The 56,370-nt window shown below is 68.7% G+C and carries 53 protein-coding genes and 4 pseudogenes; 32 read left to right on the forward strand and 25 right to left on the reverse strand.

Annotated features, from left to right (window positions below; translation table 11 throughout):
* Positions 1–260, reverse strand: a 260-nt coding sequence (locus AB0J24_RS25075; protein WP_358685583.1) for a transposase, incomplete at its 3' end; no start/stop codon positions are given.
* A 431-nt stretch (positions 261–691) separates the two neighbouring features.
* Here AB0J24_RS25075 and AB0J24_RS25080 point away from each other — a divergent pair.
* From AB0J24_RS25080 to AB0J24_RS25090, 3 genes are read left to right on the forward strand one after another with little or no spacing between them, the layout of a single operon-like run.
* Positions 692–1,255 (forward strand): 3-phenylpropionate/cinnamic acid dioxygenase subunit beta, encoded by a 564-nt coding sequence (locus tag AB0J24_RS25080; RefSeq protein ID WP_358685586.1) that lies wholly within the window; start codon positions 692–694, stop codon positions 1,253–1,255.
* A 16-nt stretch (positions 1,256–1,271) separates the two neighbouring features.
* The gene (locus AB0J24_RS25085; protein ID WP_358685588.1) at positions 1,272–1,613 is read left to right on the forward strand and encodes a non-heme iron oxygenase ferredoxin subunit; all 342 of its coding nucleotides are present in this window, start codon (positions 1,272–1,274) and stop codon (positions 1,611–1,613) included.
* A gap of 37 nt (positions 1,614–1,650) precedes the next feature.
* A complete protein-coding gene (locus tag AB0J24_RS25090; protein ID WP_358685591.1) occupies positions 1,651–2,961 on the forward strand; it encodes a Rieske 2Fe-2S domain-containing protein in 1,311 nt (436 codons plus the stop codon).
* Positions 2,962–3,023: 62 nt separating this feature from the next.
* Here AB0J24_RS25090 and AB0J24_RS25095 read toward each other — a convergent pair whose 3' ends face one another.
* A complete protein-coding gene (locus AB0J24_RS25095) occupies positions 3,024–4,277 on the reverse strand; it encodes an FAD-dependent oxidoreductase (protein ID WP_358685593.1) in 1,254 nt (417 codons plus the stop codon).
* A gap of 145 nt (positions 4,278–4,422) precedes the next feature.
* Here AB0J24_RS25095 and AB0J24_RS25100 point away from each other — a divergent pair, with 145 nt between their 5' ends.
* Positions 4,423–5,280, forward strand: a complete 858-nt coding sequence (locus AB0J24_RS25100; protein ID WP_358685595.1) for an alpha/beta hydrolase — start codon at positions 4,423–4,425, stop codon at positions 5,278–5,280.
* A 3-nt stretch (positions 5,281–5,283) separates the two neighbouring features.
* Here the strand turns inward: AB0J24_RS25100 and AB0J24_RS25105 are convergent, their stop codons facing one another.
* The 6 genes from AB0J24_RS25105 to AB0J24_RS25130 form a co-directional block, all read right to left on the reverse strand.
* On the reverse strand, positions 5,284–6,507 hold the full coding sequence (locus AB0J24_RS25105; RefSeq protein ID WP_358685597.1) for a multidrug effflux MFS transporter: 1,224 nt from the start codon (positions 6,505–6,507) through the stop codon (positions 5,284–5,286).
* 104 nt (positions 6,508–6,611) lie between these two features.
* Positions 6,612–7,604, reverse strand: coding sequence for a sugar ABC transporter substrate-binding protein (locus tag AB0J24_RS25110; RefSeq protein WP_358685600.1), 993 nt, complete (start codon positions 7,602–7,604; stop codon positions 6,612–6,614).
* Positions 7,605–7,716: 112 nt separating this feature from the next.
* Positions 7,717–8,637: an ABC transporter permease gene (locus AB0J24_RS25115; RefSeq protein ID WP_358685602.1), complete on the reverse strand. Its 921-nt coding sequence runs from the start codon at positions 8,635–8,637 to the stop codon at positions 7,717–7,719.
* Positions 8,638–8,796: 159 nt separating this feature from the next.
* Positions 8,797–10,314: a sugar ABC transporter ATP-binding protein gene (locus AB0J24_RS25120; protein WP_358685605.1), complete on the reverse strand. Its 1,518-nt coding sequence runs from the start codon at positions 10,312–10,314 to the stop codon at positions 8,797–8,799.
* A gap of 430 nt (positions 10,315–10,744) precedes the next feature.
* Complete coding sequence (locus tag AB0J24_RS25125) at positions 10,745–11,554, reverse strand: IclR family transcriptional regulator (protein WP_358685607.1); 810 nt, start codon at positions 11,552–11,554, stop codon at positions 10,745–10,747.
* 141 nt (positions 11,555–11,695) lie between these two features.
* Positions 11,696–12,583: an alpha/beta hydrolase gene (locus AB0J24_RS25130; protein WP_358685610.1), complete on the reverse strand. Its 888-nt coding sequence runs from the start codon at positions 12,581–12,583 to the stop codon at positions 11,696–11,698.
* A gap of 178 nt (positions 12,584–12,761) precedes the next feature.
* On the opposite strand from AB0J24_RS25130, the gene AB0J24_RS25135 reads away from it, so the two are divergent.
* Entirely contained in the window at positions 12,762–14,171 is a 1,410-nt protein-coding gene (locus AB0J24_RS25135; RefSeq protein WP_358685612.1) for a DHA2 family efflux MFS transporter permease subunit, read from the forward strand.
* Between the two features lie 69 nt (positions 14,172–14,240).
* Here AB0J24_RS25135 and AB0J24_RS25140 read toward each other — a convergent pair whose 3' ends face one another.
* Together AB0J24_RS25140 and AB0J24_RS25145 are read right to left on the reverse strand one after the other, a co-directional pair.
* Entirely contained in the window at positions 14,241–15,128 is an 888-nt protein-coding gene (locus tag AB0J24_RS25140; RefSeq protein WP_358685615.1) for an alpha/beta hydrolase, read from the reverse strand.
* A 37-nt stretch (positions 15,129–15,165) separates the two neighbouring features.
* A complete protein-coding gene (locus AB0J24_RS25145) occupies positions 15,166–16,059 on the reverse strand; it encodes an alpha/beta fold hydrolase (RefSeq protein WP_358685617.1) in 894 nt (297 codons plus the stop codon).
* 199 nt (positions 16,060–16,258) lie between these two features.
* On the opposite strand from AB0J24_RS25145, the gene AB0J24_RS25150 reads away from it, so the two are divergent.
* The 3 genes from AB0J24_RS25150 to AB0J24_RS25160 all read left to right on the forward strand — a co-directional run bounded on the left by AB0J24_RS25150 (position 16,259) and on the right by AB0J24_RS25160 (position 19,020).
* The gene (locus AB0J24_RS25150) at positions 16,259–17,263 is read left to right on the forward strand and encodes an aldo/keto reductase (protein WP_358685619.1); all 1,005 of its coding nucleotides are present in this window, start codon (positions 16,259–16,261) and stop codon (positions 17,261–17,263) included.
* A gap of 1,088 nt (positions 17,264–18,351) precedes the next feature.
* A complete protein-coding gene (locus tag AB0J24_RS25155) occupies positions 18,352–18,630 on the forward strand; it encodes a hypothetical protein (RefSeq protein ID WP_358685622.1) in 279 nt (92 codons plus the stop codon).
* 105 nt (positions 18,631–18,735) lie between these two features.
* On the forward strand, positions 18,736–19,020 hold the full coding sequence (locus AB0J24_RS25160) for a DMT family transporter (protein ID WP_358685714.1): 285 nt from the start codon (positions 18,736–18,738) through the stop codon (positions 19,018–19,020).
* Here AB0J24_RS25160 and AB0J24_RS25165 read toward each other — a convergent pair.
* The 3 genes from AB0J24_RS25165 to AB0J24_RS25175 are packed head-to-tail and all read right to left on the reverse strand — an operon-like array spanning position 19,017 to position 21,319.
* Positions 19,017–19,190: a hypothetical protein gene (locus tag AB0J24_RS25165; RefSeq protein ID WP_358685624.1), complete on the reverse strand. Its 174-nt coding sequence runs from the start codon at positions 19,188–19,190 to the stop codon at positions 19,017–19,019. The genes AB0J24_RS25160 and AB0J24_RS25165 overlap by 4 nt on opposite strands.
* The gene (locus tag AB0J24_RS25170) at positions 19,174–20,697 is read right to left on the reverse strand and encodes an AMP-binding protein (protein ID WP_358685627.1); all 1,524 of its coding nucleotides are present in this window, start codon (positions 20,695–20,697) and stop codon (positions 19,174–19,176) included. The genes AB0J24_RS25165 and AB0J24_RS25170 overlap by 17 nt, the downstream gene beginning before the upstream one ends.
* Before the next feature lie 46 nt (positions 20,698–20,743).
* Positions 20,744–21,319 carry a TetR/AcrR family transcriptional regulator gene (locus AB0J24_RS25175; RefSeq protein WP_358685630.1) on the reverse strand — a complete coding sequence of 192 codons (576 nt, stop codon included), beginning with the start codon at positions 21,317–21,319 and terminating at the stop codon, positions 20,744–20,746.
* A 581-nt stretch (positions 21,320–21,900) separates the two neighbouring features.
* On the opposite strand from AB0J24_RS25175, the gene AB0J24_RS25180 reads away from it, so the two are divergent.
* The 14 genes and pseudogenes from AB0J24_RS25180 to AB0J24_RS25245 form a co-directional block, all read left to right on the forward strand.
* Positions 21,901–22,854: an amidohydrolase family protein gene (locus AB0J24_RS25180; RefSeq protein WP_358685633.1), complete on the forward strand. Its 954-nt coding sequence runs from the start codon at positions 21,901–21,903 to the stop codon at positions 22,852–22,854.
* Between the two features lie 53 nt (positions 22,855–22,907).
* Positions 22,908–23,960, forward strand: coding sequence for an ABC transporter substrate-binding protein (locus tag AB0J24_RS25185; RefSeq protein ID WP_358685636.1), 1,053 nt, complete (start codon positions 22,908–22,910; stop codon positions 23,958–23,960).
* Positions 23,961–23,995: 35 nt separating this feature from the next.
* The gene (locus AB0J24_RS25190) at positions 23,996–24,832 is read left to right on the forward strand and encodes an ABC transporter ATP-binding protein (RefSeq protein WP_358685639.1); all 837 of its coding nucleotides are present in this window, start codon (positions 23,996–23,998) and stop codon (positions 24,830–24,832) included.
* Positions 24,829–25,692, forward strand: coding sequence for an ABC transporter permease (locus AB0J24_RS25195; RefSeq protein ID WP_358685641.1), 864 nt, complete (start codon positions 24,829–24,831; stop codon positions 25,690–25,692). Before AB0J24_RS25190 ends, AB0J24_RS25195 begins: the two co-directional genes overlap by 4 nt.
* 43 nt (positions 25,693–25,735) lie before the next feature.
* Positions 25,736–26,878, forward strand: a complete 1,143-nt coding sequence (locus AB0J24_RS25200; protein ID WP_358685644.1) for an FAD-dependent oxidoreductase — start codon at positions 25,736–25,738, stop codon at positions 26,876–26,878.
* Positions 26,878–27,300: a VOC family protein gene (locus AB0J24_RS25205; RefSeq protein ID WP_358685646.1), complete on the forward strand. Its 423-nt coding sequence runs from the start codon at positions 26,878–26,880 to the stop codon at positions 27,298–27,300. The genes AB0J24_RS25200 and AB0J24_RS25205 overlap by 1 nt, the downstream gene beginning before the upstream one ends.
* Entirely contained in the window at positions 27,297–28,814 is a 1,518-nt protein-coding gene (locus AB0J24_RS25210) for an aldehyde dehydrogenase family protein (RefSeq protein WP_358685648.1), read from the forward strand. Before AB0J24_RS25205 ends, AB0J24_RS25210 begins: the two co-directional genes overlap by 4 nt.
* Entirely contained in the window at positions 28,811–30,457 is a 1,647-nt protein-coding gene (locus AB0J24_RS25215) for a thiamine pyrophosphate-binding protein (protein ID WP_358685650.1), read from the forward strand. Before AB0J24_RS25210 ends, AB0J24_RS25215 begins: the two co-directional genes overlap by 4 nt.
* 5 nt (positions 30,458–30,462) lie before the next feature.
* Positions 30,463–32,073 carry a thiamine pyrophosphate-dependent enzyme gene (locus AB0J24_RS25220; protein ID WP_358685717.1) on the forward strand — a complete coding sequence of 537 codons (1,611 nt, stop codon included), beginning with the start codon at positions 30,463–30,465 and terminating at the stop codon, positions 32,071–32,073.
* 58 nt (positions 32,074–32,131) lie between these two features.
* Entirely contained in the window at positions 32,132–32,518 is a 387-nt protein-coding gene (locus AB0J24_RS25225; protein WP_358685652.1) for an OB-fold domain-containing protein, read from the forward strand.
* Positions 32,515–33,654, forward strand: coding sequence for a thiolase family protein (locus AB0J24_RS25230; protein WP_358685655.1), 1,140 nt, complete (start codon positions 32,515–32,517; stop codon positions 33,652–33,654). The genes AB0J24_RS25225 and AB0J24_RS25230 overlap by 4 nt, the downstream gene beginning before the upstream one ends.
* 120 nt (positions 33,655–33,774) lie before the next feature.
* Positions 33,775–34,107, forward strand: a pseudogene (locus tag AB0J24_RS25235) (tyrosine-type recombinase/integrase); the annotation flags it as partial.
* Positions 34,108–34,324: 217 nt separating this feature from the next.
* Entirely contained in the window at positions 34,325–34,528 is a 204-nt protein-coding gene (locus tag AB0J24_RS25240; RefSeq protein ID WP_358685720.1) for a hypothetical protein, read from the forward strand.
* A 105-nt stretch (positions 34,529–34,633) separates the two neighbouring features.
* Positions 34,634–34,860 (forward strand): annotated as a pseudogene (locus AB0J24_RS25245) (IS256 family transposase); the annotation flags it as partial.
* A 660-nt stretch (positions 34,861–35,520) separates the two neighbouring features.
* Here the strand turns inward: AB0J24_RS25245 and AB0J24_RS25250 are convergent.
* Positions 35,521–36,228, reverse strand: a complete 708-nt coding sequence (locus AB0J24_RS25250) for a FadR/GntR family transcriptional regulator (protein WP_358685658.1) — start codon at positions 36,226–36,228, stop codon at positions 35,521–35,523.
* 178 nt (positions 36,229–36,406) lie between these two features.
* Between AB0J24_RS25250 and AB0J24_RS25255 the strand changes: the two genes are divergently transcribed.
* Entirely contained in the window at positions 36,407–37,594 is a 1,188-nt protein-coding gene (locus AB0J24_RS25255; protein WP_358685660.1) for a CaiB/BaiF CoA-transferase family protein, read from the forward strand.
* Positions 37,591–39,042, forward strand: coding sequence for a carboxyl transferase domain-containing protein (locus AB0J24_RS25260; RefSeq protein WP_358685663.1), 1,452 nt, complete (start codon positions 37,591–37,593; stop codon positions 39,040–39,042). Before AB0J24_RS25255 ends, AB0J24_RS25260 begins: the two co-directional genes overlap by 4 nt.
* Positions 39,043–39,048: 6 nt before the next feature.
* On the opposite strand, the gene AB0J24_RS25265 is transcribed toward AB0J24_RS25260, so the two are convergent.
* From AB0J24_RS25265 to AB0J24_RS25290, 6 genes and pseudogenes are all read right to left on the reverse strand, one after another.
* The gene (locus tag AB0J24_RS25265) at positions 39,049–39,384 is read right to left on the reverse strand and encodes a hypothetical protein (RefSeq protein ID WP_358685666.1); all 336 of its coding nucleotides are present in this window, start codon (positions 39,382–39,384) and stop codon (positions 39,049–39,051) included.
* A 10-nt stretch (positions 39,385–39,394) separates the two neighbouring features.
* Positions 39,395–39,502 (reverse strand): annotated as a pseudogene (locus tag AB0J24_RS25270) (ISAs1 family transposase); the annotation flags it as partial.
* A 665-nt stretch (positions 39,503–40,167) separates the two neighbouring features.
* A complete protein-coding gene (locus AB0J24_RS25275) occupies positions 40,168–41,109 on the reverse strand; it encodes a fumarylacetoacetate hydrolase family protein (RefSeq protein ID WP_358685669.1) in 942 nt (313 codons plus the stop codon).
* Positions 41,110–41,127: 18 nt separating this feature from the next.
* On the reverse strand, positions 41,128–42,558 hold the full coding sequence (locus AB0J24_RS25280; protein WP_358685672.1) for an amidohydrolase family protein: 1,431 nt from the start codon (positions 42,556–42,558) through the stop codon (positions 41,128–41,130).
* Positions 42,555–43,238, reverse strand: a complete 684-nt coding sequence (locus AB0J24_RS25285) for a GntR family transcriptional regulator (RefSeq protein ID WP_358685675.1) — start codon at positions 43,236–43,238, stop codon at positions 42,555–42,557. The genes AB0J24_RS25280 and AB0J24_RS25285 overlap by 4 nt, the downstream gene beginning before the upstream one ends.
* A complete protein-coding gene (locus AB0J24_RS25290) occupies positions 43,238–44,800 on the reverse strand; it encodes a cation acetate symporter (RefSeq protein ID WP_358685678.1) in 1,563 nt (520 codons plus the stop codon). The genes AB0J24_RS25285 and AB0J24_RS25290 overlap by 1 nt, the downstream gene beginning before the upstream one ends.
* Positions 44,801–45,104: 304 nt before the next feature.
* Here AB0J24_RS25290 and AB0J24_RS25295 point away from each other — a divergent pair, with 304 nt between their 5' ends.
* Positions 45,105–46,031 carry an MBL fold metallo-hydrolase gene (locus AB0J24_RS25295; protein WP_358685681.1) on the forward strand — a complete coding sequence of 309 codons (927 nt, stop codon included), beginning with the start codon at positions 45,105–45,107 and terminating at the stop codon, positions 46,029–46,031.
* Between the two features lie 278 nt (positions 46,032–46,309).
* Here the strand turns inward: AB0J24_RS25295 and AB0J24_RS25300 are convergent, their stop codons facing one another.
* The 5 genes and pseudogenes from AB0J24_RS25300 to AB0J24_RS25320 all read right to left on the reverse strand — a co-directional run bounded on the left by AB0J24_RS25300 (position 46,310) and on the right by AB0J24_RS25320 (position 49,230).
* Positions 46,310–46,480: a transposase gene (locus AB0J24_RS25300; RefSeq protein ID WP_358685684.1), complete on the reverse strand. Its 171-nt coding sequence runs from the start codon at positions 46,478–46,480 to the stop codon at positions 46,310–46,312.
* A 20-nt stretch (positions 46,481–46,500) separates the two neighbouring features.
* Positions 46,501–47,190 (reverse strand): annotated as a pseudogene (locus AB0J24_RS25305) (IS256 family transposase); the annotation flags it as partial.
* A gap of 148 nt (positions 47,191–47,338) precedes the next feature.
* The gene (locus AB0J24_RS25310) at positions 47,339–47,578 is read right to left on the reverse strand and encodes a hypothetical protein (protein ID WP_358685687.1); all 240 of its coding nucleotides are present in this window, start codon (positions 47,576–47,578) and stop codon (positions 47,339–47,341) included.
* Positions 47,575–47,826 carry a hypothetical protein gene (locus AB0J24_RS25315; RefSeq protein WP_358685689.1) on the reverse strand — a complete coding sequence of 84 codons (252 nt, stop codon included), beginning with the start codon at positions 47,824–47,826 and terminating at the stop codon, positions 47,575–47,577. The genes AB0J24_RS25310 and AB0J24_RS25315 overlap by 4 nt, the downstream gene beginning before the upstream one ends.
* A 435-nt stretch (positions 47,827–48,261) precedes the next feature.
* On the reverse strand, positions 48,262–49,230 hold the full coding sequence (locus AB0J24_RS25320) for a MarR family winged helix-turn-helix transcriptional regulator (RefSeq protein WP_358685692.1): 969 nt from the start codon (positions 49,228–49,230) through the stop codon (positions 48,262–48,264).
* Positions 49,231–49,509: 279 nt separating this feature from the next.
* Between AB0J24_RS25320 and AB0J24_RS25325 the strand changes: the two genes are divergently transcribed.
* From AB0J24_RS25325 to AB0J24_RS25355, 7 genes are all read left to right on the forward strand, one after another.
* Entirely contained in the window at positions 49,510–50,619 is a 1,110-nt protein-coding gene (locus tag AB0J24_RS25325) for a cupin domain-containing protein (RefSeq protein WP_358685694.1), read from the forward strand.
* Between the two features lie 43 nt (positions 50,620–50,662).
* Positions 50,663–51,874, forward strand: a complete 1,212-nt coding sequence (locus AB0J24_RS25330) for an FAD-dependent oxidoreductase (RefSeq protein ID WP_358685697.1) — start codon at positions 50,663–50,665, stop codon at positions 51,872–51,874.
* Positions 51,865–52,722, forward strand: coding sequence for a fumarylacetoacetate hydrolase family protein (locus AB0J24_RS25335; protein ID WP_358685700.1), 858 nt, complete (start codon positions 51,865–51,867; stop codon positions 52,720–52,722). Before AB0J24_RS25330 ends, AB0J24_RS25335 begins: the two co-directional genes overlap by 10 nt.
* Positions 52,723–52,867: 145 nt before the next feature.
* On the forward strand, positions 52,868–54,214 hold the full coding sequence (locus AB0J24_RS25340; RefSeq protein WP_358685703.1) for an SLC13 family permease: 1,347 nt from the start codon (positions 52,868–52,870) through the stop codon (positions 54,212–54,214).
* 123 nt (positions 54,215–54,337) lie between these two features.
* A complete protein-coding gene (locus tag AB0J24_RS25345; protein ID WP_358685706.1) occupies positions 54,338–55,303 on the forward strand; it encodes an ABC transporter substrate-binding protein in 966 nt (321 codons plus the stop codon).
* Positions 55,304–55,510: 207 nt separating this feature from the next.
* Positions 55,511–55,702: a helix-turn-helix domain-containing protein gene (locus AB0J24_RS25350; RefSeq protein ID WP_358685709.1), complete on the forward strand. Its 192-nt coding sequence runs from the start codon at positions 55,511–55,513 to the stop codon at positions 55,700–55,702.
* Positions 55,703–56,170: 468 nt separating this feature from the next.
* Positions 56,171–56,370 (forward strand): AbrB/MazE/SpoVT family DNA-binding domain-containing protein (locus AB0J24_RS25355; protein ID WP_358685712.1); only part of this gene is annotated, 200 nt, incomplete at its 3' end.

Consider the following 56,370-nt stretch of genomic DNA (forward strand, 5'->3'; position numbering starts at 1 on the left):
GCGGCTTTTCGCAGGACCTCCTTTTCCAGTTCGAGCTCGGCGACCCGGCGCCGTAGCCGGGCCAGCTCGGCACGTTCCTCCCCGGTGACCGCCGCGGGCCCGTCGCGGCGTTCCCGGCGCAGGGCCTCGACCCAGTTGCGCAGGGTCTCGTGGTTCACACCGAGCTCGCGAGCCACGTCGCGGACCGAACGGCCCCCGTCGAGAGCCAGCTCTGCGGCGTTGCGGCGGAACTCCTCGGGGTACTTACTTCGACGCCCCATCGCGCGTCCTCCTCCTCGGCTACTGCCAAGTCTGGAGGTGTCCGGCCAGTAGGTGTCACTTCAGCGGGCGCAGTATTGGGCGGATCCCGGCCTCGCTCGGGGCCCGGCGCCCCACCCCAGTCGTAACCGAGCTCCGACCGGTAGGGCCCGGGGGCCCACTCGGCGATCGCGACAGTCAACCGCGCTCCGGCCAGACCGCACCACTGCGAGAGGCAGCTCGTGAGCATCATGGCCCGAGGAACTCATGATGCCGATCACGGGGCGTGTTTCGGTCGCATGTCAGGCGAGTCATCGCCCCGTGTAGTGCACAGAGACGTTCCGATGAGCGGTCCGCGCGTCTCCTCCCTGGCCGCCCGGTGCACCTATCGTCGTCAACCACTTCGAGATCCACATCGAGTTCCTCCTGAAAGGTCCGGGTGGTTGTTGTGACAGTGATCGATCATGACGCTGAGACCGAGGTGTTCGCCCCTGCGGCGGGTGCGAAGACGTCCCAGGAGCTCTGGACGGAGCTGAACTCCTTCTACATCGCCGAGGCATGGTTGCTCGACGAGCGCAAGATGCACGAGTGGCTGGACCTCTTCACCGAGGACGTCCTCTACTTCATGCCACGGCGTAAGAACGTGCCGAGCCGGGAGTCGCATCGCGAGATCCCGCCCTATGGCACCGACCTGCCGTTCTTCGATGAAGACCGCAAGATGATGCTGGTGCGCATTCAGCGCATGGACAGTGGGATGGCCTGGGCGGAGGAACCACCGTCGCGGACCCGCCACCTGGTCGGGAACCTCGTGGTGGAGCGGGTTGAGGAGGACGGCACGGTGCACACCAAGACCGCGTTCCTCTGCCATCGCTCGCACGCCGAGTACGACACCGCCCTGTACTCCGGGTACCGCGAGGACATCCTGCACCCGGTTGACGGTTCGTGGAAGATCTCGCGGCGCACGATCGTGCTCGACGTCAACGTCGTGCTCGACAAGAACATGGCGATCTTCTTCTGAGAGGCGAGCACGGTCGATGAGCGACCAGGACGACGAGCGGTGGACGAGCGCCGGGCGGGTCGGCGACCTGACCGAGGGCGGTGCCAAGGTCATCACGAGCACAGGTTGCCCGGTTCGGGCGCTGTTCTTGGCCGAGGGTGACTACTACGCCATCGACGACGTGTGCTCGCACGGGAAATCGTCCCTCTCCGAGGGGTTCGTCGAGGGCACCTCAATCGAGTGCGTCCTGCATGGGGCGCTGTTCGATCTGCGGACGGGCGAGGCACTCACCATGCCGGCGACCATCCCCGTAAACACGTACCCGGTGCGGGTGAGCGACGGCGAGATCTTCGTCCGCGACCGCCCCCACGACAGCTGAGCACGTATCCATCCCGAACTTGCGAAAGGTGACCGCGGTGGCAGGCACGAAGTACGACATCATCGATCAGGAGACGGGCTGGCTCGATCCGGCGATCTACACCGACGAGGAGATCTATCGCCGGGAGATGACGCACATCTTCGGCCGGTCGTGGCTGTTGATCGGTCACGTGAGCCTGATCCCGAACCCGGGTGACTTCTTCCACACCTACATGGGCGAGGATCCGGTGATCCTCTCACGCGGCAGCGACGGCTCGATCAACGTCCTGCTCAACATGTGCCGCCACCGGGGCGCGCGCCTCGTGCGGGCCGACGACGGCAACTGCAACGCCTTCACCTGTAGCTACCACGCCTGGACCTACGGCCTGGACGGCGCGCTCGAGTACGTGCCGGGTGAGGAGGAGGTCTACCACGGTGAGCTCGACCGGTCGGAGTTCGGCCTCAAGCGCGCCCGGGTAGCCACCTACGCGGGTCTTGTGTTCGCCACGTGGGCAGAGGACGCGCCCAGCCTTGAGGACTATCTCGGTGATGCCCGGTGGTACCTGGACCTGGAATTCAACCGCAGCGGCAAGGGCACCTACGCGGTCGGTCCGCACAAGTGGATTCAGCCGATCAACTGGAAGACCGCGGTCGACAACTGCTCCGACTGGTACCACGTGCCCGTGTCGCACGCTTCGGCCGCGAACGCCATGTTCCGGGTCCTGGGGGAGCCGCGGTTCACCCACGAGCGCCTCTTCAGAATGCAGGGCCGCGCGGCCTTCGTCAACGGCCACCAAGTCCAGTACTTCCGGATGCCCGAGGACAACATCTCCGGTGAGTCACTGCCGTCGGTATCGGCCGAGGACCACACCGACGAGGCGGTCGAGCGGCTCGGCGAGTTCCGCGCGAAGCACGTTGTGCTGGGCACGCACAGCCTGTTCCCCAACACGGTTCTGGGCTTCCGCCTGGCGATCCCGCGCGGTCCGCTCAAGACCGAATTCTGGCACTTCGCGCTGGCCAGTCACGCCGACACCCCGGAGCAGCAGCGCGAGGTCCTGCGCGTCCACACCGCGCGCAACGGTGTCACCGGGCATTTCGAGGCCGACGACGTCGACAACTGGCGGCAGGTCTCGGAGTCGGGGCTGTCGGGAACCTACCGCGAGCTGGGGCAGCGCGTGAACCTCGGGATCGGCCACAGCCATACCGACGACGTCTTCCCCGGTCAGCTCTCCGAGAAGTTCGTGTCCGAGAACAACCACCGGTTCTTCTACGCGCGCTGGCAGGAGTTCATGAACGCCGACTCGTGGGCCGACATCTCGCTGGATCCGCAGAAGGCGAACTACGAGGGCACCGCGGGGATGAACGAGTAGGTCCCGCGCTCACCACGGCGCCGGCGGTACGGGGATCTCTCCGCACCGCCGGCGCCGTCGTTCTACGAGGAGCCGGCGCGCGCGGGCCGGGCCAGCCTGCGCAGATCGGTGTCCGGGTCCGCCAGCGCTTCGGAGTCGACGACGACGTCGCCGGAGATGAGCCGCATCGCAGCACGCACGTCGCGGCCCCGGTTGATCGCGAACACCCCGCGGACCAACCCGTCGCGCACATGGAAGGCGCTGAACTCCCGGCCGTCTCGGTCACCGCGGACCACGATGTCGTCGCTCGCGTCGAGCGTCCCCGCGATCTGGATGTTGTGCTCGAACTGGTCGGACCAGAACCAGGGCACGTCGCGTGCCGGGAGCTCCTGGCCGAGGATCGCCGCGGCCGCAACGTCCGCTTGCTCCTGTGCGTTCTGGAACGACTCGAGGCGGGTCACGCCCCGGTTGCGCCAGCCCGGTTGCAGGGTCGCGTCACCCACCGCGAACACGCCGGGATTCGCGGTTGCAGCGCGTCGGTCCACGTGGATGCCACCTGCCACGGCGAGCCCGGCCCCCTCGGCGAGCTCGGTGGCGGGCTCGATCCCGACGCCGACCACGACGACGTCGGCCGGGATCCGGTCGCCTCCGCCGATCTCGACCTCGCGCACCCGGTCGTCGCCAAGGAAACGGTGCACGCCGGTGCCCAGGCGCAGGTGGGCGCCGCGCCGGGTGTGCTCCTGCAGCACGAACGGGCCCCAGACCGGGCCGAGGGAGCGGGCGAGGGGGATGGGCGCGTGTTCGAACACTGTCACCTCGCAGCCGAGGCCCATTGCGGTGGCGGCGACCTCGGCGCCGATGAACCCGGCGCCGACCACCACGACCCGCGCGCCCGCCACGAGCTCGCTCCGCAGCGCCAGCGAGTCCTCGATGGTGCGCACCGCGTGGATGCCCTCGAGGTGTTCGCCCTCGACACCCAGCCGGCGCCCGCGGCCACCGGTGCACAGCACGACGGCACCTGCGGCGAGCTGTGTCCCCGTGGAGAGGACGACGGTTGACTCGGCAGGCCTGATTTCGTCCACCCGCGTGCCGAGCACCAGGTCCACGCTGAGGTCGGCCCAGTCGACCGGGAGGACGAGCTCGCCGGGCTCCTGCGCGCCGCTGAGCACTTGTTTGGACAGCGCCGGACGCTCGTAGGGCGGTGTCTCCTCGGCGCCGATCAGCGTGATGTGCCCCTCGTAACCGCGCGTGCGCAGCGACCTGGCCACGGTTCCACCGGCCAGGTTCGCTCCGACGACCACCACCGAAGGCGGGGTCGGAATGTTCGTGCTCGCCATGAAACCAAGCTAAGTGCGGGTGCCGCCGCGACCCACGAGCGCGGTCCGGTGGCCGGAACCGGTCCGTCGAGCGGATCACCGTCGTTGACCGGGCCGTGCTCCGGGGCAAGAGTCGCGCTCGCCGTTCGCTCCCCTGGAGGTATTCATGGGTCTGCTCGACGCTCCACCGCAGTGTGCCCGTTCGACGACGGGTCCGGACGGACCGGTGCACTACGTCGTCGTCGGGGAGGGACCGCCGCTGGTCCTCGTCGCAGCCTGGGGCCCGCAACCGGGTACCACCGCCTGGTTGACCTACTCCGGTGTGCTGGAGCGGCTGGGAACCGGGCGCCGCTGCATCGCGGTCGACCTGCCGAACTTCGGACGCACCGGCCCGCTGACCTTCCACGAACCGGCGCACGATCCCGCCGCGCGGGCGGTGACCGCGGCCATGGACGCCGAGGGGATCACCGCCGCACCCGTCATCGGGACGTCGATGGGGGCGACGACCGGGATCGTCCTCACATTGGGCTCACCGGAGCGTGTCACCGGCCTGGTCGTCGGGGCCTGCCACGCCTCCACGGGCGGTGACCCGTACCTGCTCACGCCGTTCCCCTCCGAGTCCGGGGTGGCCGCTGCCGACCTCGCCGAGGAACCCGACGACGAGGGTGCGCTGCGGCGGTTCCTGCGGACACTGTTCCACGACCCCGCGATGGTGACCGACGAACTGGTGACCGACACGATGGCCTTCCGCGCGGAGCACCCCGAGCACCTGCGGGCCGGTGCGGCGTCGGTCAGCGTGGCACACAGCAACATGGCGTTCCTGTCGCAGATCACCGTCCCGATGCTGGTGATCCACGGCCGCTCCGATCGCATGGTGCCCTTCGAACAAGGCCTGATGATCAGCAGCTACGTGCCGCAAGCGGACCTGGTGGCCCTCAACCGCTGCGGGCACTGGCCGCCGGTCGAGCGGCCCATCGCGTTCGCCGACCAAGTGGAGCTGTTTCTTCGGCGCAACGGATTGTGAGGCTCAGCGGCGCCCGGTGAGGAGGGTCAACGCCGAGAGCGCCATCGCCGCGGCGCACACCCCGGCGAGAGCGCCGACCCCGGAGCCGAGCAGACCGATGATGGGCGTAGCGAGCGCGGCGACCCCGAACTGGGTACCACCGAACAGTGCCGACGCGGCGCCCGCGGTGTCGGCGCCCTCTCGCTGAACCGAGGTGACCACCGCTGGGGTCACGGTGCCCATGCCGATCATGAACACGGCGAAGGAGACCCACGCGACGGCGAGGCCATCGACCCTGCACAGCCAGGCGACCAGCAGCAGGAGGGTCCCTCCGAACGCGACGAGCACACCCGCCCGCAGCAGGTGCTCGACCGTGAACCGCCGGGTGAGCGCGCCGAAGACCAGCCCCGCGGCAACCATCCCGACGCAGCTGGTGCCGAACATCAACCCGTAGCCGGTGGGGGAGAGGCCATAGATCTCCTGAAACACAAACGTCGCACCGGAGATGAACGAAAACAGCGCGCATGCGGCGAAGGCGCCCACGGCGAGGTAGCGGACAAACGACGGCCGGACGGCGAGCCTGCCCATCGCGGTGAAACTCCGGTGGATCCCCCCGGGCGTCCTGCGCTCTGACGGGAGGGACTCCGGGACGAACACGAGGATGCCGACGAGGAGCACGGCGCCGATGCCGGCGAGCACCCCGAAGACGGCCCGCCATCCAGCGTGCCCCACGACCACGCCACCGAGCAGCGGGGCGAGCACCGGTGCGATCCCGGACACCATCGCGATGTAGCTGAAATAGCGCGGGACCTCCTGGGTTGAGAACCTGTCGGCGAGCACCGCCCGGGAGAGCACGACACCTGCGGCGCCGAGCAACCCCTGCAGGAACCGGGCCGCGACGAGCACCTCAACCGAAGGCGCCCACGCGCAGATCAGCGAGCAGGCGATGTAGCCGACCGTGCCCGCCAGCAGCAGGGTCCGTCGGCCGCGCGAGTCACTCAGCGGCCCGATCAGGAGCTGGCCTGCTCCGAGGCCGATGAGGAACGCCGTGAGCGTCAGCTGAACCGCGACGTCCCCGACTCCGAACCCCAGGGCCATCTCGGGGAGACCGGGGATGTACATGTCGATCGACAGCGGTGCCGTTCCGGCCATCAGCCCCAGGACGCCGATGAGCAACCATCGCTTGCCCGGGGCGGGGTCGCGCGCTGGGACCGGGATGGAGACGGCGTCGATCGTGCCGTCGCTCATGGCGTTCTCCTCGTCTCGGACGCGCGCACGCCCCCCGGTGCGGGAGCGACACCGGGGGGCGTGCGCGTCGGTCGGTCGTGCTCAGGTCGAGATCGGGTGCGGGTTCAGTTCGAGGTGGTGTAGTCGAGCGCGTCAAAGGTGATCTGCCGGTCGGCCGGGGGCACGTACTCGTCGACCGACTCCTTGGTGACGAACGTCGACTTGAGCACCGTGCTGGCCGGCGCCGTGCCCTTGAGGACCTCGTTCGCCAGCCAGACGAACAGCCAGCCCGCCTGCGGATTGTTCGGGTCCCAGGTGCCGGTGAGACGACCCTCCCGTACCGCGGTCACGGCGTCGGCGTCACCGTTCGTACCGGTGACGACCACCCCGTCGTTGCTCATGTCATAGACGGTCTTGCCCGCCGCCATCACTGCGGCCGACGCGCCGAGCGCGGAGGCGTCGTTGTAGGCCCATACACCGTCGACCTCTGGGAACCGGGTAAGCAGGTCGGCGACGAGCCGCTGCGCGCCCGCGGCTTGGTCGGTGGTGTTCGAGACGTGGCTGACGACGGTGAGCCCGGCCGCCGTGGCCGCGTCGGTGAAGCACTTCACCACGGAGTCGATCGACGGGACACCGTCGAGGCCCACCGTGATGATCTGGCCACCCGGGTGGGCCTCGGCATACAGCGCGGCACTCTGCTCCATGGGCCCGCCGGGGGCACAGGTCGATGACTCCTGCCAGAGGGTCGCCTGAATTCCCTCGCCTTCGGAGTTGACGCCGATGACCGGGATGCCGGCAGCCTCGGCCTGCTTGTAGATGCCGACCGTCGCACCGGGGTCGAGGGTCCAGGAGCCGATCACGTCCATCTGCTGCTGGATCATCGTGGTGATGTTGGAGATCTGGGTGCTGGGGTTGAGGTTCGAGTCATACATCGTGTAATCCCAGCCGACCGACGCGGCCGCGGCCTGCGCGCCGGCGTCGAACTGTTGTTGCCCCGGTTGGGCGGCGACCGGTGCGGCGAAGCCGAACTTGGTCCCCGGTTCGAATCCGGCGACGCCCGAGGCCGGGTCGGCGCCGGCCGGTGTGGCCGAACCGGTGCTGCAACCCGTAAGCGCCAATGCTAGGGCGGCACCCACTGCGGCCAATGTCTTCCTCACGCGATTCTCTCCAAGTCTGTTCGGGGACCGGTTCAGTTGGTGGGAGCTGGGGGTGGTGTGGCCACTGGTCGGTTCAGCCGACCTTGGTCGTGATGGCTTTGCGTCGCAGCCGGATGCCGCGGTCGCGGAGGACGGCGATGCCGACCGCGAGGATGAGGATGGTGCCGTTCACGGTGCCCTGCCAGAACGCGGGTATCTCGCTCAGTGTCATGCCGTTCTGGATGACGCCCAGGAACAGGACGCCGATCACCGTGCCGAGCACGCCGCCCTCGCCACCGGTGAAGGCGGTGCCGCCGATCAGCACCGCGGCGATCGCTGTCATCAGCACCGTGGGGTCCGACGCCGCGGCGGCGCCGGTGAGCCGCCCGACGGACACCATCCCGGCCAGTCCCGCGGCGAGGCCGGCGATGAGGAACACGAACAGCACCACCATCGCGGTGTTGATGCCGTTGAGTCGGGCGGCCTCCGGGTTGGATCCCATGGCGAACAGCGAGCGACCGAAGGTCGTGTAGCGCAACACGAACGCTGCAGCGAGGATCACCACAGCGTCGAAGATCATGAGCAGTGGCACAGGTCCGACTGAGCCGTTGACGAACTCATAGATCGGCTCGAAACCGGGGGTCCCGTAGACGCTGATCGTCGCGCCGCTGTTCACGATCAGCGCGAAGCTGGCGAGGATCGACATGAACCCGAGCGTGACGACGATCATGGAGATCTTCACGTAGCTGATCAGGACGCCCTGCACCAGACCGATCACCAGTCCCGCGAGGATCGGTGAGGCGATCGCGACCCAGGCCGGCACGCCGGCCTGCAGCGCGAGGCCGAGCACCATGCCGGTCGCGCTCAGCGCCGACGCGGACGAGAGGTCGATGCCACCACTGATGATCACGAAGGTGGCGCCCAGCGCCAGGAGCAGCATCACGCTGTTGGATGCGACGATGTTGGTGATGTTTCCCCAGCTGAGGAAGATCGGTTGGGTCAGCGCGAGGTACACACAGACCGCGGCCAACGCGACGACGACCCCGGTGTACCGGCCGAGGGACAGGCGCAGTCGGCGCCGGGTCCGCGCGGCGTCCGCCGGCGTGGGCTCCGCCGGCAGGACGGGGTCCTTGTCCAAGAGAGTCATGACGGATCCTTCCGGGAAGCGGGGCGGTTATGCGGCGGTGGTCTGGGGGTGCCCGGACACGGCGACCGCGGCGACGGTCTCCTCATCGAGGCCCTCGGCGTCGAGTTCGGCGTGGACGCTGCCGCGGTGGAACACGATGACCCGGTCGGCGAGGCCGAGGATCTCGGGCAGCTCGGAGGAGATCAGGACGACGGCCGCGCCCGCACTGACCTGTTCTTGCAGCAGCGCGTACACCTGGCTCTTCGAGCCGACGTCGATCCCGCGGGTGGGCTCGCTGAGGACGAAGACGTCGCAGCCCCGAGCGAAGGTGCGACCCAGCACGACCTTTTGCTGGTTGCCACCGGACAGGGTGGAGATCTTGACGTTTACGTTCGCGGCAACCACGCCGTAGCGCGTCATGCCGTCGCGGACGAGCTTCGCCTCCTGGCCGATCCGCAGGACACCGAGCTTGGACAGCGTCCCCCGCCACGCGAGCGCGAAATTCTCGGCGACGCTGCGGTTCGGCAGGATCGCCTGGCCCTTTCGGTCGTCGGGGACGTAGCCGATCCCGCTGCCGATGGCCTGGCGCGGGTTGGTGATGGTGACCTTCCTGCCCGCGACCTCAATGGATCCCTCGGCGGGGATGGCACCGCCCAGCGCCATCCCTAGCTCGGCCTTGCCTGAACCGACGAGGCCCGCCACGCCGAGGATCTCCCCGCGGCGGACCTCGAACGAGGTGGGCAGCAACGCGCCGTCCAGGGTGTGCAGGTCGGTGACCTTGAGCGCGACGGTGTCCGGGGTGACGTCGCGGGTGCCGAAGTAGTCGTCGAGGTCGCGCCCGACCATGAGGCGCACCAGGTCGCCCTCCGGGGTCTCCGGCAGCGGCACGGTTCCCATCAGCCTGCCGTCGCGCAGCACCGAGGCGACCGAGCAGGAGCGGTAGAGCTCCGGCATGCGGTGCGAGATCATCAACACCCCGGTGCCGCGGTCGCGCTGCTCCTCGACGATCTCCAGCAGGCGGTCAGTCGCGGCTTCGGAGAGCGAGCTCGTGGCCTCGTCGAGGATCAACAGGCGGGCCTTCGTGGAGATCGCTCGCGCGATCTCGACCTCCTGTTGCAGCTCGAGGCTGAGGTCGCGCACCATGGTGTGCGGGCTCACGTGCACCCTTAGGTCGTCTAGGACGGCCTGGGTATCGCGGACGCATCGGTCCCAGTCGACCGTCCCCCAGCGGGTCTGTGGCATGCGTCCGAGGAAGATGTTCTCCGCCACGGACAACGACGGCGCCAGGGTGAGCTCCTGGCTGATCGACACGATCCCCAGTTCGAGCGCCCGCGACGGCTTGGTGATCACCATCGGAACGCCGTCGATCTCGATTGTGCCCGCGTCGGGCTGGTGAGAGCCGTTCACGATCTTCGCCAGGGTCGATTTCCCCGACCCGTTCTCACCGGTCAGCGAATGGACCTCGCCGGCGTTGATGTCGAGTGAGACGTTGTCGAGGGCCCGCACACCGGGGAAGGACTTCGAGATCCCGGTGAGCCGGATGAATGGCGCCGTGCTGTCGGTCATCCCGTATCCCTGTCTCGTTAGGCGGCCGGGGCACGTCTCCGGAGGAAGATGCGCCCGAGGGGGACATCGTGAGTCGGCTCGCGCCGTTCACTCTCCGGTCGCGTTCCGCTAGCCGGACCTCCGGAGACAGGGTTTGCCTGCTGGAAACATGGCTCCCCCGCGACCGGATTCAGCTTGATCGTTGACCTTTGCCAGTTCGACCGAACGCGGCAGTAGACGTGCGCTCCCGTCGTCGTGGGGCACGGGCCCGGATGGCCAGGCCGGATGGGCTTCGGCGCCCTGGCCGGGCGTCTGGCGTTCGTACGGAGGTGCAGAAACCCGCGGCGGACCTGACTCAGCTGGGTCAGGCCCACCGGCCGGCGGCGACGTCCGGCGGAGCTCACCCCGCGGCCAATCGGCAAAGTCGGGGAGCACCGGGGCCCAAACGAGCTCAGGGGAGCTGGGCCGCCAGTCGCGCGGCCTGCTGCTTGATGCACCGCTGCAGCTCGGCCGCCTGCTCCGCACGTTTCGGAAGTGGCATGGCGAACGCACCCGCGACCCGCCCGTGTCGATCGATCATCGGCACCCCGATGGAGCTCGCACCGATGTGGACCTCCTGGCGCACCACCGAGTAGCCGGTGCGGCGAACGTCTCGCAGCTGCAGCGCAAGCTTGGCGGGCGCAACGGTGCTGAACGGCGTCACGCCGCGCATGGGGCGCGAAACCACGGCGGCGAAGAGCTCGGGCGGGCTGAACGCGAGGATTGCCTTGCCCGCCGCTGTGCAGTGCAGAGGTGCCCGGGTGCCGACACCCATCCAGCCCGTAGCCTCGTCGACGGTGCCGGAGATCTTGGCCACGCAGCGGACGTCGAGTCCCTGGCGCACGGACAGAGTCACCGGGAGGCGGAACTGGGCGAACAGCTCTACGGCGAAGGGGTGGCCGATCTCCCGGAGCGACTCACGGGACGTCACCAGCTGGCCGAGATCGGCCATCCGCCTGCCGAGGACGAACCGCCCCTCGCTCCGTTCGACCACACCCCACACGAGCAGCTCGCCCGTGAGCCGGTGCACGGTGGTCTTCGACAGACCTGCCTCACGGGCCAAGGCCGAGAGTCCGAGCGGGCCGTGGTAGGCCACCGTCTCGAGGACCTTGCGGACCTTGTCCACCACGGTCTCCGCGCCGGCGCGCGGGGTCACCGTGTCGCAATCGTCCCCCACGGGGTCCGATTCGGTGCTGAGGCTCGCTTCGGCAATCGCAATCATGTCGACAGGCCGTGGGACGTGAATCACGGCCGATGATCACCTCCGGGGAAATTCTCACCCGGTCACGTGACGTCCGTATGTCCAGTCGGGGTCGCGGAACGTGGCCAGTACTACATTCGGTCGGTTTCCGTGGACGGACTGTCACTGTCTGTCGACATGCATGTCCAACCAGGCCCTTACGAGGTGGGCGAAGTCACGGGGCCGCTCCTCCTCCATGTGATGGCCGGCCTTGTCCATCAGATGGAAGTCGCCGTTCGGGACGGTGTCGGCGATGGACTTCGCGTACTCGTGGGTGGCGAACACGTCGTACCGGCCCCAGAGGACGAGGACGGGTGCTTGCACCGTTCGCATCAGGTCCTCGAGGTCCTCGGGTTCGCTGTTCATCATGTTCTCGGCTGAACCCCAGGTCGAGGCGGGGCCGGGCTGCTGGAGGTAGTGCCAGCGCAGCTCAAGGTTGTTCTCGTCGACTGCGGTCGGGTCCCAGTACTCGAGCCTCACCATGATCTCGCGGATCTTCTCCTTGGTGGGTCCCTCGCCTCGGGTAAAACCGCCGACGAGGCTGCGGATAAGCGCTCCCAGCTGCGGGGTGCGCGGCCCGGCGCCGCGCCGCATCGGCTCGCTGCCGGTCACTACGAGGCGGCGCACAAGCTGCGGGTACCTCGCGGCGAGCGAGAGCGCGGCCGAACCGCCGACGGAGTTGCACACGAAGTCCGCGGCCTCGATCCCGAGTTCCTGCAGGGCCAGTGCGATGTGGTCGCCCTGGAACGACCAGTTCGCGGCCGGCAGTGCCACCGCGTCGGAGTAGCCGTGGTTGAGCATGTCGACCAGGAGACAGCGCCGGTCGGTCGCGAAGAACGGGACGGTCGGCCAGTAGTCGGTCCACGAGGTGCAACCCGGGCCGCCGCCGTGCAGGAACACCGTGGGACGCCCGCCCTGGCCGACCTCGGCCACGTGCAGAGCGTGTTCGCCGGCAGCAACCAGCCGTCCGGCTGGCGCGCCGAGGGATTCGGCGATCGTCCGTGTCGTCATGGGCGCTCCTCGGGCTCCGGCGGGATTGACTGCTCTACGTGAGTCCAGACGCTAGGGAAGGCGGCACCGCGACGTCAGCCAGCCCAGTCCGCTCAGCAGATCGCGCCCCCGATTTGCCGGTTCCGCTGAGCGAACCGGGTTCGTTGACCACCTACGGACGGTCCCGAAACCTGCGGGTGTGGGGATCGCCAAGACCATCGACGTTCGCGAGCAAGGCAGGATCTCCGCTCGCACCGCGGTGGCCGTCGCCTACGTGGTCAGTCTGTTCACCGCCGCGCTGGACACGCACGCCCTCAACGTCATGTTGCCGACGTTGACGATCGAGCTGGACAGTCCACTCGCCGCCGTGCAATGGACCGTGCTCGCCTACGTGCTGGCACTTGCGATCGCCATGCCCGCGTCGGGATGGCTCGCGACGCGGTTCGGCGACCGGCGGGTGTTCCTGGTGTCGCTCGGGGTGTTCACCGTGGCCAGCGCGCTCTGCGGGCTCGCCCGGTACCTGCCGGAGCTCATCGCTCTGCGCGTCGTACAGGGTGCGGCGGGCGGGCTGGTCATGACCGTCGCGACCGCGATGCTGTTCCGTGTCTACCCGCCGGAGCAACGCGCACGGCTCGTGCGCACGTTGCTGCTGCCCATCGCCCTGGGCCCGGCGTTGGCGCCGCCGCTCGGGGGTCTCCTGGTCGATCACCTCTCGTGGCGCTGGATATTCTTGGTCAACGTCCCCGTCGGCGCGGCGACCATGGCACTGGTCGCCATCGGTCTGCCGCGTGACCCGAAGGGCCGCCCGGGACGCTTCGACCTGCCGGGTTACCTGCTCGCGGGGGTCGGGCTCGCGGCGCTGCTCCTCGCCCTGACGCAGGGTCCCGAGTGGGGATGGGGATCGCCCGCGGTCCTCGTGCTCACGGTGCTCGGTCCGGTGGCGGTGGCCGGTTCGGTGGCGGTACAGCTGCGCAGCAGCGCGCCGCTGCTCGACCTGCGGTTGCTCGGCGGTCGCCTCTTCCGGCAGACCAACATCGCCACCGCGTTCCAGACCGCGACCTTCCTCGGGGGTATCCTGTTCATTACACCGATCTTCCTGCAGGAGGAGACCGGTCTCTCGCCCCTGCAGGCCGGTCTGGTGATGTCGCTGGTCCCGATCGGGGTCGTGATCTCGTCCCAGACCGTGGGCCGGAGGTACCACGTGATCGGACCACGCCTGATGAGCGTCATCGGTCTCGGCCTGCTGGGCGTGATCTGTCTCTGCCTGGCGCTGTTCGGCGGCTCGATCCCGATGTGGGTGTTCTGCGGGCTGGTGTTCCTCGCCGGTCTCACCAACGGCAGCGCGATGGTCGGATTGCAGGCGTCGATGTTCGCGCAGATCGGTACCGAGCACATGGGATCGGCATCGACCCTTCTCAACGTCAACCGGCAGGTGACGACTGCGGTCGGGATCGCCACCGCGACGATGCTCATGACATCGCTCGCGAGCGACGGCGGATTCCGCCTGGCCTACCTCGTCACCGCGGTGTTCGCGTTGCTCGGTGCACTCGCGGCCGTTCTCATCCACGACTCCGAGGCCGCCGAGACCATGCGGAATCCGGCCAGTTGAGAGCCCCGCGAACCCGGAAAGTCCCGCCGGCACCGATGATCGGTGCCGGCGGGACGTGTTCGTCGACCCTTACTGGTTGGTGTCGGCCGGGAGGTCGAGCCAGGTCTTCACGATGGCCGCGAAGTCCTGGGGGCGCTCCTCCTCCATGTGGTGTCCGCTCTGGTCCATGATGAACACGTCTCCGTAGGGGACGGCGTCGGCGATGGACATCGCGTAGGCCGGGGTGCCGAAGACGTCATAGCGACCCCACAGCACCAGCACTCGGCGCTTGACCTCGGCGAGGAGCTCCTCGAGGTCCTCCGGGTCCCCTGCACGGACGCTGCCGCTTCCCCAGGTCGAGGCCGGGCCGGGCTGCTGCAGGTAGTGCCAGCGCAGGTCGAGCGTCGTCTCGTTGACAGCCGCCGGGTCCCAGTACTCGAGCTTCACCATGATCTCGCGAATCTTCTCCCGCGTCGGGCCCTCGCCCGTGGTGAAGTCGGTGACCAGCTGCCGGGTGAGGTCGCCGAGCTCCGGGGTCAGCGCTCCGCGACCGCGGAACAGCGGCTCGCTGCCGCTCAGCACGACCTTGCGCACGAGGTGTGCGTAGTTCGCTGCCAGCACCAGGGCCACCGAGCCGCCCTGGGAGTTGCAGACGAAGTCCGCGTTCTCGATCCCGAGGTGTTCCAGCGCGGCGGCCACGTGCTCGGCGTGGAACGCCCATTTCTCGGCGGGGTACTCCGCGGGGCTCGAGTACCCGAAGTTGAGCAGGTCGACCAGCACGCATCGGCGGTCGTCGAAGTAGGGGATCGCGACCCCGAAGTCGGTCCACGAGGTGCAACCGGGTCCCCCACCGTGCAGGAAGACGGTGGGGCGGCCACTGTCGCCGACCTCGGAGACGAACAGTGCGTGATCGCCGGCGGGCACGAGCCGGCCGGGAGGTGCACCGAGTTCCTCGGCGCCGGTGGTCGTCGCAGTCATCGAACTCCTCGTGCTCGCAGGGATGGGAGACCGGCGGTCAGGCGACCGGATGTTTCGGGTAGCCGTCGAGGAACGACAGCACGTGCGCGGCGTACTCGGCCGGCTTCTCGAACGGGACCCAGTGCCCGGTGTCACGCAGGACGACGAGGCGCGAGTTGCGCGTCAGGTTCAGGGCGTTGATCCCGATCTCGAACGTGCACATCCGATCGTTCCGGCCCCAGACGATCAGGGTTTCTGCCTCGAGCTCGGCCATCTCGGCAGAGTGGTCGTGTGGCGTGGAGTAGCTCTGGCCGGCCGCCTCAAGGATGTCCGGACGGGACAGGTACGTGCTCCGCACGTAGTCGACGAGCTCCGCGGTGACCAGGTCCGGGTCGTCGATGTGCACTTTGAGGTAACGCTCGAAGTTCCGCGGGCTCGGGTCCTCGGTCACCTCGAGAGTGGCGCGCAGGCCCTCCTCCGGCTCGATCGCCATCAGGTACTCGTTGCGGTACCCGCGGTTCGTGCCCACGTGACCCGCCCCCCACACCAGCTTCTTCGTCCGTTCGGGATAGGTGTAGGCGAAGGCGAAAGCCGTCTGACCGCCCTGTGAGTTGCCGAGTACGTCGACGCGGTCGATCCCGATCGCGTCGAGCAGCCCCTTGGCCTGGCGGGCGTGCAACCCGTGGATCTGCTCCTGGAAGACCCGCGGCCCGCTCTGCCCGTAGTTGACCAGGTCCATGAGGATGCAGCGGTAGCGCGCGGCGAAGTACGGCAACACTTTGTGCCACGTGATCCAGGCGTTCGATCCCGGTCCGTAGCTGTGCAGGAACAGGATCGGCTCACCCTCGCCGACGTCGTGGTAATGCATCGGGGTGCCGTCGACCACCACGGTCCTGTCGGCCGACCGCTCGGTCAGGCCGTCGCTGGTGACGAACGGCGATGACGGACTCATGGATGCTCCTTCTCCGGGCCGGTTCGTACCGCGAGCCTAGGAAGAGGGCGATGTCGGCAGACACGACGCGGTCCGCTGAAGGGAACGCTGGCCGAACTTCGACCGCCCGGTTCGCTGGACAGAACGCAAGGCTTGGGCGGCGGCGCCCCGGCGCGGGAGGCTCGGCGGGTCGGAGTCCGTAGACCGGAGAGGGCCAGCCGTGCAATACGCCACCCTGGGCACGTCGGGGGTCGAGGTGTCTCGCGTCGCGCTCGGGACCGCCACCTTCGGGCTCTCACCCCGTGACGAAGACGTGGCCGCCCTGGTGGGGCTGGCACGGGACCTCGGTGTGACATACTTCGACACCGCCAACTCCTACGGCAACCAGCCGGGGTACGCCTGGCCGGGGGTCCCGGAGTGGCGGGACCGGGTCTCCGCGGAGGAGCTCCTGGGCCGCGCCCTGCGGGGGGCGGGCGACGAGGTCGTGGTGGCGAGCAAGGTGGGGGAGCCGATCGGGGAGTCCCGGCCCACCAGCGAGTGGCGGGGTCTACTGACCCGCGAACACGTCGAGGAGCAGGTGGGGATCAGCCTCCAGCGCCTAGGCCGCACGCGGATCGACATCTACTACGCCCACCTGCCGGACCCTGTGACCCCTATCGAGGAGACGGTGTCAGTGTTCAGCGACCTCGTCGATCGGGGGGACATCGGCAGTTGGGGTATCTCCAACTACACCGCCGAGCAGACGGCCGAGGTCGTGGCGAGGGCTGCGGCCCTCGGGGTGCATCCGCCGATCGTCCACCAGGCGCGCTACAACCTCGCAAATCGGGAGGTGGAACGCGACCTCGTCCCGGTGCTGGAACGCGCCGGGATCGGGCTCGCGGCCTACAGCCCGTTGGGTATGGGTCTGCTCGCCGGTCGCGCGGCGGCCGAACGGAATTGGTCTGGGCACGCCAGGTGGGGCGGGGGTGGCTTCTCTGCAGACGAGATCGAGGCTGCGGGGCGCTTCGAGGCCGCCGCCGCGTCGATCGGCCTGGCCGCCTCGCAGGCGGCGATCGTGTGGCTCCTCGGGCGGCCCGCGGTGACGACCGTCGTCGTCGGCGCGACCTCGGAGAAGCACTTGCGGAGTGCCTGCGGTTCCGCGAACTACCAGCTGGACGAGTGTGCGCTAGCGGTGCTCGGCGCGGTCGACATCGCGCAGGAGCGCGCTGACTCATCTGCTGTGTAGAGGCGTGTCCGATTCAGACGCTGTTCAGGAGTTGGTGTGCCGGCCCTGTGTGGTCGAAGTGGAGCTGGTCGATCCACGTTGATGGCGAGACGAGCTTGTGTCGAGCGATCGGTGGGGGACGAGCTGTGAGGGCTGGTGGAGCCACTGCACCCAAAGGGGCCGTGCAGGTCGAAGCATGACCGCCCAGCTGCGGGTACACCGGCGTCGAGGGCGCGGCCGAGCACTCGAGGCCAGCGTTGTCTTGGTGGCGGACACGATCGCCACGCAGGCCCTCCGCTGCTCGACACGGTCACCGGTCACCGGCCCAGGTCATGGCAGGTAGAACCCGCGGGCGCTCAGCGTGCGGGCCTTGCTGGTGGCATGTGCGCAGAAGACTCCGAATAGGCGGGTTCTCCACCCGCCCGGTGGTACCTGAGTGCAGGCCTCTGGCCCCGCAGGCTGGGTGCCCTAGATCCGGTCTTCTCGTGGACGAGGAGCGTGCCACCGAGCTCGCCGACGTCCTCGACGCGCCGTATCACCGACCCGGGCCGGTAGGCCAGGTCGACGCTCATGCTGCGGGCGACCGCGACAACCCGCGGTCCGATAGAGCCGGCTGGTCGAGCAGCGCCCGACCGTGCACATCGAGGGTCTCTGCAGCAGACCCGTTCGAAACCATCGACCCTCCGTCGGACCTGATCTCCTCACCCGCGAGTCCGTGAAACGGGGTCAACATCAGTGTCCGGCGTCAGGGGTCAAGCTCAGTTCTGCGCTGGGACACCAAGGAGGAGGCCCTGGCCGCGCTGAGCTCTCCAGAGGGTGAGATGGCCGTCGCCGACCTGAGCAACTTCGCCGGCGCAGGCGTCGACAACGAGTTCGGTGAGGTCAACACGCAGAACTAGCCGGACCACCGCAGCCTGTACGACTGGACAGAGAGGCCTTCGATGGCACTGAGCAACCCCCTTCTACACCCTCGAGGTCCAGGGGGCCTACGAGCTGCACAGTCTGGGTATCGTAGTGACCGCGTGCGGCACGGGCGACGAGGCCGGATCCGCACCAGGACTCGCCTCTTCGACCATGTCGCTCGTCTGATCGTCAACATCGGCCCGATCGTGATTGCGCTGATCGGCGGCTGGCTTCTGGCCGAGGGGTACCCGCCCCGGCTGCTGGCGGGGATGGTCGTTGCGTTCGCGGGGACCGTCCTGATCGGAGTCGCGACCTCGACGGGCACCGGGGCGTCCCCGGTCGGGGTGGTGCTCTGTCTCGTGGCCGCGCTGGGTTACGGGGCGGGGGTGATCTCACAGAAGCTCGCGCTGCGGCACGCGTCGACGTTCCAGGTCACGGTGTACGGCTGCCTGGTCGGCGCGCTCGTCTGCACGCCGTTTGCGTAGCAGTTCGTGGATGAGACGGCCCGGGCTCCGCTGTGGGCGGTGTTGAACGTCGTCTACCTCGGACTGTTCCCGACGGCGCTGGCGTTCAGCACCTAGGCATTCGCGCTGTCCCGCACCAGCGCGGGCCGGATGGGGGCGACCACCTATCTCGTGCCGGCGATCGTGATCATGCTGTCCTGGATGTTGCTGGGTGAGTTGCCGTCGTGGCTTGCGCTGATCGGCGGCGTGCTGTGCCTCGCTGGGGTCGCGGTGACCCGCAGCAGGCCCAGGACCGCCGCGGCCGGCGGTCCGGCTCCGATCAGCGGGACGTGCGGCGGTGAGCGCCCCGGCGCCCCGCGAATCGTCTGCTTCCCGCACGCCGGGGGACGAGCTGCCCGAATGCTGGGTTAGGAACACAACAGTGGACGGGTTCCTGAGTTGCTCAGATCCAGGTCGGTGCGCAGCCGCGGTGCCAGCGCGCCGAGGCCGAACTGGGCGCTGGAGGCGACCAGCATGACCGTGGTCAGCAGCGCGCCCAGTGGAAGCAGTTCCCGGCCACGCCGTTCAGCGGGGCGCGCCATCGAGTCGGGCCGACTCGGCGATGGCGCGCAGCCGCCGCTTGAGGATCTTCCCGGTCGGGCCCAGCGGCAGGCGGTCCACGACCACGATCCGGCTGGGCTGCTTATACCGGCTGAGCCGGGCCGTCAGGTGGGCGGCCAGCTCCTCCTCGGCGACCTCGCCGTCGGTGGTGGCGAACATCCACGGGGTCTCGCCCCAGCGCGGGTGCGGCACGGGCACGGCGGCGCAGGACAGCACGCGCGGGTGCGCGCTGAGCGCGTTCTCCAGCTCGGCTGAGTAGATGTTGAAGCCGCCGCTGATGATGACGTCCTTCTTGCGGTCGACGATGTAGACGTAGCCGTCGTCGTCGATCCGGGCCAGATCCCCGGTGCGGGTCCAGCCGTCGGCGAAGGTCTCGGTGGTGGCCTCCGGGTCGCCGAGGTACCCCGCGACCGCGCCTGCCGACCGCACGACCAACTCGCCGACCTCGCCGGTCGGCAGCGGCGCTCCCGCGTCGTCGACGACCGCTATCTCGGCGCCGATGAGCGGCCTGCCACACGATCCCGGCTTGTCCACACCCCAGTCGTAGCGCATGTAGGTGGCGCACATCGACCGGTGGGACGACCACAACTCGGTCAGGCCGTACTGCTCGTTGAGCAGGCCGCCAAGTACCCGCGTCGCGCGATCCCGCGCACCCTGCGAGGTGGGGGCGCCCGCGAACCAGATCGCCCGGAGGCCGCGCTCGACCAGACGGGCGACCGCGTCCGGGTCGTCGGCCAGGTGCTCTGCCAGTTCGGCCACCATCGTCGGCACCAGCAGGGTGTGGGTGACCTGGTGTCGCTCAACGGCGGCGCAGAAGCCCGCGGGGGTGAACCGGTCGAGCAGGACGCTGCGCGCGCCGACGGCGACCATCGGCCACAGGTAGCCGACGGCCATGTGCGTCAGCGGCGTCGCCACCAGGTAGCACGAGTCGGCGGTGGCGTCGGAGAGCTGGTTGGCCAGGGTCGTGACGACGTTGTCCACGATCCGCTGGTGCGGGGTGAGCACGCCCTTGGCGGCTCCGGTGGTGGCGGAGGTGTACATGATCCGCTGGATGTCCTGAGGCCCCACCGACGGCAGCGGCCCCGGCGGGTGGGCGTCGGGGACGGCGAACGGTAGGCAGTGATGGCCCAGCGCCCGCAGCCGTTCAGCGGTCTCGGTGAACTCCGGGCCGTGGACCAGACCCGCCGCCTCCGCGTGCCGCAACTGCCAGTCGATCTCCTCCACGGAGAGCCGGAAGTTCACCGGGAGGCAGGCCCGTCCGGCGATGGCCGTCGCGGCCTCCCACCGGGCCCACTCGACGCTGTTGCGGCCCAGCACGGCGATCGGACCGGGGCCCGACATCGCCGCCGCCAGCGTGCGGGCTCCGGCGACCGAGCGTTCCCAGAAGTCCGCGAAGGACACACTGTGGCCGGTGTCCGCCTCGACGAAGGCTGTGCGGTCGCCGTGGGCCTTCCCAGTGGCGCGCAACAGCGCGACCAATGTGCTCACATCTACTCCTTGTGATCACCCCGATGCTTGAGGTGCGTGAACCCGCTCAGTCGGCGCGTGGACCGCCGGACCCGAAGATGGATCGGTACCAGACGCCGGCGAGCACCTCGGCCGCGGCGTCGATGGCGGAGTCGGTGAGTGGACCGAACTCGCCCTCGACGAACGCGCGTTGGCCGAAGCCGTCGACCATCGAGGTGAGTGTGGTGATCAACAGTTCGGGGTCCAGCGCGGGGACGTCGGTCATCGTCTGGTGCTGACGCAGGCGCACCAGCATGCCCTGGTGCAGTTGCTCGCGCATCGTCCACCACATGTGGCGCACCCTCCGGCTGGAGGCCATCAGCTCGACCGCCGACCCGATGATCTTGCTGTTGCACTGGAAGGCGCGCAGGTACTGGGCGGTGGCGGTGGTGATGGACCGACGGATGTCGGCCTCCGGCGAACGGGTGCGCGCAGCATTGTACATGTCGTAGAGGACCTTGTCCAATACCGAGATGAACAGCTGTTCCTTGGATGGGAAGTAGCGGTAGAGACTGCCGGTGCTCACCCCGGCGCGCGCGGCGATGCCCGCCATGCCCGCGTTGGCGTAACCGACCTCGGTGAAGGACAGCTGCGCGGCCTCCACGATCTTGTTCTTCTGCTTGCGGCCCCGTCCAGACGAGGGCTGCCACCCCGCGGGGGGCTGCTTCGCGCCGTTGGTGGGGACGTCGGCCTGGGTCGGGATCGCCCACCTGGGGCGTCGGTGGTCCGACTTGGCAACGTCTGCTTCAGGCAGTGGGTCCACGGCATTCCCGTCATCGGATAGTCGAAAGCGCCAGCAGGGAGCGGAGGTGGGCCCCGCTGCGGACCTGGAGTGAATGCGAGTTCATGTTCTTTATCATGCTAGCAGGTTCTCGCGTTGAGTCCCAGTGTTGGTTCAGTGAGGGGCGCGCCGCACGGTCACCTATAAATACAGGTCACACCCGGGATACGCATGCTTGACAACGCATGAGGCGCTGATTAGCTTCTTCATGAACCTGAGTTCGTGTTCTTCACCGCATCCTCGACTGAGCCCTGGTCCGAGTACCCGGCCGAATGTCTGACTGGGTTCGTGTTCCGGCCCTTGATCGAGGTTGCGTCCTGGTGCGGTCGGTCACCTGATTCGCTCGCCGAGCCCCGAGCCGTCTGCGGCAATCGCACGCCCTTCCCCGTTCGCTGAGGAGAGCCATGAGTCGTGTCATCGATTCCCACGTCCACTTCTTCGGTCGCGGTTTCCTGCCGCAGGGCTGGTTCGAGCCCGTCGCCCGCAAGTGGTCGGCGAGCAGGCACCCGGCGATCGAGCGCACCGCGGAGGACGTGGAGGAGGGCCTGCTCGATCCAGACGGGGAGCTGCTGCTCAAGGAGATGACCCAGGCGGGCGTGGACGCTGCGGTGTGCCTCGGACTGGACTGGGGAGTCCACCTGGGACCGGCTGCCGTGGACATCACCGAGGTGCACCGCGTCTACGGCCGCATGCAGAAGTCCCTCGCGGGTCGGTTCTACGCCGTCGGGGGCGTCGACCCGCGCCGGGAGAACGCCGTGGAGATCGCGCGCGCCGCCCTGGTGGAGGACAACCTGCGCGGCATCAAGCTCTACCCGCCCAGCGGTTTCCTGCCCGGCGACGAGCGTTGCTTCCCGATCTACGAACTTTGCGCCGAGCTGGACAAGCCGGTGGTGTTCCACACGGCGCTGATCGGTTACCCGCACGACGCCTCCTACGCCGACCCGTTGGGTGTCATCAAGGTCCAGCGCGCGTTTCCCGATCTGACGATCGTGCTTGCGCACTCCGGCTACCCCTCGTGGGCCGACGAGGCCATCGAGGTCGCGGCGGCGCACCCACGCACCTACCTCGAACTATCCAACTGGAACCACGAACTGCACAGTGAGCACGGCCGTGAGCGGCTGGTCCGCACCCTGGCGGTCATGCACTCGCACGTCGGCGCGCACCGCATGCTCTTCGGCAGTGACCACCTGGGCGGCAAGAGATTCAGCGGTGGCCGTTCCGGTATGGGCGCTTGGCGGGCCTTCCTGGCCGGACTGGTGGGCGATCCCGCTTTCGGCCGGCGTCCGCTGACGGCCGACGAGGTCGCGCTCATCCTCGGCGGCAACGCCGAGCGGGTGTTCGCCCTCGACGCCGTCTGACCGTTCACAGGCGTCTCCACCAGCACAACCGGCATCACTTACCAGGAGCTACAATGCACAAGCGACTGATCGGTTTGGCGGCGGTGGCCGTGCTGGCGCTGACCGGCTGCGGCGGCGGCGGCGACGGGGACCAGCAGACGCTGGTCCGGTACGCCTCGGTGGGCGGTCTCACCGACGCGCCCCTGTACCTGGCCGAAGCGCTCGGGTTCTTCGCCGACGAAGGACTCAAGGTCGAGAACACCCGCATGCCCAACGCGGCGGCCTTGGCGACCGCCATCGCCACCGGGAATCTCGACGTCAGCGCGGTCTCCACCGCGCCCGCCATGTTCAACTCCATCGCCGAGGGCGTCTCCCTCAAACTGGTCGCCGACAAGCAGAGCAACCAGGGTGAAAAGGGATTCGGCCTCAAACTCATCGCCAAGGACACCTATGTCGCCAAGAAGGACGCCGGCGAGGGCGGCCATGCGATCCGCGGAGCCAGGGTCGCGGTGTCGGCCCGCAACACCGCCTCGGACAAGATCCTCATGGATCTGCTCGGCCACTGGGGTCTGAGCGATCGCGACATCACCGTCATCGAGCTGCCCTACCCGGACATGGCGGCGGCGTTGCAGAGCGACCGGGTGGACGCGGCGATCGCACTGGAGCCTTTCCTCGTGCGCATCTTGCAGGCCGACAGCTCCCTGAAGGTGTTCTCCGACCTCAGCGAGGTCGTGCCGATCGGCGCACCGATCGTGCCGCTGGTCTACGCCGAACAGTTCCTCACCGACCAGGACACCGGCGACGCCTTCATGCGGGCCTACCTGCGTGGCAGCGGCGTGGTGAACCAGGTGTTCGCGGGCGAGCATCCGGACAGCGACAAACTGCTGGCCACCATCGCCGAACAGGCCGGGCTCACCGCCGACATCGTGAAGGACGCCCAGCCGCCCGGCAACAACCCGTGCGTCCCGCTCGACGTGACCTGGATCAAGCAGGCGCAGGAGTTCTTCGCCGAGCGCGGGGCAGTCCAGAAGCCGATCGATGTCGACGGCATCACGGACAACGCCTACGGCGACCGGGCCAGGGCCGCGCTCAAGGCCAAGGGCCAACTCGACTTCTGCGCCGGATGACCTTCCCGATGGAGCGTGAAGCCGTGATGATCGACATGACCGAATCACCCACGACACGCAGCTCGCCTGCAGTGACGATCGAGTCGCTGTCGAAACTCTATCTGACGAAATCCGGTCAGCCGGTCAGCGCGCTGTCCGATGTGTCGCTGACCGTGGAGAGCGCGCAGACCCTGGCGATCCTCGGCCCCAGTGGCTGCGGCAAGAGCACACTGTTGCGGGTGCTCGCTGGACTGGACAAGGCGCATAGGGGACACGTCAGGTGGGCGGAGGCGCCCGCCGGGCACGCCGACGGCAGACTGCGCACCGCGACGGTGTTCCAGCAGGACTCGACCCTGCCGTGGCTCACCGTCGCCGACAACGTCGCACTTGGCCTGACCAGGCTGCGGCTGCCGCGCAAGGACGTGCGGGCCAGGGTGGAGGAGTACACCGCCCTGGTCGGACTCGACGCCTTCCGTTCAGCCTACCCGCACGAACTCTCCGGCGGCATGAAGCAGCGGGTGTCCATCGCCCGCGCGCTGGCGGCCCGTCCGGCGCTGCTGCTGATGGACGAGCCTCTCGCCGCCCTGGACGCCCAGACCAGGATCGTCATGCAGGCGGAGTTGACCAGGATCTGGCGCACGATCTCCTCGACGGTCGTCTACGTCACCCACGACATCGAGGAGGCGATCACCCTGGCCGACCGGGTGATCGTGATGACCGCCCGGCCCGGCCGGATCCGGTCCGACCGCCGCGTGGAGATCGCCAGGGTCGACGCGGCCGGGGAGCCGCTGTCCCCCTTGCAGGTGCGGGCCGATCCCGGCTTCGGTGCCCTCGCCCTCGACCTGTGGGCCGACCTGGCCGAGCCCGACGACACCCAGCGGGAGGACGCGTGAGCACCGACGCGCACGCGCGGCGGACGGCGCTACCGCCCGCCTCCGCGCCCGACGACGACGCGGTGTACCAGCACGCCCTGCGGGCCCGCCGCAGGCGCACCGTCTACCGGATAAGCCTGGGCGTGGCGGTGCCGTTGGCGCTGATCCTGTTGTGGGAGGCCGCGGGCGCGCTGGGCGTGATGGACACCCGGTTCATCCCGCGTCCGTCGACCGTTGTGGCCGAGATGGCAGACGGGTTCGTCAACGGGACGCTGGCCGCCGAGCTGGCCGAGCATGGCGCGGCCTCGCTGCTGCGCCTGGCGCCCGGCTTCCTGCTGGGCGCCTTCGCCGGGTTGGTCATGGGCCTGCTGATGGGCGTCTTCGACGCGGTCAAGTTCGGCTTCGGGCCGGTCATCTCGGCTACCTTCCCGATCCCGAAGGTGGCCATCTACCCGCTGCTGATCGTGCTGTTCGGCATCGGCGACCTGAGCATCGTGCTTGCCGTGGCGATCGGGGTGTTCTACATGGTCTGCGTCAACACGATGTCCGGCGTCGTCTACAGCAACCCGGTCTATCGCGACGTCGCGACGGCGTTCCAGATCCCTAAGCGGATCGAATACCTCAAGATCGTGCTGCCTGGCGCGCTGCCCTCCATCATGGCCGGTATCAGGCTCGGACTGGGCGTGTCGCTGATCGTGCTGGTGGCCACTGAGTTCGTCGGGGCCCAGGCCGGGATGGGCTACTACATCTGGACCTCCTGGCAAACCCTCAACATCACCGCGATGTTCTCCGGTCTGGTGGTGATCTCGCTGTTCGGGGTGCTGAGCACCTGGCTGCTCGACGTGATCGAGGTCCGCCTCATCCCCTGGTCGCGCCTGTGACGATGCGGACGGGAACGGGACGGACCGCAAGGGAAGGACGGCAATGAAGATCGCCATCATCGGTGCCGGGGTGGCCGGGCTCTCCACCGCCCTGCTGCTGCGCGACTCCGGCCACGACGTCACCGTCTACGAGCGTGCCGACGAGCTGACCGAGGTGGGCGCGGGTATCCAGCTGGGGCCCAACGGGGCGCGGGTGCTGCGCGCCGCCGGACTCGACGCGGGACTGCGCGCAAGCTGTGTGACGACCACCTCGCTGGAGGGGCGCCGGTGGGACACCGGCGAGGCGGTGTACGAGATGCGCTACGGTGACGAGGTCGCCTCCCGGTACGGCGCGCCGTACTACGTCTGCCACCGAGCGGTGTTGCAGAACCAGCTGCGCTCGATGCTCGGCGACGAACGGATCGTACTGTCCAAAGAGGTCGTCGGCATCGTCCAAGACGACGACACGGCCTCGGTCGCCTTCGCCGACGGCGAGACTGTCGGCGCCGACCTGGTGATCGGCGCTGACGGCATCCGCTCGGCGGTGCGTGGCGCGGTGATCGACGCCGAGCCGCCCGTTTACTCCGGGATGTCGGCCTTCCGCGGCAACATCTCGGCCGACCGGGCCGCCAGCAGCGGCCTCGGCGCGGCGATGGTCAAATGGTGGGGCGAGACCCCCGACCACCACATGGTGATGTACCGGCTCAACGACGAGTCTGTCAATTTCGTGGCCGTGGTGCCCGAGGATGCCTGGGACAGCGACTCCTGGGTCACCCCCGGTGACCCTGACGACCTGCGCGCCCGCTTCGCCGGGTTCGCCGACCCGGTGCCGAGGCTGCTCGACTCCGTCGGCACGGTCTACCGCTGGGCGCTGCACGATCGGGATGTGCGGCCAGGCTGGTCGCGCGGCCGGGTCGTGCTGGTGGGCGACTCCTGTCACGCCATGCTCCCCTTTCTCGCCCAAGGGGCGGTGCAGGCGATCGAGAGCGCGGCGGTGCTCGCCCGCTGCCTGGCCGAGGCCCCCAGCCGCGCGAGCCTGTCCGAGGCGTTGGCCGCCTACGAGCGCACCCGCTACGACCGGGTCGCCCGGCTGCACGCCACCTGCCGCGGCCACGGGTTGTTCTCCTCGACCACGGACCCGGAGTTCGTCGACTGGCTCTATCGCCACGACGCCACCACCGTCCCCCTCATGTTCGGAGCTGTGTGATGACCTTCACCCGACTGGCGTGCGCGTCGATCGCGGTGCCATCCATCGACGCTGTACTGCCCGTCTATACCGAAGGACTGAGGATGCGGGTCCACGGTCCGGTACGCACCTCTCAGCGCGGCTACGGCCTGCGCTGGGTCGAGCTCGGCGACGAGAACGGGCCCATGATCGAGCTCATGGAGCCGGTGGGTGAGGCGGGCCCGGTGCACCGGTTCCTTGAGCGGCCGGGATCCTCGCGGATCTACCAGATCCGCTTCTACACCGATGACCTGGACCACACGTTGACCGGCGCGGCCGGGAGAGGCGTGCGGGTAGTGCGCGGACCCGATGTCGAGGGCGAGCCCCGACTCGGGTTCATCCACCCAGGACAGACCGGTGGCGCGCTCATCGAGGTCATGGAGACGCCGGGGGAGACGCCGTGAGTCTTACCGAGGCCGCGCCGTTGTTCGTGGGCGGCGAGGACGTTCGCGGCGGCGGGGGCCTGATCGAGCGGGAGAACCCGGCGGTGGCCGCACAGAGCGTGGGCGCGGTGCAGACCGCCTCGCCCGCGCAGGTGGATGCGACGGTCGGCGCTGCGGCCGGGGCATGGAGGGCGTGGCGGCGGCTGCCGCTCGCAGAGCGGGCCGAGCGGGTGCTGGCGGCATGGACCTTCGACGAGCCCGCCCGCGCCACGCTGTCGGAGCTGCTGACCCGCGAACTGGGCAAGGTGCGCGCCGACGCGGCGGGCGAATTGGGATACGGGATCGCCAACGTCGTCTACGCCGCCGAGCGCGCCGAGGTCGTCGGCCGCAGGGTCGAAGACGACGCCGAGGGCAGGTTCGCCTTCGACCGCGTCCCGTTCGGGGTGGTCGCCGCGATCATCCCGTGGAACGCGCCGCTGGTGCTGTCCTCGGTGAAGGTGGGGCCTGCCCTCATCGCGGGCAACACGGTGGTGGTCAAGCCATCGCCGCTGGCCCCGCTGGCGGTCACCGAGTACCTGCGGCGGGTGGCCGCGCGGTTGCCCGCGGGCGTGCTGAACATCGTGAACGGCGACGCCGACGTGGGCGCCCGGTTGGTGTCGGACCCGCGCATCGGCAAGATCGCCTTCACCGGGTCGGGCCCGGTGGCCGCCTCGATCCTGCGATCGGCGGCGGTCAACGTGACCCCGAGCCTGCTGGAACTGGGCGGCAACGACGCCGCGATCGTGCTGCCGGATCTCGAACTGACCGACGACGTGCTCTGCCGCATGGTGTTCGGCAGCTTCCTGACCGCGGGCCAGGTCTGCATGGCGATCAAGCGGTTGCTGGTGCCGCGCGAGCGATTCGCCGAGTTCGTCGAGCGGTACCGGGCCGTGGCCGACCGGGTGCTGGTCGTCGGCGATCCGATGGCCGAGGCCACCACGCTGGGTCCGGTGGTCAGCGCCAGACAGCGGGACCGGGTGCGCGGGCTGGTCGAGCGGGCGAGAGCCGACGGGGCCGTGGTCGAGCCGCTGGGCACGCCCGGCGACCCCGGCTTCGATCTGGCAGGCGGCTACTTCCTGACGCCCACCCTGGTCCACGGCCTGCCCGCCGACCACGAACTGGTCGTCACCGAGCAGTTCGGCCCGACGGTGCCGCTGCTGCCGTACGACGACGTCGAGCACGCCGTGGCGCTGGCCGAGGACAGCGAGTTCGGGCTGTGCGCGTCGGTGTGGACCGCCGACGAGGAGCGGGCCTTCGACATCGGCCAGCGGCTGCACGTGGGCACCGTGTTCGTCAACACCCACAACCGCAGCGGGATGTCGCTGCGCGCGCCCTTCGGCGGGGTCAAGCGCTCCGGCAGCGGGCGCGAGTTCGGGGTGGCCGGACTGCGCGAGTTCTCCCAGCCCCGCGTGATCAGCCACCTGACCGCGGTCCGGTCGGCGGGGCCCGACGCGGGCAGGCGTTACCCGTCGTGGAAAGAGGAGACCATACGGTGAGTGAGCGGGATTCGGTGTCGTCGTTGCTGGCCGCCGCGATGGCGGAGCAGGGCGTCACGGCCATGTTCGGAATCCTCGGGGACGCGAACATCGCGTTCATGTCTTCGATGTCCCGGCAGCCGGAGACCAGGACCGTCCACACGCGGCACGAGTCTGCGGCGGTGAGCATGGCGGGCGGACACGCCAGGACGACCGGCCTGCCAGCCCTGGCCTGCGTCACCTCCGGGCCGGGCCTCACCCACGCCACGACCTCGGTGGTCGCGGCCTGCCGTGCGCGCCTGCCGATGGTGGTCTACGCGGGGGACACCTCGTCCGGCGGAGGCTTCATGGGCGGTCTTCAGGAATTCGACCAGCGGGGTTTCGCCGAACTGACCGGGGCGCGGTTCCTGCGTTACGAGGCGGGACAGGATCCCGCGGAGGTCGTCGCGACTGCCGTCCGCGGCACGGTCGAGGCGGGGGTACCGGTGTTGCTGAGCGTTCCGGTGGACCTAGCCGAGTCGCCGGTGGCCGCCGTCGCGAGCCCGCCGAAGCCGACCGTGGCCGCCGACCCCGCAGGCCCGGCGCGGCCCGAGTGGGTCGCGGAGGCGACCGACCGGCTGCGCGCCGCGCTCGCCGGGGCGCGGCGGCCGGTGCTGGTGGTCGGCGCGGGCGCGGTGCGCGCCGACGCCGTCGAACGGGTCAGGGTGCTCGCCAGGCGGGTCGGGGCGCATCTCGCGGTGACCTACCGGGCACGCGGCGCGCTTGGGGACGACCCTCGGCAGATCGGGATCGTCGGCGCGCTGGCCCACCAGGCCGACCAGGCCGTGCTGGACGCCGCCGACCTGCTGGTGGGGTTCGGCGCCGATCTGGAGGGCTTCGGCGCGTTCGGCGGCAGGCTGTTCGGCGGTGCGCGGCTGGCCGTCGGCGAGGAGGCCGCGGCGGGCCGGGCGGCCTCGGTTCGAGCGGCCGAGGAACTGCGCGCCGTGCTCGACACCGTCCTCGCCGCCGACCCCGACAGCGGCACGCGGGCCGCGGACCTCCCGCCCGCGCCGAGCCGAGACGAGGCCGTGCGCAGCGACTTCGCCGAGCTGGCCGAGGTCGCCGACGATCCCGGCAGGCTCGATCCCCGCGTGCTCATGGCTGAAGTGGACAAGGTCCTGCCGCACGACACGACGGTGGTGATCGGCGCCGGGCACTTCTGGTCCTTTCCGATCATGTACCTGCCCGCGCGCGAGCGGCGGTTCCTGTACTCCATCGAGTTCGGCAGCATCGGCTTGGCACTGGCTACCGGGCTGGGCGCGGCGGTGGCCGAGCCGGGGCGGCCGGTCCTGGTGGTCGAAGGCGACGGCGGGGCGCTCATGGGCGTCCAGGAGTTGGAGACCGCGGCGCGCTCGGGCATCCCGGTGACCTTGCTGGTGCTCAACGACGGAGCGCTCGGCGCAGAGTACCACAAACTCGCCGGTAAGGGCTTCGACCCGGCCGAGGCCGCCTACTCCGACGTCGACTTCGCCGCGATGGGCAGGGTGATGGGCGTCCATGGGGCGACGGTCACCGCGCCGGATCAGGTCGCGGCGGCGCTGAGTGGGTCCGAGCCTACGCGTGTCGTTGACGCCCGCGTGTCTAGAAGGGTGACCAGCCGATGGTACCGCCGGATGTACCTGTGACCGTCATGACGGTCGCGCGGCTGGTCGCGTCGCGGCTGGCCGACGCGGGCGTCGAGGTCGTCTACGGCATCCCCGGCGAGGACTGTCTCGGCTTGGTCGACGCCATCGACGCCCACCCCCGGTTGACCTTCGTGTCCACCCGGCACGAAGGAGGCGCGGCGATGATGGCCGAGGCGCACGGCAAGTTAACCGGCCGGATGGCGGCGTGCCTGGGCACCGCCAGCGTCGGCGCGGTCAATCTGCTCGCCGGCGTCAACGTCGCCGACCACGACTCGACGCCGATGGCGGTGCTCGTCGGACAGGTCGCCGTCGCCACCCAGGGCCGGGGCAGTTGGCAGGAGACCGACCTGGCCGCGCTGTTCGGCCCGTTCTGCCGTGCCGCGGTCGAACTGTCCGAACCGGATAGAGCAGACCACGACCTGCGGCGGGTCCTGGCCGCCGCCCGCGCGGGCAGACCGGGACCGGTGCTGATCGCCGTGCCCTCCGACCGCCAGGACCGGCCCGCAGAGGCGACTGTTCCGCCGCGCGGGCTGCCACTGGGACCCAGGCCCGGCGACGCAGCCGTCGCGGCGGCGCTGGAACTGCTGGCACATACCCGGCGACCGGTCGTGATCGCCGGAGGCGGGGTGCGGTCGGCGGGCGCGACCACCGAGCTGGCCGCGTTCGCCGACCGGCTGGCGGCCCCGGTTCTCACCGCCTTCCGGCGCACCGACCTCATCGACAACCGCAGCCCCGCCTACGTCGGCGCGCTGTCGCTGGGACCTACCCCCCCGGTGCGGGCGGTGCTGGCGGAGTCCGACGCGCTGATCGTCGTCGGAACCCGGATGAGCGAGGTCACCGCGCAGCGCTATCGCGTCCCCGGCCCGGGACACCGGGTGGTGCGCGTCGACGCCGACGGTCCCGGCCTGGCCACCAGTTGGCTCGACGCCGATGTGGCCGTGCACGCCGAGGTCGGCGCGGCGCTGACCGCGCTGACCGACCTGCTACCACGCGCCGCGCGCCGCGAGTCGCCTTGGTGGACCAGTTGGAGCGCCGACCGCCCCGCGCACCTCCGTCGCTGCGCGGCGGCTGGAGCCGAGCAACGCGCCATCGTCGCCATCGCCGACCTGCTGGACGGGGTGCTGCCCGACGACGCGGTGCTCACCTCCGACGCCGGCGACTTCTTCATCGCGGCGGGACCGGCCATCGCAGTCGGCGGCGGACGCCGCTACCTCGGCCCGACCTCCGGGTCGATGGGCTACGGCATTCCGGCCGCGATCGCGGCGAAAAGGGCCTGGCCCGAACGGGTCTGCGTCGCGCTGTGCGGCGACGGCGGGGCGATGATGACCGTTCAGGAGCTGGAGACCGCCGCCCGGCTGGGGCTGGGAATCGTGGTCGTGGTGTTCGACAACTCCGGCTTCGGCAGCATCCGCCGCCACCAGGACCGCGAGCGCAGCAGGCGGGTCGGCACCGAGCTGACCAATCCGGACTTCGCCGCGCTGGCCGCGCTGTTCGGCCTGCGCGGACACCGGGTCGGATCGGCAGCGGAGTTCCCTGGGGTATGGCAGGCCGTGCGCGCCGAGCCCGCGGCCGGGCACGTGATCGATGTCGAGATCGCGCCGGACGGCGCGGCGTGAGGAGGATCGGATGTGCGCTGAACACCTCGTGGACGGCGGCCCGGCCAGGGGCGAGGCCGTGACCGTCACGGCGATCCCCGACTTGGCCGAGAGCGGCGACGTCGTTGAGACCGACGCGGGACTCCGGCAGGCGGGCAGCAGGTGCCCGGAGTGCCGGGCGATGGCGAGCCCCCCGGTTCCGCGCTGCGTGGAGTGCGCCGCGCCGACTCGACGGGTTCCCCTCGCCGACCGGGGAACGCTCTACGCCTTCACCACGGTGCGGGTCTCCAGCTCCGCGCAGACCCCCTACACCATCGGCTACGTCGACTTGGACGATGGCGTGCGGGTACTGACCGGGGTCGCCGACCCTGAAACGGCCACTGTGGACTGTCGGGTGATCGTCGAGGTCGCCGCCGACGGCAGTCGACTCGCCCGCCCCCTGACCGGAGAGGACGCCGACCAGTGACCGCCTACGTCGTCTCAGGAAGCATGATCCGCTTCGGCCGCTACCCGGACTCCGGCTACGCCGGCCTGGCCACCGGTCCCGCCCGCGCCGCCGTCACGGACTCCGGCCTGGCCCCCGACCGGATCGAGCGGGTGTTCTGCGGCCACTCCTTCGGCGGGATGCTGGTCGGGCAGCGCGTGGTGAAAAGCCTCGGCATCCGCGGCATTCCGGTGGTGAACGTGGAGAACGCCTGCTCCGGCGGCGCGACCGCCCTGCACCAGGCGGTGCGGGCGATCGCGTCGGGGGAGTGCGACTCGGCGCTGGTGATCGGTGTGGACAAGCTCTCCCAATTCGGCGGCGGCACCCTGCCGCTGGTCATGGAGGATCCCGAGGTCAAGCAGGGCATGGTGATGCCCGCCATGTACGCCATGCGCGCCCAGCGGTTCCTGCACGAGCGGGCGGCGGACGTGCGGGACCTGGCCGCGGTCGCGGTCAAGGCCCACGACCACGGCGCGGCCAACCCCTACGCCCAGTACCGCAAGCGGGTCACCGTCGAGGAGGTGCTGACCTCGCGTCCGATCGCGGACCCACTGACACTGTTGCAGTGCTGCCCGACCGGCGACGGGGCCGCGGCGGTCGTCGTCGTCTCCGAGCGCCTGCGGCGGACCTTGGACCGCCCCACCGCCTGGGTCGCGGGCTCGGCGCTCCACTCCGGCGCGCTGTCCTACGGCCACCGGGACATGATCCGGCCCGTCATCAGCGGCGACTCGGCCCGCGACGCGCTCAGCGAGGCGGGCGTCGGCGCGGACGAGTTGGACGTGGTGGAACTGCACGACGCGTTCACCGTCGCCGAACTGGTCTACTACGAGGCGCTCGGCCTGTGCGGGCCGGGCGAGGCGGTCGACTTCTTCCGGCGCGGCGACTCCACCTACGGCGGCCAGGTGGTCGTCAACCCCAGCGGCGGCCTGCTGTCCAAGGGCCATCCGGTGGGGGCCAGCGGGGTGGCGCAGGTGGTGGAGGTCTTCTGGCATCTGACCGATCAGGCGGGCGCGCGGCAGGTCCCGTCGGCGGCTTGGGCCATGACGCACGTGACCGGCGGCGGCATCGCAGGTCTCGACCACGGGTCGTGCGCGGTGCACGTCTTCGGCCGCGGCTGACCGCTGTTCGGACCGGCGCGGCCGGGCGGGCCCATGCATCCTCGCGCCCGCGCGCGCTGTGGTAGCGACCATGAAGATCCTGCTGCCGCCCACCCCGGACGTACCGGTGGTGCCCACAAGATGAAACGCGAGGCGCTGGTCCCGATCGACGAAGAGCTCAACACCCTGATCGTCGAGCAGCAGGGCCGCGTCGGGGATGCGCCGGTGTTGTTCCCGCGGCCGACGAAGAACCCCGACGGCCGGGCCTCGACCGCCTCCTCGACCTACCGGCTCGCGCTCTATCGCTGGCTGGCCCGCTGCGATGTCCGTGACGCGCACGGCCACCCGGTCCGGCTGACCCCGCACCAGTGGCGCCACACCCTCGGCACCCGGTTGATCAACCGGGACGTCCCGCAGGAAGTGGTGCGACGCATCCTCGATCACGACTCCCCGCAGATGACCGCGCATTACGCCCGGCTGCACGACACCACCGTCCGGCGACACTGGGAAGCTGCCCGCAAGGTCGACATCACCGGCGAGGTCGTCGTGGTCGACCCCGCCGGGCCGCTGGCTGAGGCCGCCTGGGCCCAAGCAGCGCCTCGGTCGGGCGACCCAGGCGCTGCCCAACGGGTTCTGCGGGCTGCCGGTTCAGAAGACCTGCCCGCACGCGAACGCCTGTCTGACCTGCCCGATGTTCGTCACCACCGCGGAGTTCCTGCCCCAGCACCGCACTCACCGCGGTCAGGTCATCGAGCTCATCACCGCCGCCCAGGCCCGCGGCCAGACCCGGCTGGCCGAGATGAACCTGCAGGTCCTGGGCAACCTCGACCGCATCATCGACACCCTCGACGAGACGCCCAACGGCATCGAGGCCTCCGACACGCCGAGACCATGAGTTTCACCGCCTATCCGAACGTCCTGAACAGCCACGTCACCGACACTGTTCACGACGCAAAGCAGCAGCTCACAAGCTTGATCATCCTGCTGGCTCAAGATAACGATCGAGTCGACCTTCGCGACCGTCCGCCACCGCACCCGGGTCACCCCGGGCCCGGGTCTCGCGCGGTCGGGCTGGCAATGGCGTTCAAGCTCATCGAAGCCGCCCAGGACCGCTGGCGCGCCGTGAACGGCCCGCACCTGGTCGCGCTCGTCCGCGCCGGAGCCCGCTTCGACGACGGACGCCTCGTCGAACGACCCGACGACCACACCCAACCCGAAGCCGCCTAAAAGATCTTCATCCACAGGGCTTGACGATTGCTCGCCAGGCTGCGCCCCGAGGCGCAGATCAACAACCTGTATGGCGCATCGGAGACGAGCTTCATCACCGTCACACGAAGCGGGCCCGAGGTTGATCACCCGGGGGACTTCGACAGCTGGGTGATCCCAGTGGGTCGACCAGCTCTCGACCCGCCGGGTCGAGACCCCGAGCAGGGTAACTCGTCGCCACGACCGAGACCAGCCCTGTTCGGCCGGATGAGGGCGTCGTCGGGATCACCGGGCCGCCGCGCCGGGAGCCCCAGTGGCGATCCGTTTGGCGTTGGCCAGGTTGTCGACCTTGCGGCCGCTGGCGTGCAGCTCGGTCCCGGCGACGACGCCGACCGTTCCGTATCGATATGTCGATCGTTCAGTATGTCTTTATGTCCTGCCGCGACGAAGGTGGCGCCTCGGCGGTGCTCTGACCTGCGAGGAGCCAACTTCAGTGAGACGATCTGGCAGCCGGTTGTCTCATCGAACCTGGCACCGGCGGAAGCCTCGCGGCCGGGCACCGCACACTGCGCTCTGCCCATGCCCCGGCTCCCGCCCTCCGCGTCCTGCACGGGCGGATCCGACGTCGCGCCAGCTCACACGTTTCGGCAGCTCCGGACGGCGGGAGCCGCCATTGGGGAATCAATTTTCGTCTCGCAGCAGCGCGACGTCGGAGACGGCGTCGATATGTTCCGCCATTGCCTCCCCGGCACGCTGTGCATCCCCGGAACGAATCGCGTCCACGATCCGTTGGTGCGCCGAGAGCGACTCCGCCGGACGGTCCGGTTGGCTCAACGACTCGATTCGGGATTCGCGGATTAGCTCGGAGATCTCCTCCATGAGCGCGTCGAGCAGTCCTGAATGCGCGGCCGCAGTCACGGCCGAGTGAAACTGCTCGTCGCCGGCGACACCTCGGCCCCCTCGTGCGACATCGTCGGCCATGGTGGCGACCGCTGCGTCGATCCGGTCGAGGTCATTCTCGGTCCGACGCTGCGCTGCGAGCGCAGCGATACGCACCTCGAGGGCCTGACGTGCGTCGATTACTTCGCGCAAGCGGTGCCGGCGAGCTCGCAGAGCGCGGAGGACCTGCCGGTCCGCGGGTACCTGGCGGATCACAGCACCGTCTCCGTGACGGACATCGATCACGCCCTGTACCTCGAGCGCGACCAACGCCTGCACCACCGATGCCCGGGATACTCCGAGAAGACCTGCGAGTTCACGCTCGGCAGGGAGGCGGTCGCCCGGCCCGAGACGTCTCTCCGTCATGTGATCGAGCAGCTGTTCCACCAGCTGCTCGTAGAGGCGTGGGCGTGGAGGCGGTCGTAACGACTGTACGGACTCTCGGTTCATCCATACCTCCGCTGTCGGTTGACAGCACCATACCGGAGGTGGATAGTCCACTCGACTGGCCAGTCCACTGGTCCAATCCGGGCCGTCGCTCCGGTCAGCTCCCTGCCGGTGATGCCACGGCCGGCTTCCGGTCCGTCCATCAGGCCGCCCCACCGCTCGTAGAAGGAGAGATCGCACGATGGCTCCATCCGCCTCCGGCCCTCTGACCGGCCTCACGGTCGTCGACCTGTCGCGTGCACTGGCAGGCCCGCACGCGACCATGATGCTCGGCGATCTCGGTGCCCGGGTCGTGAAGATCGAGAATCCAGGCACCGGTGATGACACCCGTGCCTGGGGTCCGCCGTTCGTTGGTGAACCCGGTGCCCGGGAATCCACCTACTTCCTGTCCGCCAATCGGAACAAGGAGTCGGTGGCGCTGGATCTCAAGTCGGACGACGGCCATGCGGCGCTGACCGCACTGGTCTGCCGGGCCGACGTGCTGGTGGAGAACTTCCGGGTCGGGGTGCTCGACCGGCTCGGGTTCGACACCGACACGCTGTTCTCTCTCAACCCACGCCTCGTCGTCCTCTCGATCACCGGGTTCGGCCACGACGGTCCGGAGGCCGGACGAGCGGGATACGACCAGATCGCCCAGGGCGAGGCGGGGTTGATGTCGCTCACCGGACCCGGCCCGGCCGATCCCCAGCGGGTCGGGGTCCCGATCGCCGACATGCTCGCGGGCATGTACGGCGCCTACGGTGTGCTGGCGGCCCTGCGCGAGCGTGATCACACCGGTGTCGGGCAGGTCGTTCGCTCCTCGTTGCTGTCTGCCGTCGTCGGCGTCCACTCCTTTCAGGGCACGGCCTGGACCGTCGCGGGCAAGGTAGGGGCCGCCCGTGGGAACCAGCACCCGTCGATCTCGCCCTACGGGATGTTCCGTTGCGCCGACGGTCCGGTGCAGCTCTCCTGCGGGTCCGAAGGGCTCTGGCGGCGACTGGCGAACGAGTTCGGTCTCGATCCTGATGCGGAGGGGTTTCGGACCAACGCCGACCGCGTCGAGAACCAGGAACTGGTGCGGAAGACGGTGGAGGCGGCCTTCGCCGGTGACACCGCGGCGACCGTCCTGGAACGGCTGGAAGGCGCCGGGGTTCCCGCCGGGCGGGTTCGTGCGATCGACGAGGTCTACGAATGGGATCAGGTTCGCAGCCAGAACCTGCTCGTCGAGGTCGAGCACGCGTCGTTGGGCCGCTTGCAGGTGCCTGGCCCGCCACTGCGGTTCTTCGCCCCGAACGGCGCCGAGATCTCGCCGTCTGCGCACGCCGCCGCACCTGTACTCGACCAACACGGGGATGCCGTGCGCGCCGAACTCGCCCAGGCCCGTCCGTGAGCAGCGCCATGACGACGGTCGTGACCGGATCGGCCGAGCTGTGCGCGGCCGTTCTCGACGTGGGGTCGTTCCGGTCGTGGGACGCGCCGGCGAAGTCACCGTTCACCGCCGACAGTGCCTACCGGCGCGAGCTCGACGCCGCCCGCTGCCACGCCGGTACCGACGAGGCCCTGATCACAGGTGAAGGTCGCGTCGACGGGCTCCGGCTGGCCGTCGCGATCAGCGAGTTCCGGTTTCTCGCGGGGTCGGTCGGCACCATCGCGGCGCGCCGACTCGTCGATGCCGTCGAACGCGCAACGACCGAGAGGCTTCCGTTACTGCTGTCCCCCGCTTCGGGCGGAACGCGTATGCAGGAGGGCACGCCCGCCTTCCTCGAGATGATCGCTATCGCGGACCGCGTGGCGGCGCATCGGCGCGCCGGTCTGCCCGTGATCGTCCACCTGCGGCACCCGACCACCGGCGGTGCGTTCGCCTCCTGGGGCTCTCTCGGAACCGTCACGACTGCGGAACCCGGAGCGCTCATCGGCTTCCTCGGGCCGAAGGTCTACCGGGCGCTCTACGGCGAGCGCTTCCCGAAGGACGTACAGACGGCCGAGAACCTGCACGATCGCGGGATCGTAGACGCCGTCGTCGATGCGGAGGAGTTGTCCGGCTTCGTGCGCCGGATCCTCTCCGTCACCAGCCGTGGGCCGATCGTCACGTCGCCAGCCACGGCCGCGCCCGACCGGCACAGCCGTACATCACCCGACCCGTGGACATCGGTGACCACGACGCGGCGACGGGATCGTCCCGGCACACGTGAGCTGCTCGACCAGCAGGTCCACGACCTGGTCGAGCTGACGGGAACCGGGGCGGGGGAGACGGCGACAGCCACGCTCCTATGCCTGGGTTGCGTCGGAGCGACGCCGTGCGTGATCGTCGGGCAGGACAGGAGCGCCGACGCCGCACCCGGGCCGGCCGACCTGCGAACGGCGCGCCGGGGCTTCCGCTTGGCGCGCGAGCTCGGCCTCCCACTCATCACCGTCATCGACACGGCCGGTGGGGAGCTGAGCCCGGAGGCGGAGAACGGGGCGCTGGCGGGCGAGATCGCCCGCTGCCTGGCCGAGCTGATCGACCTCCCGGTCCCGAGCGTGTCCGTACTGGCGGGTCAGGGGAGTGGTGGCGTGGCGTTGAGCTTGTTCGCCGCGAGGCGCCGAATCGCGGCCCGGCACGCCTGGCTGGCCCCGCTGCCACCGGAGGGAGCGAGCGTGATCGTGCACGGCACCCCCGACCTTGCCGCCGACGTCGTGCGGGACCAGCGAGTGGGGAGCTTCGATCTGCTTCGGATCGGGGCTGTCGATCGCATCGTCGATGAGTGCCCGGACGCAGCGGACGAACCGACCGCCTTCCTCGCGCGACTCGCGGTGGCGATCGAGGAAGAGGTTCAGCTTCACACCGCCCAGTCATAGAACCGTTCACCCTTGGCTCCGACCCGGCCGAGCGGCGCTTCCGCCCGCGCCGGGGTCGGTGCGACCCAGGAGCAACGTCGTGACCCAATCGGGAACGGCGCCGGCCGCGGCGGTGCCCGACGAGGTCGAGTTCGCCACCAAGGCGACGCTGGCCCGAGCATGCTCGGTCTCGCCGAAGTGCTCCACGACGTAGTCCCGCAGGTCGTCACGGACACCGTCGGTCAGAGGGTCGGCAAAGCAGATGATCTTGAGTAGCTGGAGTGGTCGTAGGGCGTCGCGGCTGTGATGTCGTAGTGCGGCGGCGATGTTGGTGGCTCCGAAAAATCGGTGCAGGCTGATCACCAGGTAGCGAGGCCATGACCTGCGGTCCTTCGCCCGTTCGGACGGTGGAGAGGTCCTCGGCGAAGGTGACATCGCGGACCCAGTGCAGCCCGTTCTCGATCTGCCAGTGCCCGCGGATCCAGCCGGCAAGCTCGTCTGGGCGGGCCGGGTGAGGGTTCAGGTCGGTGATCGCGTAGACGGTCTCGGTGCGCCATCACCCGCGCCGAGCGGATCGCCGACTCCAACGGGCGCCGATGAGCCACACCCAGCACGGCAGCCACATCGACCGGCAGGTCCGCGACCCACTCGGCGACCGCGACGAACGAGCTGACCCCGGCCGCGGACCGCACACCGCGGCGGTCAGCACCGCGACGGCGACGGCAGCGATCGACAATGACTCAGGCGCGGGCACGGCTCTCTTCCGATGATCAAGGCTGGCGTGAGAACCGGCATGATCACCGCCAGGGGCGTGCCCGCGCCCCTACTTCAGCCTGCGTGTCGTCGCAGCGCGGCCCCGACTCACGCGACTTTGCCGCCCCCTGTACCGGTCGGTGTCTCAGGTCGTGGAGTTGAGCAGCCGCTGCATCCGTCCGGCGTCGTATCCCCGACGACATCGGCCAGCGTCCACCCGTTCTTCCCGGCCAACGGGGCCAACAACCCACGCACATAGCCCGTGCCGACGCCGCAGCTTCGTCCGGAAGAACCGTCCCCGCTCGGAATCGGAATCTCCGGTCCCGAGCGGAGTGACCCGTCGGCGCGCTTGCGTGCAGTTCTTTGGCCCAGAGTCCCAAGCTGATAAGGCGATCACTGCTCGACGATGTTCCGTAGTGTCCCCAACCCGGTGACGGCGAGTTCGACCACCGCTCCGGACATCAACCTGCGGTCGTTCTCGTATCCGCTGCCGCCATTGCAAGTGCCCGTGCCGATGACTTCGCCGGCTACAAGGGGTTCACCTGCGGAAGCGTGCGCCACAATCTCGGCGAACCCGAAGTGCATGTCCGACGTCGACCCGGTCGACCATAGCTCTCCGTTGACCGTTGCAGTCATCTCGAGGGAGTCCAGCGGAGGTAGCTCGTCGAGGGTGCAGATCCATGGTCCGAGCCCGGTTGCAAAGTCCTTACCCTTGGCCGGGCCGAGTCCGCCCGCCATCTCGCGACGCTGGATGTCGCGCGCGCTGAAGTCGTTAATAATAGTCAGGCCAAGGATGTGATCGAGCGCCTTCTCGACGGGAATGTCCCGTCCACCGCGGGCGATCACGATGCCGATTTCGAGCTCGTAGTCCATGTAGGTGGAGTACTCGGGCCAGCGCACCACCGCCTCTGGTCCGACGACGGTCCCAGGGTTGCCCTTGTAGTAGATCGGCATCTCGAACCACACGTCCGGGACTTCCTCGCCCCGGCGGGCGCGGGCGTCGCGGGCGTGACCCTCGAACACGCTGCAGTCTCGCAGTCTGCGCGGCTGCAGCGGGGCGTGAAGGCGTACCTCGTCGAGCGAGAATCGGGCGGGGTTGTCAAGCGACTCGGTGTGGACACTCTGCTCAAGAAGCGTTGCACCCCAAGTGCCGAGCTGCAGGAGATCGGCCAGGTCTCCGGTGATCTCCCTCACGATCCGGGTCCGGATCGGATTTTCGGCGCCGGTCCTGCGCAGGTGGTCGTCGATGGCGACGCGAAGGTCGATCACCTGGTCGCCGTCGATGAGGCCGGGCCGGGCTTCGGCCGTCCCGACCGAGAACATCACGTACTTCATTCAAGTCTCCGTGCGGGTTCAGCTCTGGGCGTTCGCAGCCGAGAGTTCTTCGAGTCTGCTGCGGTACTCCTCGCTGTCGGCGAGGGCCTCTCGAACCGCGTCTGCTGCGTGATCAGCGAGATGGTCCCGGGTCGCTTGAATGTCTCGCCGGGCTGAAGCAATGTCGGCGAGCAGGCTTCCGTCGCGTTTGACGAAGCTGCCCGCAACGAGCACGTGTTCGACGTCTCGGGCACCGGCCTGGAACACGACTGCACCCGCCACGGGCGCGTTGACCGGGGTCAGGGACAGCCCGGACGACCGGAGGACGACGACGTCAGCTTGCTTACCCGGCGTCAGAGATCCGATTCGGGACCCGAGCCCGAGACTGGTCGCTCCGTCCTGGGTAGCGAACCGGAGCACGTCCTCGGCTCGCACCGCGTTGGTAACGCCCATCGTCTTCGTCGTCTCCACGTCGTGGGCGAGGGCCCGCTGGGACGAGATCGCCAGCCGCATCTGGGTGAACAGGTCACCGCTGTTGAGAGAAACGATGTCGCATCCCAGAGTCGGGCGCAGCCCGGCGTCTAGGGCGCGTCCGATAATAGGGGAGCCCATGCTCATCCCCATCTCGGTCTCCGGGGTGCAGGACACGAATGAACCGTGCCGCGCGAGGAGAGCCAGCTCCGCATCTGTGCAGGCGTTGGCGTGCGAGTGAATTTGTCCCTGGCCGAGTAACCCGACGGAATGCAACTCGGACACGCAGTGGGTCAGCTTCATCCCCCAGTAGCAGGCGCTGTGAAAGGTTATCGGGACGCCGAGTTCGTTCGCCAGCCGGACCTCGGTCTCGGTGGCCGAGAACGGGATTCGGTGGACCTCAGAGCCTGCCAGGCCCATCGTCAGGAGTTGGTCGTCCGAGGTGAAATACTTTTCACGGATCCGGCAAGCGTCGGCGAGTCTCTGCTCATGTTTGACGAAGACGGGCTTCTGGAGCGGTACATGGTAGAAGCCGTAACAGTGCAAGGCCCGGATTCTGGCTTCCTGAAGGCCGGCCACGGATGCGTCCGCGTGATCCGGGGAGTTCATGCAGTGTGAGTAGTCGAGGATTGTGGTGACACCGGCGTCGAGCGCCTCCAGCGCGCCGACATAGTTGCCGGTGCGGACGTCCTCGGGTCGGTAGACCTGTGAGTAGGCGACCCGGATGACCCGGAAGTAGTCCAGAAGGGTGAAGTCGGCGCAGACGCCCCGTAGAGGTGTCTGCCAGGTGTGGCGGTGGGTGTCGACAAGACCGGGGATGACGATCGCCCCGTCCACGTCGACGATCTCGGCGGCGGTGTCGGCGACGCCCAGATCGACGCCGACCGCGGCGATGGTGTCGTCCTCGATCAGGATGTCGCCCGCCGGGAGTTCGCCTACCTCGGGGTCCATTGAGAGGATGTGTCCGCCGCGCAGAAGGGTCCGGCGTGGTGTCATCATTGACTCTCCGGTTTCGTGTCGTGCAGCGCTAGCTCGCTGATGGTGTTCAAGGTCGCCTGGAGGTGTCGGGTGGTGAGATCCAGGGCCACTGCGGTGTTCCTGGTGCGGCAGGCCTCGTAGATGAGCTGGTGCTCGTCGGCGACGGACTCTTCGTCACCGTGTGGGATACGACCTAGGGCCCGGTAGCGGTCCGAATAGTCGGTGAGCTGCTGGACGATGCGCATGTGCCACTGCGAGTCACATGCGGCGCGGACAGCGCGGTGGAAGTCCCGGTGGATCTGGATGTAGGCGCTGCGGTCGTGCGGGGAGGTCTCCTGAAGCTGGGTGTAGGCGCGAGTCAGCTCGTCCTCCCACTGCCGGTCTCCGCGCTGGATCGATCGCTCCACAGCCCAGGGCTCGAGTACTAACCGGAGCTCGTAGAGCTCCTTCGCCTCCTGGTACGACACCGGCAGCACCCGCATTGGGAACTGCGGGCGGTGCTCGATGAGTCCTTCCGCGGCCAGCTCACGCAGCGCCTCCCGGACCGGGGTAACGCTGACCGAGAGACGCTCGGCCAGACGCTGTGGATAAACCCTCTCGCCGGGGGTGAGCTCGCCTTCCAGGATGGCGATGCGCAACCGTCGAGCGACGCGGGAGGCTTGGGAGCCGCCGAGCTCATCGGCGGGTTGACTCAGGGGCACTAGTGGATGACCTCGTCTCTTGGGGTGTGCGCTGCGGTGGGCCGCGCTGTGTGGTCGACCGACAGTGCCGCATCGAACTTCGCTGCCTCGGTATCGGTCTGTCGGGGCGTGATCAGAGAGGCGACGATGCAGACGAGAAAGCCGGCTGGCACGGAGATGATGGCCGGGTTGGCCAGCCCGAAGGGGGGGAAGAGGATCAGCGCGATGGTCAGCACGAGTCCGATGACGGTGCCGTACACGGCGGCGGCGGCGGTGAATCGTCGCCAGTAGAGGGTGAGCAGGAGCACGGGGAAGCTGGCGCTCGCGGCGACGGCCAGTACCTGTGAGGCTAGCACTGTCACGTTGATGCCAGGACCTGCCATGAGCGTGATCGCCATGGCGGCCAGCGCCACGACGACGCCAGACACCCGCCCGACGATCAACTCTTCGCGCTCGGACGCCTGGCCCTTACGTAGAACACCGGCCCACAAATCATGGGTCATCGCTCCGGCCGCGGTGACCGTGAGTCCTGCCACGACGGCCACGATGGTGGCGAATGTCGCCGCAGCGACCACGGCCAAGGCGATGTCCGCGGCCAACGCGCCGGGGCCTCCCCCGAGGAAAATGGTGAGAAGCGGAAGGACCGCGTTGCCGCCAGTCTCCGTGATCAATGTATCGGTGGACTCCGGGAGGAGCGCTCGGGCACCGAGCCCGAGAATCGTCACCAGGATGAAGAAGAACCCGATTAGCGAGGTGGCCCAGACCAGCGATCGACGGCCGGCCGCGGCGTCCTTGACGGTGAACAGGCGGACCAGAAGGTGTGGCAGTCCGGCGCCACCGAGGGCGAATGCGAGGCTGACCGAGGCGAGAGCCCACGGGTTGGAGTAGAGATTGCCCGGCAGGTAGAATGCCGGGCCACCCTCGGCGCCCGCTTGAGCGAAGAGCTGCGTCGGTCCACCGACGCGGACCAGGACCCACACCGCAATGACAAGCGCGATCAGGGTCACGATGACCGCCTTGGCGATCTGCACGAAGGTGGCGGCGTACATGCCGCCCAGGACGACATAGACCAGCACCAGGACGATGGTGAGAAGCACCGAGAGTTCGAAGCGGATCCCGGTCAGCAGCTGAAGGATGACGCCGCCGGCGACCAGTTGGATGATCATGTAGCAGACGGAGATGCTTAGACTGCCGACCGCAGCCGCTGTCCGAACCGACTTCAACTTGTAGCGGACTTCCAGGACCGCTCCGATGGTGAACTTCCCGAGATTACGTAGAGGTTCGGCGAACAGCAGGAGGAGCAGGACGAAGGCGGACAAGGCGGGGATCGCGATGAAGGTGCCGTCGAACCCAACCAGGAAGATCAGGCCGGTGTTGCCTATGAAGGTTGCTGAGGAGACGTAGTCGCCAGCGATCGCAAACCCGTTCTGCCGACCACTCAGGCTTCCACCTGCGGTCCAGTAGTCCGCGCTACCCCGCGTCCGTCGCGCTGCAAGCACAGTGAGCGCCAGCCCCGCAGCGATGAACGCGGCGAAAACAATGAGCGCGGTCGGTCCGGCTCGAAGTGTATCCGCGCCGGTCACTGCGCCCGACCCGTCGCCGAGCGGGCGAATGTGACTGTGATCAACAGGAACATCAGAAGGGCTGCGAGGACGACGTAGTACCCCGCAGGCATCCCGAGAACCAGTACGGGGAACCAGGAGTGTCCGGTCAGAGCGAGTGTGGCAGAGAGGGCGACCAGGAGGAGGACGGCGAAGGAGCGAGTCAGGCGACTTGCCTTGCCTCGCCCTCGATCCCCACCGGCGCCGATGCCGGGCGTAGAGGAGGTCACGGGAGCACTGTAATGTATAGATTGCGAATTACAAGTCTAGGTACAGGGAGGTGCCCGTGGGCGTGCGGACGGAGTTCGGTGAGCTGACCGAGGTGGCTCGGGACGTGTATGCGTATGTCCAGCCCGATGGCGGCTGGATGATCAACAACACAGGTCTCTACCGCGGTGGCGGGGAGTGGGTGCTGATTGATACGACCTCTACGGAGGCTCGCAACCGTGCGATGTTCGGGGCCATGACCGCGGTCGTGGGCATGAGTGACCCGGCTGCCTTGATCAACACTCATCACCACGGGGACCACACCTACGGGAACTGGATGGTGCCGGCGACGTCCCCTGTCATCGCGCGGACGCGTTGCCGGCACAACGTGATCGACAGTGGGTTGGCGAGCATGGAGCGGATGCCGGAGCCCGACTATGGGCACGTCGAGGTGCGACCTCCGTCTGCAACCTTCGAAGGTGAGATGACGCTCGAGCTGGCAAACACTCACGTTGAGCTGATCAGCCTTCCGACGGGGCACACGACCGGCGATGTCGCTGTGTGGCTTCCTGAGCAGCGTGTGCTCTTCGCTGGCGATCTGATCTTCAACGGTGGGCACCCGTTCGTCCTCGACGGCTCGTTGTCCGGGTATCGAACGGCCCTCGACAAGCTCCGCACGCTAGAGCCTGAGGTGGTTGTACCTGGTCACGGGCCGGTGTGTCGCGACGCCGCGGCGGCGGAGGTTATCGAGGCGCTTGACATGTACGCTGAGCGTCTCCTCCAACACGCCATCGACTGCCGCGCGAGAGGACTCGAGCCGGGTGAGGCAGCTCGAGAGTTCGACTACCCGGCTGCGACGGGCTGGGGTGAGAGCGAACGTGTGGTCGGCAACCTGTACCGCGCGTACCACGAGCTCGAGGGTAATGAGCCCGGGTCTCGCCTCGACCGGGAAGGTGCCACCCAGGAGATGCGGACCATCGGTGGCCGCATGAGGTCATTCGCCTGACAGTCGTCAACGGCGGATCCGGAGTTGTCGCCGGATCCTGAAAACCTGACTCTGGCACAGACTGCGTGACCTTCACAGGGCGAGGAGGACGCTGCGGCGGAGGTGCTCGAAGGTGGCGCGGCCGTACATCTGTCGTTTGATCGCTTTGATCCCGGGCAGGCATGGGAGCGGACCCGGTCGGTGCCGGGCCAGAACAGCTGCGCGGCGAACGCGACGATCTCGCGGTCAAAGTCGCAGGTCCATGGCGGTGTCGCGCTCCAGTCAGGACTAGGCCGTGTTTAGGAAGTCTTGGCGGCGAGGGCGCGTAGCCAGATGTCGATCGTGGCGATGTGCATGGTGGCCTCGTAGCGCAGGGCCAGTTTGTCGTAGCGGGTGGCGAGCGCGCGGTGTTGTTTGAGCAGGTTGATGCCGCACTCGACCGCGTGACGCTGCCGGTGAGCAATCGTCAAGACCTGTGGATGAAGATCTTTTAGGCGGCTTCGGGTTGGGTGTGGTCGTCGGGTCGTTCGACGAGTCGGCCGGCCTCGAAGCGGGCCCCGGCGCGGACGAGCGCGACCAGGTGCGGGCCGTTCACGGCCCGCCAGCGATCCTGGGCGGCTTCGATGAGCTTGAACGCCATCGCCAGCCCTGCCGCGCGTGACCCCGGCCCGCGAGTGACCCGGGTGCGGTGGCGGACGGTCGCGAAGGTCGACTCGATCGGGTTCGTGGTGCGTAGGTGCTGCCAGTGCTCGGCGGGGAAGTCGTAGAACGCGAGCAACTCGTCGAGGTCGTCACGGACCTTCCCGACGGCCTTGCCGAACTTCGCCCCGTAGGTGCTCTCGAACGCGGTCACCGCGTCCAGGGCGTGGCGGCGGTCTTCGGCGTTCCAGATCTCGGCCAGGGCCTTCTTCACCCCCGGGTGCGCGGACTTAGGCAGTGCGGCGAGCACGTTGGCGGTCTTGTGGACCCAGCAGCGCTGCTCACGCATGGTCGGGAAGACCTCGCGCAGCCCACCCCAGAACCCCAGCGCGCCGTCCCCGACCGCGAGCACGGGTGCTCGCATGCCGCGTCGCGCGCAGTCGCGCAGCAGATCGGCCCAGGACTCGGTCGACTCGCGGTAGCCGTCGGTCAGCGCGACGAGTTCCTTGCGGCCGTCTGCGCGGACTCCGATGAGCACCAGGGCCCGCCGAGCCGACCAGGCCGCCCAACTCACACGGGCAGGCCGGCCGGTACCCGGATGGCCCGACCTGATCGTCGAGTAACCGACCGGGGTCGGTCGTCCCAGCCCGCCAGGGGCCGGGGGCCGGGTGGTGTTGGCGCTGCGTGGTTCAGGTCTGGGGGCGCTGCAGGGCCCGGATCCAGATCCCGGTGGTGGTCTGGAGGAGCCCGAGCTCGTGCGGGGCGCGACAGCGCCCGCCGGCCCGGTGGGCGTCCCACAGCGCGGCGTCGTCGAAGACATGCCCGCAACCACCGAAGCGGCGACAACAGTGCGCCCGGTTGACCCCACCCCAGCTACGCCCACAACACACCAACCGCGCCGTCCGGTCCCACCGCGCGGCGGCGGTCACCGGGCCCTCGAGGGCAGACAGCCCGGGCACACCGGCCCGTCGAGTCGCCACCCCGCCGCGGTCAGCCAGCGGCGGGCCGGGGCGGGAAGATTGTCGAGGGTGTCGGCGGCCAGGCCGCCGGCCAGCAGCGGTCCGTCACCGCAACGCAGACAGGTCAGATCAGTGATCGAACCGGCGGGCGGGCAGGAACGGCAGTAGCAGGCCAGGGTCGGGCCGTCCGGACCGGCGATGAGCCACTCGGCGCTCATCAGGACCTGCTCCATCGGCTCACACGGGGTGCGCCGACACCGGTCACAGCGCCGCAGACCCGCCCGCCCCGCGGCTCGCGGCACCGGGGCGGGGGTGGCTGGTGGGTGGGCGTTGGAGCTGTTGTGCGCGGCAGTGGAGTACACCGATTTCGCTCCCGTGCGTCGAGACGGGGCCGTGCCGGACCGGTCCGGCGGCAACGCGTGACCCCGCCAGCGGGGGGGTCCACACCTGCGCCGATGCCGCGAAGATAACCCGACCGGGAATCACCCAGCCGGCTCATCACCCGGCGTGTCGTGACCGGCCCCGCACGGTGCCGGCCGCCGCATCGCAACGGGCGAACCGTGGCCCGGGGCCACGGGATCTGACCCCGACGTGGCAGTCGAGCGCGCCGGGTCACGGCTCCCGCCGACCACGCCCACGGCTTCGTACACCGATCACCTGCAGTTCACTTCATCCCGGCGACGAGTCGCTGAGGGCTGTGATCCTCCGAAACGCGCCTGCCGGCGAGTGTCTTGGTCGACGTCGACCATGCGTGCCATCAGGGCGACGAACCTATCTGCGTCCTGCTCCGTGAGCCGAGCGAGCAACCGCCGCTGCACCTCGAACACGCTGGCCGCGTGGTCGATGAGCGTCCGCCGCCCGCTGTCCGAGAGTGTCAGAACGTTGCGGCGACCGTCCTCGCGGTCGCGGCCCCGGACGACTAGCCCCTTGGCCACGAGCCGGGCGACCACCTCGCTGCCAGTCGACTTGTCTAGCGAGGCACGCCTGCCAACCTCGCGCTGGTCCGCCGGGGACTCGTCGTGGAGAACGAGCAGCACGCTGTACTGGGCCGAGGTCAACTGCGTCGACACCAGATCGGCCCACAGGGTCGTGTGCCGCTGCTGCGCCCGCCGAACGAGATGGCCGGGAGCTGTGTGCAGTCGCAGCGGCGGAAGTCTCGCCGGCCAGCCCGCGACGGTGGCGTTCGCCGGCGTGTCCGCATCCGGATCCGGCGGCCGGCCCTCATAGGCGATGCGGCGGAGCAGCGCGGTTAACACTTCGCCGTCGTCGGCCGGCAGGGTCCCGATCAGCCGCCGCTGGACGTCCACGACCGACGGTGCCGCCGCCAGGACCGCGGCCCGGCCGGCGTCGGTTAACCGAGCAAGTCGACCGCGGCCATCCGACGGGTCACTCTCGCGCACGACCAGCCCGCGCGCAGTGAGTCGACGGAGCACGTCCGCCGTCGTCGTCTTGTCGAGCGAGATCAGCTCGGCAACAGCGCGCTGCTGCACACCGGGCCACTGAGCGAGGACGAGTAGCACGCCGAACTGGGTGGAGGTCAAGCTGCCGGTCACGGCCTCCTGCCAGTGCAGGACGTGGAGTTGTTGAGCGCGCCGGATGAGGTGGCCGACGGCGTCCAGCAAGACCGGCAGCGAAGCCTCCTCCGCCTTCGCGTGACTGCTTATCGCCGTCGCCTCCTTCGCCCCGTCCAGACCACCCGCCGTGGATGGCCAGCTCTAGGTTACGGGACGTGGGCCCTGTGACGCCTGGGGCGCGGAGCGGGTGCATTCGCCGCGGAGCGCGTTGTTGACACGGACCGAGGGCCGGTCTAGCGTCCAATCGTCCGTGTACTCCCTAATTCCCGCACGACGGGTGGGAACCGACCAGGCGCAAGCCGGGCGGAGTCTCGCCAAGGAGCAACGATGGTCACTCGACGCTTCCACGACTCGGATCCAGCAGTGGACGGCCTCTACTCCGACCTCGCCGAGGCGGACCTCCAGCCGCTATGGCGTCAGGAAGGCCTGCTGCCCAGGACGCCGAACCGACTCACCCCGTTCCTTTGGCGGTGGAAGACCCTCCGCGATCTCGCGGGTCGGTCCGGGGAACTAGTCGGTATCGACCGTGGCGGTGACCGGCGCGTTCTCGCGCTGGCGCACCCCGACCTCGGGGGACTCCCCTTCGCCACACACACACTCTGGGGCGCGGTCCAGTTCCTCGGCGGCGGCGAGCTCGCACCCGCGCACCGGCACAGCCCTGCCGCGCTCCGGCTCGTCCTCGAGGGCACCGGGGTGTGGACGTTGGTGAACGGTGACCCGATCGCCATGGAGCCGGGCGATCTCGTCCTCACCCCGGGCCAGACCTGGCACGAGCACCACAACCCCGGCACCGAGCCGATGGTCTGGTTCGACGGGCTGGATCTCCCGCTCGTCCGCAACCTAGACGCAGTCTTCTTCGAACCGGGTCCCGACGAGTTGAGCGACTACAGCCCACGCCCACACTCGAGCTCCGAGCAACGGTTCAGCGTCGCCGGTCTCGTGCCGGTCGTCGATCCGGTCCCGGTCGAACCGACCGGCCCGGGCAGGTTCTCGCCCCTGCTCGCCTATCGGTGGAGCGCGGTCGACGCCGCGTTGTCGCAGCTCATCGACGCCGGCGGCTTTGGTGCTGCGACAGTCCGGTACTCGGACCCGACGTCCGGCCGCGACGTAATGCCGACCCTGCGGGCCGAGATGCACCGCATGCTGGCCGGACACCAGACACCGGCGACGCGCCGGGTCGGGAGCGGTATCTGGCTGGTGTTCCGCGGCTCCGGTAGCACTGTCGTCGACGGCCACGCGTTCAGCTGGAGCGCGGGCGACATTCTCGTCACCCCGTCGTGGAGCGCCGTCGAGCACGAGGCGTTCGAGGACTCCGACCTCTTCCTGCTCTCCGACGAGCCGGTGATCGAAGCGGCCGGTCTGGCACGGACGGCGAACGAACCAACGCAGGGGGTCCGAGAAGGCGGCCTCGCGCAGGCCAGTACCGCCGGCAGCTGAGCAGTGAACAACGACCCGACGCGGGAGAACGACAGGTGGCACGATGACGGCAGACGTTGAGCGGCTCGTGATCGGCGGCGGGATCGGTGGCCTATCCACTGCCCTCGCACTGGCCCGGCACGGTCTGTCCGTTCACGTTCTCGAGCAAGCCCCCGAATTCAGCGAGATCGGCGCCGGCGTCCAACTGGCACCCAACGCCCTGCGGGTTCTCAACGAGCTCGGCGTTCTCACGCCCGTTCTGCGCGACGCCGTCTTCCCCGCCCGCGCGATGATGCGCGATGCGATCACGGGCGAGCGGCTCGCCGAACTCGACTTCGGCGATGACTTCCGCGCAGCTTATGGCTTCGCGTACTGCGTGACCCACCGCTCGGACCTGCTCGACGCGCTCCTCAGCGCCTGCCGTGCCGATCACGCGATCACGCTCGAGCCGGGGAAGGCTGTCACCGCGCTTGATCAGCGCGAAGACGCCGTGACCGTTCGGTGCGCTGACGGCAGCGCCTACCGAGCCCGCGCCGTGGTCGGCGCCGACGGTATCTGGTCGGTGGCCCGCAAGCACGTTCTCGGCGATGGTGACCCCACATTCGTTGGCGACGTCGCCTACCGCGGGACCGCTCCGATCAACGCTACGAACTTCGCCGATGGCGACAACCTGACATGGTGGGTCGGCCCCGGCATCCACCTCATCCACTATCCGGTCCGGGGCGGGAAGATGCTCAACCAGGTCGCTGTGTTCGTGGCTCGGCAGGACGGCGACCCGAGTAGCTGGGGTCCGCCGGAGGAGCTCGACAGGGCCTTCGCCGGTACCACGAAGGAGGTGGCGGACGGTATGCAGCTGCTGACCCGCGAGCGCCGCTGGGTACTGCGGGACCGCCCGCCGTCGGCGACCTGGACCCGGGGGCGGGTGACCCTTCTCGGCGACGCCGCGCATCCCATGGCCCAGTACCTGGCCCAGGGAGCCTGCCAGGCACTCGAGGATGCGCTCGTGCTGAGCAGGTGTCTCGCCGAGCATTCCGACGATATTGCCAAGGCGTTCGATGCCTATGAAGCGGAGCGGCTACCCCGCACGGGTCGGGTCCAGACGTGGGCCAGGCGGATGGGCGAGATCGTCCACGGCGCTGGCGTGACGGCAATCCTGCGAGACGAGCTGCTGCGCCGATGCCGACCCACCGACCTACCGCAGCTCGACTGGCTCTATTCGCACCGGCCGGTGCTCGAACGCACGCACCTCACCCAGGAGACCCGCCGATGCGACTGATCAGCTACAACGGCGGAGAAGTCGGCCGGTTGACCGAGCAGGGGATCCAACCCCTGGTCGGCTCGATCCGCGACCAGATCGCCTGCTGGGACCGTGGCGAACCGTTCGCGGACGCAGACGGCGCGGGGATCCGCTCCCTGACCGACGTCCGGCTCGATGCTCCTGTCGACGCCCCCTCGAAAATCATCGCGGCGCCGGTGAACTATCGGGATCATCAGGCTGAGATGAGCGTCGCCTCCCAGGTCGGAGAGCTGGGCTTCTTCCTCAAGGCTCCGTCGTCCCTGCTTGGCCCCGGCGGGCGCGTCCAGCTCCCTTACTACGACCGCCGGTTCGATCAGGAGGGCGAGCTGGCCTTGGTGATCGGGCGAACGGCTCGGTGCGTCACCGAGGACGAGGCGCTTTCCCATGTTTTCGGTTACACCGGCCTGTTAGACATCACGATGCGTGGCGGCGAAGATCGCTCGACCCGCAAGTCCTTCGAGACCTTCACTCCCATGGGCCCAATCTTGGTGACCGCCGACGAGTTCGGTGACCCCTCGGACGTCGAGCTCAGCTGCTGGGTCAACGGGGAGCTACGCCAGCACACGAATACCAGGGACCTGATCTGGGGGCCCGCGCAGCTGATCGCCTACGCTTCCTCGGTCACGACCCTACACCCGGGCGACGTGATCACGACCGGAACTCCCGCCGGCGTCGGTCCACTGGAGGCCGGCGACACCATCCGGCTCCGCCTCTCCGGGCTCGGGCTCGACCTGGAGGTCACGGTCGCCGCCGACGCGGCGACAGCGTCACCGACGACCGGTCGCAACAAGGGTCCCGTCCCGCCACCGGTACGCACATCGCGCTGATCAAACCGTAGATAATCGCTTCTGCGGTCGGATCGAGGTGCGGATGCGAACTATCAATTAGGCAGAACAAGGGCGAACGCGACGACCGTGATCGACAGTATCCGGTCACTAGAGGTTCCTCGGCAATGAGGCTGGGAGAGATTCGATGCAGGTGATGCACACCGTCGGGCTTATCGTCCTGATTGCAGTCTTTGCACTCGGGACGTTCACATCACTCAATCTAGGCGTTCTCGGGTTCGTGGCCGCGTTCGCCATGGGAACGATTTTTCTGGGGCAGGGGTCGGACGCCATTCTCGCCGGATTTCCTGCCGACCTATTCATTCTGATCTTCGGCGTGACGTTCCTGTTCGCGATTGTGGGGCAGAATGGGACCCTCGAGTGGCTGATTCAAGGTATGACTAGACGGCTCAGGGGGAACGCCGCCGCCGCCCCGGTCGTCGTGTTCGTGATCGTGAGCGCAATCGCCAGTGCGGGGCCAGTGGCCCCGTCTGTCTGTGCGATCGTTGGGCCGATGGCGCTCGGCATGGCCAGGCAGCTTGGGATCAATCGCATCCTGATGTCGATCATGGTGACCCAGGGTGCGACCGCCGGGACGTTGACGCCGCTCGGAGGGCTTGGCACGATCGTCAACGGCATCGTTCAGCGGAACGGAATTGTCCTCGCACCTGTCACCCTCTTCGTCACGAACTACGTGTTCAACCTAGCGCTAGCCCTAGCGGCATACGTCATCTTCCGGGGCTGGAAGCGCATTCCTCCGCGCGCCGTTTCGGAGGAGTGTTCGAGCGGAACGGCGGGTATTCACCCGCCTGTTCGAACGGATTCGGGCGCCGGAATGGACGGTGCACAACGATCGGCGGCGGTGGTCGACTCGCCCTCGCCGATGGCGCCCGCCACCCCCGACCTGGACGCGCCCCGGGTTGCAACCCTATGCGCGCTCGTGGTGTTGGCGATCTCGGTCCTGGGTTTCGGCCTCAACGTCGGCTTCGTCGCCCTGATCCTCGCCGTCCTGCTGCAACTGGTCTTCCCAAAGGCGTCCGAGGGGGCCCTCGCCAAGTCCAGCTGGGCCGTCATCGTGCTGATATGCGGGATCGTCACGTTCATTGCCCTGCTCGAGTCGGCAGGCACCCTCGACGTCGTCGGTCAGGCGGTGGCGAGCCTCCGCCCCGCCATTTTCGCGGTGTTCGTACTCTGCCTGATGGGAGCGTTCACGTCCGCATTGGCCTCCAGTGCGGCGACGATCGCGGTGGTGACCGCCCTGGCGCTCCCGCTCACGGTCGAGTCGGACCTGATACCAGCTGCCGTGATCGCCGGCGTGGCAATGTGTGCGATCGCGGTGGACGCCAGCCCGTTCTCCTCCACTGGCGCGGTCGTGGTGGCGAGCGCGAGCCCCGACGAGCGGGACAAGGTTTACCGAGGTTTGCTCGGCTGGGGTATGAGCATGGTTGTGGCGGCACCCGTCATCGCATCGGCCGGCGTGCTGCTGGCGAGTTGAACGTGAATGACCAGCTGTGCTGCAGTGCCACGCGAAGAATCCACCGGTCTTGTCGCGGTTACGACCGGGACCGAGTCAGGATCACCACCGAGTCGGGAGGCTGACATGACTGTTCCACTAACGATGGCGATCGAAGACTACGACCACGTCCGCGATCTGGCCCGTGGCTCCACCCCGGTCGAGGGCGTCGACCTGACCGTCCTCAACCTGCCGGTCCAGGAGACGTTCCAGCGATTTTCCGCCCACCGCGAGTGGGAGGTCTCCGAATTCTCGATGGCACTATACGTGGCCATGCGCGGCGCAGGCGACACCAGTGTTATCGCCATTCCGGTCTTCCCGTCACGAATGTTCCGGCACTCCGCCATGTACGTCCGGGCTGACGGCCCGACCCGCCCCAAGGATCTCGAGGGGCTGCGCGTCGGCGTTCCGGAATGGGCGCAAACGGCCGGCGTCTGGGCGCGAGGAATCCTCTCTGACGACTATGATGTGGATCTGGCAAAGATCGACTGGATTCAAGGGGGGTTGCACTCCGCGGGCAGATTCGAGCGAGTACCGCTCGCCTTGTCGCCGGGGATGTCGGTACGCGCGGAGAAGGACCGAACTCTCGAGGATCTGTTGCTGGCTGGCGAGATAGACGCGGTCATCACGGCGCACCCGCCCACCTCGTTCGTGCCTACCGGCGGCGAGATTCGATGTCTCTTCCCAGATGCTCGGAGCGAGGAGGCCGCGTTCTGGAAGCGACATCACTTCATACCGATCATGCACACTGTCGTCCTCAGGAAGGATACTGTGGAGCGGCATCCGTGGCTGCCCCGAAACTTCCAGGTCGCGTTCGAAGCGGCCCTCGATCGGAGTCGTCACAGACTGCGAGACGTGGCGATCAGCCGGTTTCCACTACCATGGATCGCCGAAACGGTCAGAGAGCTCGAAAGTTCCTCAGACCGGCCGTGGTGGGGGTACGGACTCGAGGACAATCGACGGGCACTGGACATGTTCTGCCGGTTCGCATTTGAGCAAGGGGTGACACCGCATCGCATAGCGCCTGACCAGCTGTTCGCGACATCGGCAGCCTTTGATTCGAAAATCTGATTCACCGATGGTGCTTCCGACTCCCGTCGTGACCAGTTCAGAGCGGCGATCCTTGAGCTAGTGTCCTGAGTCGTTGATTCGTTTCTAGCTTGTTACAGTGTGGAATGGGTGATGGCCGCGGGCCGCACCTGGCAGTGCTGGAGCTGACACAGCCTGAGCGGGACGCGTTGCAAGGGATGGGCGCGGCGCGGCAAGACCGCGAAGGCATTGGCGACACGAGCGCGGATCGTGTTGGCGTGCGCGCAGGGTCTGTCCAACAGCGAGGTATCGCGCGAGTTGAAGATCTCGCTGCCCACGGTGGGCAAGTGGCGCAAACGGTTCGTCACGCACCGGCTGGAGGGCTTGTCGGACGAGCCCCGGCCGGGCGCGCCCCGCCAGATCATCAGGTCGAGGAAGTGATCGTCAGAACGCTGGCGGAGCAACCCGCCAGCCACGACAGCGCGCTGTGGGGCGGATACGCGCTGCACCGACCCTGACCGGGGCGCCGGCAGGCATGCAGCTGCTGGGCAAGGGGGCTCGCCAGTTCAGAAGCGTGCCGCTACCGCGCCGGCCTGGTGCCGGCGGTCATACTGGCCCGCCCCCGGGTGGCGGCCCGGTCCGGGAGGTCGCGGTGCACGGGCGAGGCGGAGGTGGCCACCGGAACCCGTAGGGCCCGCAGGACGCCGGCCGGGAGGCCGCGACCGCGGGATCCCGGGCTCGTCGCGGGCCCGCCGCTGCTGTTTCGACGGCCTCCAGTGAGACGGCCCTCGCCGAGCCAGACACCGGCCAACCATCCGACAGATACACCACGATCTGACAGACTGGTGGCACTCGTGCAGTATTCTCACGGTTATCGCAGGGCAGGCAGCCGAAGGTCAGTCATCGGAAGTGGTCGTCAATCAGGACGGCCGGGTCCTGATCCCGGCGCAGATCCGGCGCGAGCTGCAGATGGATCCCGGGGCGACGTTGATCCTGTCGGTGGAGGACGGTCGAGTGGTGTTGGAGACCCGTGAGCAGCTGATCGAGCGGATGCGTCGGGAGATCGCCGAGTCCTGGACCGGGGACCCCGACACCTCACCGGTCGACGA

Source organism: Pseudonocardia sp. NPDC049635 (assembly GCF_040659795.1).
GTDB lineage: Bacteria > Actinomycetota > Actinomycetes > Mycobacteriales > Pseudonocardiaceae > Pseudonocardia.

Bases quoted from the DNA above. Each gene is read 5' to 3' on its own strand.
- AB0J24_RS25190 (WP_358685639.1), top strand. From the start codon at position 23,996: ATGACCGAATCACCCACGACACGCAGCTCGCCTGCAGTGACGATCGAG.
- AB0J24_RS25275 (WP_358685669.1), bottom strand. From the start codon at position 41,109: ATGAAGTACGTGATGTTCTCGGTCGGGACGGCCGAAGCCCGGCCCGGC.
- AB0J24_RS25165 (WP_358685624.1), bottom strand. From the start codon at position 19,190: ATGGCGCGCCCCGCTGAACGGCGTGGCCGGGAACTGCTTCCACTGGGC.
- AB0J24_RS25105 (WP_358685597.1), bottom strand. From the start codon at position 6,507: ATGAGCGACGGCACGATCGACGCCGTCTCCATCCCGGTCCCAGCGCGC.
- AB0J24_RS25325 (WP_358685694.1), top strand. From the start codon at position 49,510: ATGGTCACTCGACGCTTCCACGACTCGGATCCAGCAGTGGACGGCCTC.
- AB0J24_RS25240 (WP_358685720.1), top strand. From the start codon at position 34,325: ATGTTCGTCACCACCGCGGAGTTCCTGCCCCAGCACCGCACTCACCGC.
- AB0J24_RS25330 (WP_358685697.1), top strand. From the start codon at position 50,663: ATGACGGCAGACGTTGAGCGGCTCGTGATCGGCGGCGGGATCGGTGGC.
- AB0J24_RS25250 (WP_358685658.1), bottom strand. From the start codon at position 36,228: ATGAACCGAGAGTCCGTACAGTCGTTACGACCGCCTCCACGCCCACGC.
- AB0J24_RS25145 (WP_358685617.1), bottom strand. From the start codon at position 16,059: ATGAGTCCGTCATCGCCGTTCGTCACCAGCGACGGCCTGACCGAGCGG.
- AB0J24_RS25345 (WP_358685706.1), top strand. From the start codon at position 54,338: ATGGCGATCGAAGACTACGACCACGTCCGCGATCTGGCCCGTGGCTCC.
- AB0J24_RS25315 (WP_358685689.1), bottom strand. From the start codon at position 47,826: ATGAGCGCCGAGTGGCTCATCGCCGGTCCGGACGGCCCGACCCTGGCC.
- AB0J24_RS25340 (WP_358685703.1), top strand. From the start codon at position 52,868: ATGCAGGTGATGCACACCGTCGGGCTTATCGTCCTGATTGCAGTCTTT.
- AB0J24_RS25140 (WP_358685615.1), bottom strand. From the start codon at position 15,128: ATGACTGCGACGACCACCGGCGCCGAGGAACTCGGTGCACCTCCCGGC.
- AB0J24_RS25255 (WP_358685660.1), top strand. From the start codon at position 36,407: ATGGCTCCATCCGCCTCCGGCCCTCTGACCGGCCTCACGGTCGTCGAC.
- AB0J24_RS25120 (WP_358685605.1), bottom strand. From the start codon at position 10,314: ATGACCGACAGCACGGCGCCATTCATCCGGCTCACCGGGATCTCGAAG.
- AB0J24_RS25185 (WP_358685636.1), top strand. From the start codon at position 22,908: ATGCACAAGCGACTGATCGGTTTGGCGGCGGTGGCCGTGCTGGCGCTG.
- AB0J24_RS25095 (WP_358685593.1), bottom strand. From the start codon at position 4,277: ATGGCGAGCACGAACATTCCGACCCCGCCTTCGGTGGTGGTCGTCGGA.
- AB0J24_RS25280 (WP_358685672.1), bottom strand. From the start codon at position 42,558: ATGATGACACCACGCCGGACCCTTCTGCGCGGCGGACACATCCTCTCA.
- AB0J24_RS25125 (WP_358685607.1), bottom strand. From the start codon at position 11,554: ATGATTGCGATTGCCGAAGCGAGCCTCAGCACCGAATCGGACCCCGTG.
- AB0J24_RS25220 (WP_358685717.1), top strand. From the start codon at position 30,463: ATGACGGTCGCGCGGCTGGTCGCGTCGCGGCTGGCCGACGCGGGCGTC.
- AB0J24_RS25180 (WP_358685633.1), top strand. From the start codon at position 21,901: ATGAGTCGTGTCATCGATTCCCACGTCCACTTCTTCGGTCGCGGTTTC.
- AB0J24_RS25200 (WP_358685644.1), top strand. From the start codon at position 25,736: ATGAAGATCGCCATCATCGGTGCCGGGGTGGCCGGGCTCTCCACCGCC.
- AB0J24_RS25100 (WP_358685595.1), top strand. From the start codon at position 4,423: ATGGGTCTGCTCGACGCTCCACCGCAGTGTGCCCGTTCGACGACGGGT.
- AB0J24_RS25085 (WP_358685588.1), top strand. From the start codon at position 1,272: ATGAGCGACCAGGACGACGAGCGGTGGACGAGCGCCGGGCGGGTCGGC.
- AB0J24_RS25205 (WP_358685646.1), top strand. From the start codon at position 26,878: ATGACCTTCACCCGACTGGCGTGCGCGTCGATCGCGGTGCCATCCATC.
- AB0J24_RS25335 (WP_358685700.1), top strand. From the start codon at position 51,865: ATGCGACTGATCAGCTACAACGGCGGAGAAGTCGGCCGGTTGACCGAG.
- AB0J24_RS25130 (WP_358685610.1), bottom strand. From the start codon at position 12,583: ATGACGACACGGACGATCGCCGAATCCCTCGGCGCGCCAGCCGGACGG.